Annotated in this window: 42 protein-coding genes and 5 tRNA genes; 17 read left to right on the top strand and 30 right to left on the bottom strand. The window is 71.6% G+C overall.

The genetic code is table 11. The features are described from left to right. Positions 1–114: 114 nt before the first annotated feature. The 8 genes from mutM to recG all read right to left on the bottom strand — a co-directional run bounded on the left by mutM (position 115) and on the right by recG (position 7,436). On the bottom strand, positions 115–972 hold the full coding sequence (gene mutM, locus ABZ478_RS36755; protein ID WP_358936833.1) for a bifunctional DNA-formamidopyrimidine glycosylase/DNA-(apurinic or apyrimidinic site) lyase: 858 nt from the start codon (positions 970–972) through the stop codon (positions 115–117). A gap of 83 nt (positions 973–1,055) precedes the next feature. Next, positions 1,056–1,835 carry a ribonuclease III gene (gene rnc / locus ABZ478_RS36750; RefSeq protein WP_358936835.1) on the bottom strand — a complete coding sequence of 260 codons (780 nt, stop codon included), beginning with the start codon at positions 1,833–1,835 and terminating at the stop codon, positions 1,056–1,058. A 20-nt stretch (positions 1,836–1,855) separates the two neighbouring features. After that, positions 1,856–2,029, bottom strand: a complete 174-nt coding sequence (gene rpmF, locus ABZ478_RS36745; protein ID WP_003951102.1) for a 50S ribosomal protein L32 — start codon at positions 2,027–2,029, stop codon at positions 1,856–1,858. A gap of 2 nt (positions 2,030–2,031) precedes the next feature. Then, the gene (locus ABZ478_RS36740; protein ID WP_359556724.1) at positions 2,032–2,676 is read right to left on the bottom strand and encodes a YceD family protein; all 645 of its coding nucleotides are present in this window, start codon (positions 2,674–2,676) and stop codon (positions 2,032–2,034) included. 145 nt (positions 2,677–2,821) lie between these two features. Continuing rightward, positions 2,822–3,958 carry a cell division initiation protein gene (locus ABZ478_RS36735; RefSeq protein ID WP_359556722.1) on the bottom strand — a complete coding sequence of 379 codons (1,137 nt, stop codon included), beginning with the start codon at positions 3,956–3,958 and terminating at the stop codon, positions 2,822–2,824. Between the two features lie 57 nt (positions 3,959–4,015). Continuing rightward, the gene (coaD, locus tag ABZ478_RS36730; protein WP_358936898.1) at positions 4,016–4,495 is read right to left on the bottom strand and encodes a pantetheine-phosphate adenylyltransferase; all 480 of its coding nucleotides are present in this window, start codon (positions 4,493–4,495) and stop codon (positions 4,016–4,018) included. Positions 4,496–4,521: 26 nt separating this feature from the next. After that, positions 4,522–5,109 (bottom strand): 16S rRNA (guanine(966)-N(2))-methyltransferase RsmD, encoded by a 588-nt coding sequence (rsmD, locus tag ABZ478_RS36725; protein ID WP_358936841.1) that lies wholly within the window; start codon positions 5,107–5,109, stop codon positions 4,522–4,524. 110 nt (positions 5,110–5,219) lie between these two features. Continuing rightward, entirely contained in the window at positions 5,220–7,436 is a 2,217-nt protein-coding gene (recG, locus tag ABZ478_RS36720; RefSeq protein ID WP_359556720.1) for an ATP-dependent DNA helicase RecG, read from the bottom strand. Positions 7,437–7,638: 202 nt separating this feature from the next. Here recG and ABZ478_RS36715 point away from each other — a divergent pair, with 202 nt between their 5' ends. Then, positions 7,639–9,465, top strand: a complete 1,827-nt coding sequence (locus ABZ478_RS36715) for an HSP90 family protein (protein ID WP_359556718.1) — start codon at positions 7,639–7,641, stop codon at positions 9,463–9,465. Further along, positions 9,465–12,431: a tetratricopeptide repeat protein gene (locus tag ABZ478_RS36710; RefSeq protein ID WP_359556716.1), complete on the top strand. Its 2,967-nt coding sequence runs from the start codon at positions 9,465–9,467 to the stop codon at positions 12,429–12,431. Before ABZ478_RS36715 ends, ABZ478_RS36710 begins: the two co-directional genes overlap by 1 nt. A 23-nt stretch (positions 12,432–12,454) precedes the next feature. Here the strand turns inward: ABZ478_RS36710 and ABZ478_RS36705 are convergent, their stop codons facing one another. Next, on the bottom strand, positions 12,455–14,155 hold the full coding sequence (locus ABZ478_RS36705; protein WP_359556713.1) for a DAK2 domain-containing protein: 1,701 nt from the start codon (positions 14,153–14,155) through the stop codon (positions 12,455–12,457). A gap of 259 nt (positions 14,156–14,414) precedes the next feature. Here ABZ478_RS36705 and rpmB point away from each other — a divergent pair, with 259 nt between their 5' ends. Continuing rightward, positions 14,415–14,600: a 50S ribosomal protein L28 gene (rpmB, locus tag ABZ478_RS36700; RefSeq protein ID WP_003993230.1), complete on the top strand. Its 186-nt coding sequence runs from the start codon at positions 14,415–14,417 to the stop codon at positions 14,598–14,600. A 145-nt stretch (positions 14,601–14,745) separates the two neighbouring features. Here rpmB and thiD read toward each other — a convergent pair whose 3' ends face one another. Together thiD and ABZ478_RS36690 are read right to left on the bottom strand one after the other, a co-directional pair. Beyond that, complete coding sequence (gene thiD, locus ABZ478_RS36695) at positions 14,746–15,537, bottom strand: bifunctional hydroxymethylpyrimidine kinase/phosphomethylpyrimidine kinase (protein ID WP_359556712.1); 792 nt, start codon at positions 15,535–15,537, stop codon at positions 14,746–14,748. Further along, the gene (locus ABZ478_RS36690; protein ID WP_199212156.1) at positions 15,534–16,499 is read right to left on the bottom strand and encodes a thiamine-phosphate kinase; all 966 of its coding nucleotides are present in this window, start codon (positions 16,497–16,499) and stop codon (positions 15,534–15,536) included. Before ABZ478_RS36690 ends, thiD begins: the two co-directional genes overlap by 4 nt. Before the next feature lie 205 nt (positions 16,500–16,704). On the opposite strand from ABZ478_RS36690, the gene ABZ478_RS36685 reads away from it, so the two are divergent. Then, positions 16,705–16,938, top strand: a complete 234-nt coding sequence (locus ABZ478_RS36685) for an Lrp/AsnC ligand binding domain-containing protein (RefSeq protein ID WP_143635949.1) — start codon at positions 16,705–16,707, stop codon at positions 16,936–16,938. A 20-nt stretch (positions 16,939–16,958) separates the two neighbouring features. Beyond that, complete coding sequence (locus tag ABZ478_RS36680) at positions 16,959–17,477, top strand: DUF3515 domain-containing protein (protein ID WP_359556710.1); 519 nt, start codon at positions 16,959–16,961, stop codon at positions 17,475–17,477. Positions 17,478–17,487: 10 nt separating this feature from the next. On the opposite strand, the gene ABZ478_RS36675 is transcribed toward ABZ478_RS36680, so the two are convergent. The 3 genes from ABZ478_RS36675 to ABZ478_RS36665 all read right to left on the bottom strand — a co-directional run bounded on the left by ABZ478_RS36675 (position 17,488) and on the right by ABZ478_RS36665 (position 20,630). After that, positions 17,488–18,645, bottom strand: coding sequence for a D-alanine--D-alanine ligase family protein (locus ABZ478_RS36675; protein ID WP_359556708.1), 1,158 nt, complete (start codon positions 18,643–18,645; stop codon positions 17,488–17,490). Positions 18,646–18,780: 135 nt separating this feature from the next. Further along, on the bottom strand, positions 18,781–19,791 hold the full coding sequence (locus ABZ478_RS36670; RefSeq protein WP_359556706.1) for an NAD(P)H-dependent glycerol-3-phosphate dehydrogenase: 1,011 nt from the start codon (positions 19,789–19,791) through the stop codon (positions 18,781–18,783). Then, positions 19,788–20,630, bottom strand: coding sequence for a lysophospholipid acyltransferase family protein (locus ABZ478_RS36665; protein ID WP_359556704.1), 843 nt, complete (start codon positions 20,628–20,630; stop codon positions 19,788–19,790). The genes ABZ478_RS36670 and ABZ478_RS36665 overlap by 4 nt, the downstream gene beginning before the upstream one ends. Positions 20,631–20,848: 218 nt before the next feature. Here ABZ478_RS36665 and cofC point away from each other — a divergent pair, with 218 nt between their 5' ends. Together cofC and ABZ478_RS36655 are read left to right on the top strand one after the other, a co-directional pair. Continuing rightward, positions 20,849–21,487 carry a 2-phospho-L-lactate guanylyltransferase gene (gene cofC, locus ABZ478_RS36660; RefSeq protein ID WP_359556701.1) on the top strand — a complete coding sequence of 213 codons (639 nt, stop codon included), beginning with the start codon at positions 20,849–20,851 and terminating at the stop codon, positions 21,485–21,487. Positions 21,488–21,596: 109 nt separating this feature from the next. Continuing rightward, the gene (locus tag ABZ478_RS36655; RefSeq protein ID WP_359556699.1) at positions 21,597–21,800 is read left to right on the top strand and encodes a hypothetical protein; all 204 of its coding nucleotides are present in this window, start codon (positions 21,597–21,599) and stop codon (positions 21,798–21,800) included. Between the two features lie 93 nt (positions 21,801–21,893). Here ABZ478_RS36655 and ABZ478_RS36650 read toward each other — a convergent pair whose 3' ends face one another. The 4 genes from ABZ478_RS36650 to leuC form a co-directional block, all read right to left on the bottom strand. Beyond that, positions 21,894–22,544 (bottom strand): HU family DNA-binding protein, encoded by a 651-nt coding sequence (locus ABZ478_RS36650; protein WP_358936868.1) that lies wholly within the window; start codon positions 22,542–22,544, stop codon positions 21,894–21,896. A 136-nt stretch (positions 22,545–22,680) separates the two neighbouring features. Continuing rightward, positions 22,681–22,911, bottom strand: a complete 231-nt coding sequence (locus ABZ478_RS36645; RefSeq protein WP_359556696.1) for a hypothetical protein — start codon at positions 22,909–22,911, stop codon at positions 22,681–22,683. A 264-nt stretch (positions 22,912–23,175) separates the two neighbouring features. Beyond that, a complete protein-coding gene (gene leuD, locus ABZ478_RS36640) occupies positions 23,176–23,769 on the bottom strand; it encodes a 3-isopropylmalate dehydratase small subunit (RefSeq protein WP_359556694.1) in 594 nt (197 codons plus the stop codon). A gap of 2 nt (positions 23,770–23,771) precedes the next feature. Continuing rightward, positions 23,772–25,199: a 3-isopropylmalate dehydratase large subunit gene (gene leuC / locus ABZ478_RS36635; RefSeq protein ID WP_359556691.1), complete on the bottom strand. Its 1,428-nt coding sequence runs from the start codon at positions 25,197–25,199 to the stop codon at positions 23,772–23,774. A 191-nt stretch (positions 25,200–25,390) separates the two neighbouring features. Between leuC and ndgR the strand changes: the two genes are divergently transcribed. Then, positions 25,391–26,107 carry an IclR family transcriptional regulator NdgR gene (ndgR, locus tag ABZ478_RS36630; RefSeq protein ID WP_009320373.1) on the top strand — a complete coding sequence of 239 codons (717 nt, stop codon included), beginning with the start codon at positions 25,391–25,393 and terminating at the stop codon, positions 26,105–26,107. Positions 26,108–26,197: 90 nt separating this feature from the next. Here the strand turns inward: ndgR and ABZ478_RS36625 are convergent, their stop codons facing one another. Beyond that, positions 26,198–26,722 carry a DUF4188 domain-containing protein gene (locus ABZ478_RS36625; RefSeq protein WP_359556689.1) on the bottom strand — a complete coding sequence of 175 codons (525 nt, stop codon included), beginning with the start codon at positions 26,720–26,722 and terminating at the stop codon, positions 26,198–26,200. Between the two features lie 89 nt (positions 26,723–26,811). On the opposite strand from ABZ478_RS36625, the gene ABZ478_RS36620 reads away from it, so the two are divergent. Beyond that, entirely contained in the window at positions 26,812–27,456 is a 645-nt protein-coding gene (locus ABZ478_RS36620; protein WP_359556687.1) for a MerR family transcriptional regulator, read from the top strand. A 53-nt stretch (positions 27,457–27,509) separates the two neighbouring features. Here the strand turns inward: ABZ478_RS36620 and ABZ478_RS36615 are convergent. The 9 genes from ABZ478_RS36615 to ABZ478_RS36575 all read right to left on the bottom strand — a co-directional run bounded on the left by ABZ478_RS36615 (position 27,510) and on the right by ABZ478_RS36575 (position 31,864). Continuing rightward, positions 27,510–27,582 (bottom strand) — tRNA-Glu (locus tag ABZ478_RS36615). A 28-nt stretch (positions 27,583–27,610) separates the two neighbouring features. Then, positions 27,611–27,682: transfer RNA gene (locus ABZ478_RS36610), tRNA-Gln, on the bottom strand. A 21-nt stretch (positions 27,683–27,703) separates the two neighbouring features. Further along, positions 27,704–27,776, bottom strand: a tRNA-Glu gene (locus tag ABZ478_RS36605). A 29-nt stretch (positions 27,777–27,805) separates the two neighbouring features. Beyond that, a tRNA-Glu gene (locus ABZ478_RS36600) sits at positions 27,806–27,878 on the bottom strand. 38 nt (positions 27,879–27,916) lie between these two features. Further along, positions 27,917–27,988 (bottom strand) — tRNA-Gln (locus tag ABZ478_RS36595). Positions 27,989–28,079: 91 nt separating this feature from the next. Then, a complete protein-coding gene (locus ABZ478_RS36590; RefSeq protein ID WP_359556685.1) occupies positions 28,080–28,814 on the bottom strand; it encodes an HAD family hydrolase in 735 nt (244 codons plus the stop codon). Between the two features lie 129 nt (positions 28,815–28,943). Beyond that, the gene (gene gltX, locus ABZ478_RS36585; protein ID WP_359556682.1) at positions 28,944–30,428 is read right to left on the bottom strand and encodes a glutamate--tRNA ligase; all 1,485 of its coding nucleotides are present in this window, start codon (positions 30,426–30,428) and stop codon (positions 28,944–28,946) included. Further along, positions 30,421–31,206 (bottom strand): fumarylacetoacetate hydrolase family protein, encoded by a 786-nt coding sequence (locus ABZ478_RS36580; protein WP_351664406.1) that lies wholly within the window; start codon positions 31,204–31,206, stop codon positions 30,421–30,423. Before ABZ478_RS36580 ends, gltX begins: the two co-directional genes overlap by 8 nt. Positions 31,207–31,672: 466 nt before the next feature. After that, on the bottom strand, positions 31,673–31,864 hold the full coding sequence (locus tag ABZ478_RS36575; RefSeq protein WP_358936900.1) for a hypothetical protein: 192 nt from the start codon (positions 31,862–31,864) through the stop codon (positions 31,673–31,675). Between the two features lie 563 nt (positions 31,865–32,427). Here ABZ478_RS36575 and ABZ478_RS36570 point away from each other — a divergent pair. From ABZ478_RS36570 to ABZ478_RS36535, 8 genes are all read left to right on the top strand, one after another. After that, positions 32,428–36,183 (top strand): nitrate- and nitrite sensing domain-containing protein, encoded by a 3,756-nt coding sequence (locus tag ABZ478_RS36570; protein ID WP_359556679.1) that lies wholly within the window; start codon positions 32,428–32,430, stop codon positions 36,181–36,183. A gap of 9 nt (positions 36,184–36,192) precedes the next feature. Further along, positions 36,193–36,606 carry a roadblock/LC7 domain-containing protein gene (locus ABZ478_RS36565; protein ID WP_003993189.1) on the top strand — a complete coding sequence of 138 codons (414 nt, stop codon included), beginning with the start codon at positions 36,193–36,195 and terminating at the stop codon, positions 36,604–36,606. A gap of 111 nt (positions 36,607–36,717) precedes the next feature. Further along, positions 36,718–37,116 (top strand): DUF742 domain-containing protein, encoded by a 399-nt coding sequence (locus tag ABZ478_RS36560; RefSeq protein ID WP_143635912.1) that lies wholly within the window; start codon positions 36,718–36,720, stop codon positions 37,114–37,116. After that, positions 37,097–37,672, top strand: coding sequence for an ATP/GTP-binding protein (locus tag ABZ478_RS36555; protein ID WP_100828422.1), 576 nt, complete (start codon positions 37,097–37,099; stop codon positions 37,670–37,672). The genes ABZ478_RS36560 and ABZ478_RS36555 overlap by 20 nt, the downstream gene beginning before the upstream one ends. Positions 37,673–38,049: 377 nt before the next feature. After that, positions 38,050–41,325, top strand: coding sequence for a nitrate- and nitrite sensing domain-containing protein (locus tag ABZ478_RS36550; protein ID WP_359556676.1), 3,276 nt, complete (start codon positions 38,050–38,052; stop codon positions 41,323–41,325). 10 nt (positions 41,326–41,335) lie between these two features. Then, on the top strand, positions 41,336–41,749 hold the full coding sequence (locus ABZ478_RS36545) for a roadblock/LC7 domain-containing protein (RefSeq protein WP_005479603.1): 414 nt from the start codon (positions 41,336–41,338) through the stop codon (positions 41,747–41,749). Positions 41,750–41,843: 94 nt separating this feature from the next. Then, on the top strand, positions 41,844–42,413 hold the full coding sequence (locus tag ABZ478_RS36540) for a DUF742 domain-containing protein (RefSeq protein ID WP_358940680.1): 570 nt from the start codon (positions 41,844–41,846) through the stop codon (positions 42,411–42,413). Further along, the gene (locus ABZ478_RS36535; protein WP_009314218.1) at positions 42,394–42,975 is read left to right on the top strand and encodes an ATP/GTP-binding protein; all 582 of its coding nucleotides are present in this window, start codon (positions 42,394–42,396) and stop codon (positions 42,973–42,975) included. The genes ABZ478_RS36540 and ABZ478_RS36535 overlap by 20 nt, the downstream gene beginning before the upstream one ends. A gap of 155 nt (positions 42,976–43,130) precedes the next feature. Here ABZ478_RS36535 and ABZ478_RS36530 read toward each other — a convergent pair whose 3' ends face one another. Together ABZ478_RS36530 and ABZ478_RS36525 are read right to left on the bottom strand one after the other, a co-directional pair. Beyond that, positions 43,131–43,319 carry an acyl-CoA carboxylase subunit epsilon gene (locus ABZ478_RS36530; RefSeq protein ID WP_199212144.1) on the bottom strand — a complete coding sequence of 63 codons (189 nt, stop codon included), beginning with the start codon at positions 43,317–43,319 and terminating at the stop codon, positions 43,131–43,133. 57 nt (positions 43,320–43,376) lie between these two features. Further along, the coding region (locus ABZ478_RS36525) for a carboxyl transferase domain-containing protein (protein ID WP_359556673.1) at positions 43,377–44,318 on the bottom strand (942 nt) is incomplete at its 5' end.

Below are 44,318 nucleotides of genomic sequence, written 5' to 3'. Positions count from 1 at the left end.
AGCCCACCACGGCCAGACACCCCGACGGTCCGGCTGGTCGGGCCCACCAGAGCCACCTCGACCAGCCGGAAAACGACCTAAATCACCGGTATTGGTCCTAGACCGTGCCGTCGGCTACTGGCCGCGCGGAGCCCGCTGGCACTTCGGGCAGAAGTAGCTGGAGCGGTTCATCCACGGGCGGCGCCGCATGGGCGTGCCGCACCGCTTGCAGGGCAGGCCCTCCCGGCCGTACGCGTCCAGGGACCGGTCGAAGTAGCCCGACTCGCCGTTGACGTTGACGTACAGGCTGTCGAAGCTGGTGCCGCCGACGGCGAGGGCCGCGTTCATCACGTCCCGGACGTGGCCGAGGAGTTCGGCGGTGCGCGGCCGGGTGAGGCCGGCCGTGGGCCGTTCGTAGTGGAGGCGGGAGCGCCACAGGGCCTCGTCCGCGTAGATGTTGCCGACCCCGCTGATCAGCGACTGGTCCAGCAGGGCCCGTTTGATGGTGGTGCGTTTGCGGCGCAGGGCCAGGTGGAAGGCCTCGTCGTCGAACAGCGGGTCGAGGGGGTCGCGGGCGATGTGCGCGATGACGTCGGGCAGCCCGTCCGGTGTGTTGTCGTGCAGCGAGAGTCCGCCGAAGGTCCGCTGGTCGACGAAGCGCAGCTCGGTGCCGAGGGAGTCGGCGAACCGGACCCGGACGCGCAGGTGCTTCTCGTCCGCCGTCTCGTGCGGCTGCACCAGGAGCTGGCCGCTCATCCCGAGGTGGGCGAGGACGGACTGGTTCGTCTCCTCCAGCGGCAGCCACAGGTACTTGCCGCGCCGGCTGGGCGTACCGATGTGGTGCCCCTTGAGCCGGTGCGCGAAGTCGTCGGCGCCCGCGACGTGCCGGCGCACGGCACGCGCGTGCAGTACCTCGACCTCGGCGACCGTGCGGTGGGCGACCCACCGCTCCAGGCCGCGCCGGACGACCTCGACCTCGGGCAACTCGGGCATCGTGACCCCCGTACGAACCGTGGGATGAAGGCGAGCGCCCGCCCCGGCGTGAACGGCGGGGCGGGCGCTCGGTGTTGCTCTCGTCAGGCGGGCGCGGACGACGTGTCGTCGTCCTGGACGGCCTCCTTGGCCGCCTTGGCGCGCTCGTCCGCGGCGGCCCGGATGGCCCGCCATGCGGACTCGGCGGCCTGCTGCTCCGCCTCCTTCTTGCTGCGGCCGGTGCCGGTGCCGTACGAGACGCCTCCGACGCGGGCGGCAGCAGTGAAGGTCTTCTCGTGATCCGGGCCGGTCTCCGTGACCAGGTACTCGGGGACACCGAGCCCTTCGGTCGCGGTCAGCTCCTGGAGACTGGTCTTCCAGTCCAGGCCGGCACCGAGATTCGAGGACTTCTCGATCAGCGGGTCGAACAGGCGGTGCACCAGTTCGGAGGCCGCGTCGAGGCCCTGGTCGAGATAGACCGCGCCGATCACCGCTTCAAGGGTGTCGGCGAGGATGGATGCCTTGTCCCGGCCGCCCGTGCCCTCTTCACCCCGGCCGAGCCGGATGAAGGAGCCCAGGTCGAGACCGCGGCCCACCTCCGCAAGCGCACGTGAGTTGACCACCGCGGCCCGCAGCTTGGCCAGTTGGCCTTCAGGCAGGTCGGGGTGGGTGCGGTACAGCGTGTCCGTGACGACGAGACCGAGTACGGAGTCCCCGAGGAACTCCAGCCGCTCGTTCGTCGGCAGACCGCCGTTCTCGTACGCGTAGGAACGGTGGGTCAGCGCTCGCACCAGAAGGGCGGACTCGAGCTGGTAGCCGAGCCGCCCTTCCAGAAGCGTGTGGGACGAGGCCTGGTTTTCCGCCGCCTTCTTGGGACTGGACACAGTGCCTCTCACCAGCCCGCTCAGACTTCGAGGACCTGGCGCTTGTTGTAGGTGCCGCAAGACGGGCACGCGATGTGCTGCTGCTTGGGCTCGTGGCAGCGCTCGCACGCAACCAGGGTGGGGACCGCAGCCTTCCACTGCGACCGGCGGTGGCGCGTGTTGCTGCGCGACATCTTCCGCTTCGGAACAGCCACGGCTACTTCTCCTGCTTCTCGTCGACGCCCGCTTCGGCGCCGCTCATCTCGTCCTTCTCGCCGTCCTGCATGGTGCCGGCGAGTCCCTGCAATGCCGCCCAACGAATGTCGACGGCGTCGTGGTGGTGGTCCGGGTCGTCCGCGAGCCGCGCTCCACACTCGGAGCACAGGCCCGGGCAGTCGTCCTGGCACACCGGCTGCATCGGCAGTGCGAGCACCACCGCATCGCGCAGCAGAGGTTCGAGGTCGAAGAGTCCGTCCTCGAGGTGGAACCTGTCCTCGTCGTCCTCGGCGTCGTCGCCCGGTTCCGCGATCACACGGCCCCGGTCGTCGGCGTCAGGGTACGAGAACAGCTCCTGGAAGTCCGCTTCGAGCTCCAGCCCGACCGGCTCCAGACACCTTACGCACTCCCCCTCGGCCTGTGCACGGGCGGTGCCTGTGACGAGCACCCCTTCCATGACCGACTCGAGCCGGAGTTCGAGCTCCACCGGGGCGCCTTCCGGCACTCCGATGACTCCCTGCAGACCGAGGTCCCTGGGGGCGTCGATCGTGCGGGTCAGGCGCTGCAGCGCGCCAGGACGCCGACCCAGCTCGTGCGTATCGAACACGAGGGGGTTTCGGTGGTCCAGCCGTGCGTTGGGTGCCATTCCTGCTTTCGATCTTCGAACTCGGAGGGCCGCCGCCCGTCGGTGTTCCGGGCAGCGGTGATCGCGGACGTACACGCGACCGAAGAGCCAGGATACTGGACCTTTCGCTCAAGGCCCAATCCGGTGGTGACTCCGGGGGCACCGGCTACAGGCCGCGCCCCTGTTCGTACGCCCGCAGCTGCTCCGCGCTGATCATGCCGGTGTCGAAGAGGCTGGTCTCGTCGAGGGCGTAGCCCTGCTGGTCCTGCGCCTGCTGGGGCTGGTGCGACTGGTGGACCTGCTGGGACTGCTGCGGGTCGTAGGCGGCCTGCTGCGGGTCGTACGCGGCCTGCTGCGGGTCGTACGCGGCCTGCTGCGGGTCGTAGGCGCCCTGATAGGCGTAGGAGTCGGCCTGCTGGTAGCCGTACTGGTCCTGCTGCGCGTAGTCGGGCTGCTGCGGGAAGCCCCCGTAGGGGTCGGGCTGCTGCTGGTAGCCGTAGGCCGGCTGCGGCTCGTACGACGGCTGCGGCGGCTGGACGGGCCGCGACGGCTGCTGGGCCGGTGCGGGGCGCTCGGCCGGGGTGTCGGCGAGGGCCGCGAGGTCGGCGAGGTAGTCGGCGTCGCTGGAGTGCTGGAAGGTCGTGGTGTCGTCGGCGAGGGCGCCGAGGTCGTCCGTGGCGATCCGGCCGTGCAGCTTCTGCCGGCCGCGGCCCACGGCCTCCAGGGTCTTGGCGAGGACCGCCTCGAAGGCACCGAGCTTGACGTCGACGTAGGCGTCGGCGTTGTGGCGCAGGGTCTCGGGGTCCTGGCTGCGCTCGGGCGCGTCCTCGTCCTCGTAGCCGTTCTCGTCCAGGCCGGGGCCGGTGCCGAGCAGCTTCTCGCGGCCGCGGCCGACCGAGCCGAGCGTCTTGGTGAGGACGACCTCGAAGTTGGCGAGCTTGGAGTCGACGTAGTCGTCGGCCTCGGCGCGGATCTCCTCGGCCTCGGCGCGGGCCTCGGTGAGGATCCGGTCGGCCTCGGCCTGGGAGCGGCGGGCGATCTCGGTGTCGGAGATCAGCGAGCCGCGCTCGGCGTGGGCGTTCTCGATGATCCGCCCGGCCTCGACGCGGGCCTGCTCGACCATCTGCTCACGGTCGCCGATCAGCTCCTGGGCCTGCGCGAGCGAGCCGGGCAGCGCCTGGCGCACCTCGTCGAGGAGCGCGAGCAGCTCGGCGCGGTTGACCACGCACGAGGCAGACATCGGCATGGACCGGGCGCCGGTGACCGCGGCGACGATCTCGTCGAGCTTCTTCTGGACGTCCACCTGTGCTCGCCACTCTCTACAGCTGTGTTGGAGACGGACGGGACGACTGTAGTCCCATCAGCCCTGACGCAGACGCCCGTTCAGGGCCTCGAGAACCGCGGCCGGCACCAGGTGGGAGACGTCGCCGCCCCAGGCCGCGACCTCCTTGACCAGCGAGGAGGAGAGGAAGCTGTAAGTGGGGTTGGTGGGCACGAACAGTGTTTCGACGCCGGTGAGGCCGTTGTTCATCTGGGCCATCTGCAGCTCGTAGTCGAAGTCGCTGACCGCGCGCAGGCCCTTGACGATGGCGGGGATGTCGCGCTGCTTGCAGAAGTCGACGAGGAGGCCGTGGAAGGCCTCGACCCGGACGTTGCCGTACTCGGCGGTGACCTCGCGGATCAGCTCGATCCGCTCCTCGATCTCGAAGAGGCCCTTCTTGGACTGATTGATCATCACCGCCACGTAGACCTCGTCGTACAGACGCGAGGCGCGGGCAATGATGTCGAGGTGTCCGTTGGTGATCGGGTCGAACGACCCGGGACAGACGGCGCGGCGCACTGGTGATCCCTCGCTCTCCGGTCCGGTCATCGTGCGTCTTCGCACGTAGAGGCGGCGCGACCGTACCAAAACGTTCCCTCGCCGTAGCGACGGGACCGGATCGCCTCGAAGCCGTCCGGCCAGTGGAACGGGCCGCCTCTGGTGCTGCGCTCCACGGTGACGAGGGCTTCTTCGGCGAGCCAGCCCTCCGAGCGGAGTGTGATCAGAATCTCCCGGAGATCGTCGTCCGTGACGGCGTACGGGGGATCCAGGAAGGCCAGCTCGTAAGGGGCGGCGGGGGGCGCCGTTCTGATCACTTGTTCCGCTTTGCCCGCTCTCACCTCGGCGCCGGGCAGGCCCAGGTTCCGCACGTTGTCCCGGACGGTCCTCGCCGCGCGGGCGTCCGCCTCGACCAGGAGGGTGTGGCCGGCGCCCCGGGAGAGGGCCTCCAGGCCCACGGCACCGGATCCGGCGTAGAGGTCGAGGACCCGCTCACCGTCCAGGGGGCCGCCGAGCAGGGACTGCCAGGTGGAGAAGAGACCCTCGCGGGCGCGGTCGGACGTGGGGCGGGTTCCGGTGCCGGGCGGTACTGACAGGCGCCGTCCGCCGGCCCGGCCGGCGATCACGCGGGTCATGTGGGGTCCTTCTCCGTGGGCGGGTGTACGCCTCATTGTGGCCGGTCGCGCCCGCGCGGTGGTAGCCGCCTACGGGGTACGGCCCCCCGTGTCCCTCCGGGCGGTCCCCGTCAGCCCTTCTCCAGGTACTGCTCCCGCTCCTCGTCCAGCAGGGCGTCCAGGGCGGTCCGCAGGCCCGGAAGGCTCTCCAGCTCGGGGTCGGCCGCCACCACCGCCGCGGCCTCCTGTCTGGCCTCGGCGATGAGTTCCTCGTCCTCGATGACCGCGAGGACGCGCAGGCTGGTACGGGCACCGGACTGGGCCTGGCCGAGGACGTCGCCCTCGCGGCGCTGCTCCAGGTCGATGCGGGAGAGCTCGAAGCCGTCGAGGGTGGAGGCGACGGCGTCCAGGCGCTGGCGGGCGGCGCCGGCCTCGGGCATCTCGCTGACCAGGAGGCAGAGACCGGGGGCCGAGCCGCGGCCCACCCGGCCGCGGAGCTGGTGGAGCTGGGAGACGCCGAAGCGGTCCGCGTCCATGATCACCATGGCGGTGGCGTTGGGCACGTTGACGCCGACCTCGATGACCGTGGTGGCGACCAGGACGTCCGCCTCGCCGGCCGCGAAGCGGCGCATGACGGCGTCCTTGTCGTCCGGGTGCATGCGGCCGTGCAGGACCTCGACCCGAAGGCCCTGGAGCGGGCCGCGGGCGAGCTGGTCGGCCACCTCGAGCACCGCGAGCGGCGGGCGTTTCTCGGCCTCGTCCTCGGCGGACTTCTTCGCACCCTTCCCACCGGCGTCCTCCTCGTCGCCGATCCGCGGGCAGACCACGTAGGCCTGGTGGCCGTTCTCCACCTCCTCGCGGACCCGCTCCCAGGCGCGGGCGAGGAAGTGCGGCTTGTCGGCGGCGGGGACGACATGGCTGGCGATCGGCGAGCGGCCGGCCGGGAGCTGGTCGAGGACGGAGGTCTCCAGGTCGCCGAAGACGGTCATGGCGACCGTGCGCGGGATGGGGGTGGCCGTCATGACCAGCAGGTGCGGGGGCTGCTTGCCCTTGCCGCGCAGGGCGTCGCGCTGCTCGACGCCGAAGCGGTGCTGTTCGTCCACGACCACCAGGCCGAGGTCGTGGAACTGGACCTTCTCCTCGATCAGGGCGTGGGTGCCGATGACCAGGCCGGCCTCGCCGGTGACCAGGTCGAGCAGGGCCTGGCGGCGGGCGGCCGCGCCCATCGAGCCGGTGAGCAGCACCACCTTGGTGGCGTGCTCGGCGCCGCCCAGCATGCCCCCCTCGGCCAGCTCGCCCATCATCTCGGTGACCGAGCGGTGGTGCTGCTGGGCGAGGACCTCGGTGGGCGCGAGCATCGCGGCCTGGCCGCCCGCGTCGACCACGGCGAGCATGGCGCGCAGTGCGACGAGGGTCTTGCCGGAGCCGACCTCGCCCTGGAGGAGGCGGTGCATCGGGTGCTCGGTGGCGAGGTCGTGGAAGATCTCCTCGGAGACCTTCCGCTGGCCCTCGGTGAGGGTGAAGGGCAGCCGGTCGTCGAAGGCCGTCAGGAGACCGTCCGGCTTCGGCCGGCGGGCCACCGCGGGGAGCTGGGCGTCGGCGTGGCGGCGGCGGGCGAGGGCGACCTGGAGGACGAAGGCCTCGTCCCACTTCAGCCGGGCCCGGGCGTCGGCGATGTCGGCCTGGGTGTGCGGGCGGTGGATCTTGAGCAGGGCCTCGGGGAGGGTGACCAGGCCGCGGCCCTCCTGGAGGGAGGGCGGCAGGGGGTCGACGGCTTCCTGGGCGCTGGGCAGCACCGTCTGGACCGCCTTGCCGATCTTCCAGGACTCCAGTTTGGCGGTGGCCGGATAGAGCGGGATCAGGGCGCCGGCCCAGGTCTCGGCGCTCTCCTCGCTGTCGCCGCGCAGCAGTTCGTAGGCCGGATGGGCGAGCTGGAGGCGGCGGTTGAAGACGGAGACCTTGCCGGCGAACATCGCGCGCGTGCCCGGCAGCAGCTCCTTGTGGGGCTTGTGCACGCCGTTGCCGAAGAAGACCAGCTGGAGCCTGCCACTGCCGTCGGTGATCGTGACCTCGAGGCGCTGCCCCTTGCCGCGCGGGGCCCGGGACGAGGCGAAGGTGTGCAAGCGGGCGTCGGCGACCTGGGCGACCACCGTGACGTGCTCGTCCATCGGCAGCTCGGCGAGCGGGGTGAGCCGGCCGCGCTCCTCGTATCTGCGCGGGTAGTGGTGCAGGAGGTCGCCGACCGAGTGCAGGCCGAGGTGCTCGGCCATCACCTTCGCGGTGGCGGGGCCGAGCACTGACTTCAGTGACTGCTTGAGGGGTTCTTCCAGTGCGGGCACGAGATCCATTGCACACCACCGCACCGACAAAGCCGTAGCGGCCGCCCGGCGGCTTCGGGTCCGCGAGCCGTACCGGTTCGGGAAACCGCTGGTCAGGTGGGCCGTTCCGGCTCTAGGATGGCGCGCTCCGGCCATCCCCCGCGGTCACCGCCCCATCCGGGACCGCCCGACCCCGCGCCGAACGCACGCTCCCCCCGCCGGCGCTGCGACGATGGACTCCCAGACCTCACAGCCATCCCAGGCACCCCAGTCACCCCACACGTTCCAGGTCGACCTGCGCGGTCTGGTGGACCTGCTCTCCCATCACCTCTACTCCAGTCCCAGGGTCTATCTGCGCGAGCTGCTGCAGAACGCGGTGGACGCCATCACGGCCCGGCGGGCCGAGGATCCCGGCGCCCCGGCGCGGGTGCGGCTGCACGCGGCGGACGGGACGCTGCGGGTGGAGGACACCGGCGTCGGGCTCACCGAGTCGGACGTGCACAGCCTGCTGGCGACCATCGGCCGCAGCTCCAAGCGCGCGGACGGCGTGCAGGAGGCCCGGTCCGGCTTCCTCGGGCAGTTCGGCATCGGTCTGCTGGCCTGTTTCGTGGTCGCCGAGCGGATCCGCGTGGTCAGCCGCAGCGCCCGTACCCCCGGGGCCCCGCCGGTGGAGTGGACGGCCCGCGACGACGGCTCGTACAGCGTGCGCACGCTGCCGGACGCGGAGCGGCCCGAGCCGGGCACCACCGTGCACCTGGTGGCCCGGGCCGGAGCGGCGCAGTGGCTGGCGCCCGAGCGGGTCCGCGCCCTGGCCCGGGACTTCGGCTCGCTGCTGCCGTACGACGTCCGGGTGGACGAGGAGGCGGTCACCGACCTGCCGGCGCCCTGGGACCGCCCGTACCCCTCTCCGGCCGCCCGGCGGGTGGCGCTCGCCCGGCACTGCCACGAGCTGTTCGGGTTCACGCCCCTGGACTCGATCGGCCTGGACGTACCGGTCGCCGGGATCCGCGGGGTGGCGTACGTGCTGCCGTCGGCGGTCAGCCCGGCGCAGCGGGCCACGCACCGGGTGCACCTGAAGGGCATGCTGCTCACCGAGCGGGCCGAACAGCTCCTGCCTGACTGGGCGTTCTTCGTGCGCTGCGTGCTGGACACCGACAGCCTGCGGCCCACGGCCTCGCGCGAGGCGCTGTACGAGGACGAGACGCTGGCGGCCGTACGGGAGGCCCTGGGCGAGCGGATCAGGTCCTGGCTGACCGGGCTGGCGGCCGGTGACCCGGAGCGGCTGGCGGCGTTCCTCGCCGTGCACCACCTGGGCGTGAAGTCCCTGGCCCGGCACGACGGCGAGATGCTGCGCACGATGCTGCCGTGGCTGCCGTTCGAGACCACCGACGGTCAGCTCTCCCTGGAGGAGTTCGCGCAGCGGCACCCGGTGGTGCACTTCACGCGCACGGTCGAGGAGTACCGGCAGGTCGCGCCGATCGCCTCCGCGCAGGGCGTCGGGGTGGTCAACGGCGGTTACACGTACGACAGCGAGCTGGTGGAGGCGCTGCCCTCGGTACGGCCGGGCACGGTGGTCGCCGAGCTGGACGCGGACACGGTGACCGCGCACCTGGACGCGCTCGATCCGGCGGAGGAACTGGCGCTGTCCGGATTCCTGGCGGCCGCGCGGGCGAAGCTCGACCCGCTGGGCTGCGATGTCGTGCTGCGCGCGTTCCACCCGCTGTCGGTGCCCGCGCTGCACCTGGACGACCGGGCCGCCCGGCACGAACAGGCCAGGGCCGAGGCCGAGGAGCGGGCCGACGACCTGTGGGCGGGCATCCTGGGCTCGCTGCGCGGCAGCGCACCGCGCGCGCGGCTGGTGCTCAACCACCTCAACCCGCTGATCCGGCGGATCGCCTCGGTCCGGGACCCGGAGCTGATCGGCACCGCCACCGAGTCGCTGTACGGGCAGGCGCTGCTGATGGCGCAGCGCCCGCTCAGGCCGGCGGACTCGGCGCTGCTCAACCGGGCGTTCATCGGTCTGCTGGAGTGGGCCACACACGGGGAGAACGGTCACTGATGGGCGAGATCACGGACTTCGACGCGCTGCGCCGGGCGATGGCGGAGAACTCGGAGCGGCCGGAGGGGCCCGCCCGCAACGCGCGCGCGGAGCAGCTGCTCGCCGAGGCCGAGCGGCTGAACGTCCCGCTCGCCGTGATCGAGGCGCTCGGGCACCAGCTGAAGGTCTACAACTACAGCTCCGAGAAGGACAAGATGTTCGTCCCGTTCGCGCGGCTGCTGCGCCTGTGGGACGAACGGCCCGAGGACTTCGACGAGTACGAGACGCACTCCCTGCACTGGGTCTTCAAGTGGATGTCGGCGGGCATGCTGGACCAGCCGCACGTCCCGCTGGCGTCGGTCGAGAAGTGGCTCGGCGAGATGGAGCACCGCTACCGGCTCGCCGGGCACTCCGAACGGGCCGTGCGCGCCGCCGAGTTCAGCGTGGCCGTGCACATCGGTGACCTCGGCCGGGCCGGACGGGCGTACGCCGCCTGGCTGGCCGCGGACCGGGACCGGATGGCCGACTGCCACGCCTGCGAGCTGCACGGTCAGGGCACCTGGCAGGTCGAGTGCGGGGAGGACGCGGAGGCGCTGCGGCTGTGGCGGCCGGTGCTGGAGGGCGAGTACAGCTGCGCCCACGAGCCGCACACCGTGCTGGCCTCGTCGCTGGCGCCGCTGCTGCGTCTCGGCCGGACGGACGAGGCGCGCGCCCACCATCTGCGCGGCTTCCGCCTGGTGCGTCCCATGGAGAGCATGCGCGGCGCCTACGCCGATCATGTGGAGTTCTGCGCGCTGACCGGCAACGAGGCGCGCGGTCTGGAGCTGCTGGCGGAGCGGCCGGCCTATTTCACGGACACCGGGCATCCGCGCAGCCGGCTGGAGTTCCTGGCCGTGGTGGCCCTGCTGATGGACCGGCTGACCGTTCTCGGCCTGGGCGGGCAGCGGGTGCCGGGGCCGGCCGGGCGGGCCTGGACCGCTGGGGAACTGGCGGCCCACGCGCGCGCGGAGGCGCTGGAGCTGGCGGCGCGGTTCGACGCGCGCAACGGCACGTCGTACGTCGGTGACCGCGTCCGCGCGCGGATGGCCCAGGAGCCGCTGGTGGAGCGGCTGCCGCTGGGTGTGCGCGCGGTGCGCTCCCACCCGGCGCCGGTGGTCGCACCGCCCGCGCCCGAGGCGGCCGCGGCTTCCGGCGAGGCCGGCCTGGCCGATCTGCTGGCCGAGGCGCGCCGGCTGTCGGACACGCTGCGGCCGCACGCGCTGGAGGCGTGGGCGGCGGTCGCGCGGGCCGCCGAGGGGGCCGAGCTGGAGCCGCGCGACCGGGCGGAGATCGCCGACCACCAGGCGATGGAACGCGGCCCCGAGGGCGCCCCCTTGTTCGAGCGGGCCGCCGCCCTGTACGCGGAGGCGGGCGACCCCGGCGAGGCGCTGGCGGCACGCGCGCGGGGCGCGTATGCGCGGGCGTCGGCGGACGAGGCGGGCGAGGCGGACGCCGCGGTGACGGAGGTCGCCGCGCTCCGCGACGAGGTGCTCGCGCTGTACGCCGCGGAGGGCACCGGCGTACGGCAGACGGCGGCGGTGCTGATGAGCCGGGCGCGGATCCTCGTGCGGCGGCTGCACGAGTACGGCGGGGACAACGACGGCGGCGTGGGCGGCGACCCGGCGGAGGCGCTCGCGGAGGCCGGACGTGCCGTGCGGGAGGTGCCGGCGCTCGTCGGGGGACGCGCGGAGGGAGACGTACGGCTGGCCGCCCGGGCCGCCGAGGCGCGCGGGATGCTCGCCGGTCTCGCCGCGCTCGCCGGGGACGCGGAGCAGGCCGCCGAGGGTCACCGGCTGGCCGCCGCCGAGTACGTGGCGGCCGGTCTGCCCTGGTTCGCGGTGGAGCACGAGGTCGAGGCGGCCGGGCTGGCCCACGGGCTCGGTGACCCGGCCGGGACCGAGCGGGCGCTGCGGTCGGCGCTGGAGCACGGCGGCCCGTACGTGGAGCCCGCCGGGCGGGCCCAGCTGCATCTCCAGCTCGCCGAGGTGATCGGCGGCCGGGGCGGGGCCGGGGAGGCCGCGGAGCACGCGCTGGAGGCCGCGCACTGGGCCGACGAGGCGGGCGAGAGCCGCACGCTGGGCGCGTGGGCACGGCACCAGCTCGGCGGATTCCTGCTGCGCGAGGGCCGGTGCGCGGAGGCCGCCGAAGTGCTGGAGTCGGCGCTGCCCGACCTGACCGCCGAGACGCACGGCGAAGGGGCCGTCGTACAGGCGCAGTGGTGGCTCGGGGACTGCCTGAGCGAGCTGGGGGAACACCGGGGGGCGGCGGAACGGCGGCTGCGGGCCGCCGAGATCGCCCGGCACTGGCCCGAGCAGCAGGACCACGCCACGCTCGCCCATCTCGCCGCGGAGTCGCTGGGCGACGCGGGGCTGCTCGAGGACGCGGACCGTGCCTACACGCGCGCGGGCGAGCTGTGGCGCGGGCTCGGCAACCCGTACTTCCTGGTGCGCTCGCTGCGTGCCCGTGCCTGGCTGGCGTTGCGCGGCGAAGGAGCGGCGGACGGGGCACGGGAACTGATGGAGGAGGCGGTGCGCGAGTGCGAGCAGGCCCTGGCGGCGGCGGAGCCGGCGGTCCGGGACCGCCTCACGGCGGAACTGGCGAACACGCACCGTCAGTTCGGTGATCTGCTGGCCCGGTCGGCCGGAGGCACCGAGGACGGGGACGGGAATGGGGACGGGGACACCGCGGAGGCCTTCGAGGCGGCGCTGGCCCGGATGGACCGCGCGGCCGAGCTGTTCGGCACGCTCGGCGCGGAGGGGCTGCACGGCCGCACCGGCGCCGAACTCGCCGCCGGCCGGCTGGAGGCCGGCCTCGGCCGCCCGGCCCGGGCGGCGGCACGCGCGCGCGGTGTCCTCGCGGCCTGCGCGGACCCTGGCATCCCGGACGAGACGGCCCGCTCCCGCCGCGCCGAGGCCGAGGAACTGCTCGGCGCCCTGCCGGACCACTGAGCGGGCACCTCACGGCACCGGGGTCACTCCACGCCGATGAGCAGAGGGGATCCCTGGCGGCCGCCTCGGTAGACCAGCGTGTCCACCGCCAGGTAGGACTCGCGGACGTGGGTCTCCAGGTGGGTGGCGACGGACTCGGGGGCCTCGTCCCCGACGACGAGGGTGACCAGTTCGCCGCCCGCCCGGAGCATGCGGTCCAGGAGGGTCTCGGCGGTGGCGATGAGGTCCGGCCCGATCACCGCCACATCGCCGTCGATCAGGCCCAGCACGTCCCCGGCCTGGCAGATGCCGGCCGACGTCCAGGACTGGCGTTCGGCGACGAGGACCTCGGCGTACCGGGTGGCGCCCGCCGCCGAGGTCATCTGGACGACGTCCTCGTCGAACCGGCGCCCGGGCTCGTGCACGGCGAGCGCGGCGATGCCCTGGACCGCCGAGCGGGTCGGGATCAGGGCGACCCGGATGCCCTCCGTGCGGGCCTGCTCGGCGGCCGCGGCGGCGGTGTGGCGCAGCTCGGCGTCGTTGGGCAGCAGCACCACCTCGCGCGCGTGTGCACGCCGTACGGCCTGCACCAGCTCACCGCTGGCGGGCGGCTCCCCGGGGCGGGCGAGCACGGTGGTCGCGCCGGCCTCGGTGTACAGCCCGGCCAGACCCTCGCCGGGCACGACGGCGACGACCGCCCGCTGGGCGCGCTCGCGCGGCGGCCGCTCGCCGCCGGTGTGCACGTCGCCGGCCCCGAAGTGGGTGATCCGGATCCGGTACGGCCGGCCCGCCTCGACGCCCGCTTCCACGGCGGCCCCCGCGTCGTCGACGTGCACGTGCACGTTCCACAGTCCGTCGCCGCCGACCACGACGAGGGAGTCCCCGAGGGCGTCGAGCCGCGCGCGCAGCCGGGCCACGGCCTCGTCGCCGGCCTCCAGGAGGTAGATCACCTCGTAGGCGGGGCCGTCGGCGTCGGTGCCGTCGGCGCAGGTCTCGGTGTCGGAGACGGCCGCGACGCGCGCGTGCGCCTCGGCGACGGCGGCCGCGGTCTCGCGGACGGTCTCCCGCGCCCTGGGGATCTCGTTGACGGTCTCTCCCGTGCACGCCTCGACCAGGGCGCCGAGCACCGTGACCAGTCCCCGGCCGCCCGCGTCGACCACTCCGGCCCGGCGCAGCACGGCGAGCCGGGCCGGGGTTTCCGCGAGTGCCAGGCCGGCGCCCTCGTAGGCGGCCCGGGCGACCGCCCCGCAGTCGCCCTCCACTCCTTCGGCGGCGGCCGCGGCCGCCGCGGCGACCGTGAGCACCGTGCCCTCCACGGGGTGGGCCACGGCCCGGCGGGCGGAGTCGGCGGCGTTCCGCAGGGCCAGGCGCAGTCCGGCGGCGTCGCAGTGGGACGCCTCCCCCGCCTCGCCCCCGGCGAGCACCTGGGCCATGCCCCGCAGAAGCTGGGCGAGGATCGTGCCGGAGTTGCCCCGGGCCCCGATGAGCGCTCCGTGGGCCATCGCGCGCGCGGCGTCCGCGAGGGAGGGCTCCTCGGCCCCGGTCCCGTACCCGTCGAACACGGCCTCGAGGGCGGTGGCGGCCGACTCCACGGTCAGGTACAGATTGGTCCCGGTGTCCCCGTCGGCCACGGGATAGACGTTGATCGCGTCGATCTCCTCGCGCGCCCGCCCGAGCGCGCGCAGCGCCAGACCGCACCAGGTGCGCACCGCGAGAGCATCCAGTGTCTGCGGCACCTGCGCCACCTGCGCCTCCCTGAGCTGCTTGGACGTGGACGCAGCGTAGACCCCGGAGCGGTGGCCTCCGGAAGAGGGCCGGGAGCGGGCCCCTGAGCTGCCATGGTAGTTTCGCGGTACGGACGCAGTCGTTGTATGCTGCTCCGGTTGCCCGATCCTGATCGGGCCATTCCCCCTGGCAACGCCACTCAAGGTCTCGGATCCTAGGATCTCGATCCCGGCATGCCGGGATCAACCGTAAGTGCATCTGAAGTCTTTGGAGTGACCCGTGGCTGCCAACTGCGACGTCTGCGGCAAGGGGCCGGGCTTCGGCAACAACATCTCGCACTCGCACCGCCGTACGTCCCGCCGCTGGAACCCGAACATCCAGCGTGTGCGTACCGTGGTCGGCGGGACGCCGAAGCGCGTGAACGCCTGCACCTCGTGCATCAAGGCCGGCAAGGTCTCGCGCTGACGCATAGCTGAGCGCGCGGCCACCGTCCGGTCCGCCGCACTGAGCCGGTCCACCTCCGGGTGGGCCGGCTCTTTGCCGTGCCCGGGAACATGCCCGTAGGCGCGGGAGGGTCTCCCGTACGGGATCATCTCCCGTAGCGGCAAGATCACTTCGGTGACCGGAACCGCCACCCGTGGTCCACCGGTCCGATGCCCGCGCCCAGCGGGAACCCGGCGGCGATCGCCCCGGTCACGTACTCCTTGGCCCGGGTCACCGCCTCCGGCACGGCCAGGCCCTTCGCCAGCCCCGACGCGACGGCCGAGGCGAGCGTGCAGCCGGTGCCGTGGGTGTGCCGGTTGTCGTGGCGCGGGGCCCGCAGCCAGTGCTCCCGCGAGCCGTCCGTGAGCAGGTCCACGGCGTCGCCGGACAGATGCCCGCCCTTGATCAGCACCCATCGCGGGCCGTACTCCAGCACGGCCGCCGCGGCCCGCCGCAGATCGCCCTCGGAGTCGACCCGCACCCCCGTGAGTTGGGTCACCTCGTCGAGGTTGGGCGTGGCCACGGTCGCCACCGGCAGCAGCCTGCCCCGGACCGAGTCCAGGGCGGAGGCGGCGAGCAGCGGATCGCCGTGCTTGGAGACGCCCACCGGGTCCACCACGGCCGGCACGCCGGTGCCGGAGATCAACTCGGCGACCGCCTCGACCAGTTCGGCCGAGGCGAGCATCCCGGTCTTCACGGCCTGCACGCCGATGTCGTCGACCACACTGCGGTACTGGGCCCGTACGGCCTCCACCGGCAGCTCCCAGGCGCCCTGCACGCCCAGCGAGTTCTGCGCGGTCACCGCCGTGATCACGCTCATCCCGTGCACGCCGAGCGCCAGCATCGTCTTCAGGTCGGCCTGCACGCCCGCGCCGCCGCCCGAATCGGACCCGGCGACCGTGAGCACCCGGGGGATCACGACTCGATGTCCCCGAAGTGGTCCCAGCCGCCCTTGCTGGTCCACGGGGCCCCGTCGACGGTCACCTGGGGCAGCGCCGAGGGGTTGAGGACCTCGCCGATCACCTTCCAGCGGGCCGGGAGCTTGGCGTCCGGCGGGAACGTGGCCACGATCGCGTGGTCCTCTCCCCCGGTCAGCACCCACTGGAGCGGGTCGACGCCGACGGCCTGCCCGATGTCGTTCATCTGGGTCGGGATGTCGATCGCGCCGGACCGGATGTCGATGCGCACCTTGCTGGCCTCGGCGATGTGGCCGAGGTCGGCGATCAGACCGTCGCTGACGTCGCACATCGCGGTGGCGCCGAGCGCGGCGGCGGCCGGGCCCGCGTGGTACGGCGGCTCGGGTCGCCGGTGGGCCTCCACGAAGGCGCGCGGCGAGCGGAAGCCGCGGGAGAGCACCGCGTAGCCGGCCGCGGACCAGCCCAGCCAGCCCGTGACGGCCACGAGGTCACCGGGCTGGGCGCCGGCGCGGGTCACCGGCTCCTGGTTGCGCAGATCGCCGAGTGCGGTGATCGACACCATGATGGTGTCCCCGCGCACGACGTCCCCGCCCACAACGGCGGCACCCGCGACCTGGCACTCGTCGCGCAGTCCGTCCATCAGCTCGGTCGGCCAGGTGACCGGGAGTTCGGCCGGGACGACCAGGCCGAGCAGCAGCGCGGTGGGTACGGCGCCCATCGCGGCGATGTCCGCCAGGTTCTGCGCCGCGGCCTTGCGCCCGACGTCGTACGCCGTGGACCAGTCGCGGCGGAAGTGCCGTCCCTCCAGCAGGATGTCGGTGCTCGCCACCACCCTGCGGTCGGGCGCGGCGACCACCGCGGCGTCGTCACCGGGGCCGACCCGGACCACCGGGGTCGTGGTGAGACGGGAGGTCAGCTCCCGGATGAGCCCGAACTCACCCAACTCACCCACTGTGCCCTTCATTGCCTCAAGCCCCTTCTGTGCCTGTGCGTGCCCGGTCGCGCGTCATCAGTCTCCCCGATACCGTCGAGATGACCGTCAACTTCTGTCGTGCCTGCACCCCTGGCGCGCAAGCCCGGCCCCCGCGGGTCTCCCCGCGGGGAGCGGCGACGCGATACCGTGGCGTTCCTTTTCCCCACATGATCCTCGTGGCCGCCCTGGAGGTTCCGTGGTACAGGCGTACATCCTGATCCAGACGGAGGTCGGCAAGGCGTCGACCGTCGCCGAGACGATCGGCAAGATCCCTGGAGTGATCCAGGCCGAGGACGTGACGGGACCTTATGACGTCATCGTGCGCGCCCAGTCCGACACCGTCGACGAACTCGGTCGCATGGTGGTCGCGAAGGTCCAGCAAGTGGACGGCATCACCCGCACCCTGACCTGCCCGGTCGTCCATCTGTAGCCCCCGTCTACGCTTGGCCGGTGAACTTCTTCCGTCCCCGGCCGTTCGGCCTGCTCGCGCCCGCGCTGCTGATCGCGGTCGCGGGCTGCTCCACAGCAGACGACAGCGCCACGGTCGCGGTTCCCACCCCCGACGCGAAGACGGCGAAGGTCTGCCGGGACCTGCGCCGGGCACTGCCCGGGAAGCTGGACGGACGGAGCCGTCACGACCCCGAGCCCCGGTCCGCCTACACGGCGGGCTGGGGAAGCCCGGCGATCATACTGCGCTGCGGTGTCGTACGGCCGCCGAAGATGGTCGACCCCGAGGTCGCCCAGGGCGGCGACCCGGACGCCGTCGCGGGCGGGGTGAACGGCGTCGACTGGCTGATGGAGAAGAGCGGCGACGGCACCTGGCGGTTCACCACGGCGAACCGCGTGGCCTATGCGCAGGTGAGCCTGCCCGCGGGGATGTCGGCGCAGGACGAGGGCGCCTCGGTGCTCACGGAACTGGCCGGCGCCGTGAAGAAGGCGATCCCCAAGGGGATCGCCTCCATGCGGTGAGCGCGCGGGGTCAGCGCAGTCCGGTCGGGCGGCGCAGGGCCGCCTGCACCAGCCGGTCCACCAGCTCCGGGTAGCTGATCCCGGTGGCCTGCCACATCTTCGGGTACATCGAGATCGGCGTGAAGCCGGGCATGGTGTTGATCTCGTTGATCACGAACTCGCCGTCCTCGTCGAGGAAGAAGTCGGCGCGGACCAGGCCCTCGCAGGAGGCCGCCTCGAACGCCTCGACCGCGAGCCGCCGCACCTCGGCGGTCTCCTCGTCGGTGAGCGGGGCCGGGACGATGCCGGGCGTGGAGTCGATGTACTTGGCCTCGAAGTCGTAGTACGCGTGCGCGTCCGGCGGCGGGATCTCGGCCGGCACGGAGGCGCGCGGACCGTCCTCGAACTCCAGGACGCCGCACTCGATCTCGCGGCCGCGGACGGCGGCCTCGATCAGGATCTTCGGGTCGTGCGACTGGGCCTCGGCGATCGCCTCGTCCAGGCCGGAGAGGTCGTCGACCTTGGTGATGCCGATGGAGGAGCCCGCGCGCGCGGGCTTCACGAACAGCGGCCAGCCGTGCTCGCCGGCGAAGTCGACGATCCGCTTGCGGACCGCGGACTCGTTCCGCTCCCACTCGCGGGGGCGGATCACCAGGTACGGGCCGACCTTGAGCCCGAAGGAGGTGAACACCCGCTTCATGTACTCCTTGTCCTGGCCGACGGCCGAGGCGAGCACGCCCGAACCCACGTACGGCACTCCGGACAGCTCCAGGAGGCCCTGGAGGGTGCCGTCCTCGCCGTACGGGCCGTGCAGCACCGGGAAGACCACGTCGACCTCGCCGAGGGCCTTGGGCACCGAGCCGGGCTCGCTGTAGACGACCTCGCGGTTCGCGGGGTCGACGGGGAGCACCACGCCGCCCTCGTGCGACTCGGCCAGCTCCGCCACGCTCGGGGTGCGGCGGTCGGTGATGGCCATCCGGTCCGGCTCGTCGGCCGTCAGCGCCCAACGCCCGTCCGCGGTGATGCCGATCGGCAGGACGTCGTACTTCGTCCGGTCGATGGCCTTGAGGACGGCGCCCGCGGTGACCACGGAGATCCCGTGCTCGGAGCTGCGCCCGCCGAACACGACGGCCACGCGCGGCTTGCGGGACGGCTGGTCAGGGCTCTGGGGGAGGTTCTCGGTGCTCATATCGGGTTGAGAGTACCCGTTGGTATCCCCCGAGTCAGCGGCCGCTCCGGCGCGGTCGCTCAGCGTCGCACGGACGGTCGCTCAGCGTCGCGCCGGCGGTGGGCCGGCACCGCCCGGCGCCGCGTGGGGCGGGGTTCAGCGCCGCTCGGGCTTGGCGCTGCGCGACATCAGTTCCTTGACGGCGACGACCGGCGGCTTGCCCTCGTGCACGATGTCCACGACCGTCTCGGTGATGGGCATCTCGACACCGTGCCGGCGGGCCAGATCCGCCACCGACTCGCAGGACTTGACGCCCTCGGCGGTCTGCTTGGTGACCGTGATGGTCTGCTCGAGGGTCATGCCCTTGCCGAGGTTGGTGCCGAAGGTGTGGTTGCGGGACAGCGGCGACGAGCAGGTGGCCACCAGGTCGCCGAGGCCCGCGAGCCCGGAGAACGTCAGCGGGTCCGCGCCGAGCGCCATGCCGAGCCGGGTGGTCTCGGCGAGGCCGCGGGTGATGAGCGAGCCCTTCGCGTTGTCGCCGAGGCCCATGCCGTCGGCGATGCCGACGGCGAGGCCGATCACGTTCTTGACCGCGCCGCCGAGTTCGCAGCCGATCACGTCGGTGTTGGTGTACGGCCGGAAGTAGGGCGTGTGGCAGGCCGCCTGGAGCCGCCGGGCGACGGCCTCGTCGGTGCAGGCCACGACGGCCGCGGCGGGCATGCGGGCGGCGATCTCGCGGGCCAGGTTGGGTCCGGTGACGACGGCGATGCGGTCGGCGCCGACCTTGGCGACGTCGTCGATCACCTCGCTCATCCGCATGGTGGAGCCCAGCTCGACGCCCTTCATCAGGGAGACGAGCACGGTGCCCGGCGCGAGCAGCGGGGTCCACTCGGCGAGGTTGGCGCGCAGCGTCTGGGAGGGGACGGCGAGGACGGTGAAGTCCGCGTCGCGCAGCGCCTCGGCGGCGTCGGCGGTGGCCCCGAGGTTGCGCGGGAGTTCGACGCCGGGCAGGTAGTCGGGGTTGGTGCGGGTGGAGTTGACCGCCTCGGCCAGCTCCGGACGACGGGCCCACAGGGTCACCTCGCAGCCCGCGTCGGCGAGAACCATGCCGAAGGCGGTGCCCCACGAGCCGGTGCCCATGACGGCTGCGCGCACGGTCTTGCTCACTTGCCGCTCTCCTCCTCGGTACCGGTCCGCGAGACTTCCCGGGCGGCCTCGGCGGCCTGCGGGCCGCCGGCGGCCGTGTCGGCGCCTGCGCCCGCTCGCGCGGCCTGCGAGGCGGTCCTGCGGCGCTGCTCGATCCGCTCGCGGCGCGGGTCGTAGGGGGTGTCGGGCGCCTTCTCGCCGCGGATCTCCTCGAGCTGGCGGGTGACGGCCGCCATGATGACCTCGGTGGCCTCCCGCAGCACGTCGGCGGTCATCTCCTTGTCGTAGAAACGGGAGAGGTCGACGGGCGGCCCGGCCAGGACCTGGTGCGTCTTGCGCGGCAGGAGATGGGGCTTCTTGGCGTAGGGCGGCAGCAGTTCGTTGCAGCCCCACTGGGCGACCGGGATCACCGGGCACTTGGTCTGCAGGGCCACGCGGGCGGCGCCGGTCTTGGCGGTCATGGGCCAGCCGTCGGGGTCGCGGGTGAGGGTGCCCTCGGGGTAGAAGGCGACGCACTCGCCGCGCTCCACTGCGTCGATCGCGGCCCGGAAAGCGCTGAGCGCGTCCGTGCTCTCGCGGTAGACGGGGATCTGCCCGGTGCCGCGCATGGCGGCGCCGACGAATCCCTTCTTGAAAAGGCCGCTCTTCGCCAGGAATCGCGGAACCCGTCCGGTGTTGTACTGATAGTGCGCGTACGCGAAGGGGTCCACATGTGAATTGTGGTTCACCGCGGTGATAAATCCGCCCTCGGCCGGAATGTGCTCCATTCCGCGCCAGTCCCGCTTGATCAGGACCACCAGTGGCGGTTTGCAGAGGACCGCGGCGAAGCGGTACCAGAACCCGATTTGGCGGCGGGGCACGCGGACACCTTCCTCTAGGCCTCTAAGGGCTGTCACCTCGGCACCTCGGCCGGGGGGCCGCACAAGTGTCGCCCCAGGCCGCCGGTCTGTCGAGAACACCGTACGCCCGCCCGTCCCCGGCCACCGCCCTGCCGGGAGCGTCGCGTCCTCACCGATACCCCACCCGGCCGGACGCGGCCGGGTGACAATGAGCGCGACAAGAGAGGGACGGTACGCCGGTGCAGTGGACGTTGGTCATCCCCCTGAAGCCTCTGGCGCGGGCCAAGAGCAGGCTCTCGGACACCGCCGCGGACGGGGTGCGCCCCGGGCTGGCGTTGGCGTTCGCGCAGGACACGGTGGCCGCGGCGCTGGCCTGCACGGCGGTCGCGGATGTGGTGGTCGTCACGGACGACGCGCTGGCCGGCCGGACCTTGGAGGCGCTGGGCGCCCGGATCGTCCCGGACGCTCCGGGCAGCGGGCTGAACGCCGCGCTCGGGCACGGGGCGGCCGTCGTACGGGAATCGCGCCCGGCCGCCGCGGTCGCGGCGCTGAACGCGGATCTCCCGGCGCTGCGCCCAATGGAATTGTCCCGGGTGCTGAATGCCGCGGCCGAATATCCGCGTGCCTTTCTCGCGGACGCCGCCGCGGTGGGCACGACTCTGCTGAGCGCGGCCCCGGGGCGGCCGTTGCGGCCGGCATTCGGCCTCGATTCCCGGGCCCGGCACCGGGCGTCGGGAGCAGCGGAACTCGGGCTCGCGGACGTGAATTCGGTACGGCAGGACGTGGACACCGGTGAGGATCTGCGGGCGGCGCTGGCGCTGGGGGTCGGGCCGTACACCGCCGCGGTGTCCGCGGGGTTGCTGATTCCGGGGTCGTGACGAACGCCCCGAAGGGCCGCGGGGAACCGCGCGATCAGCCACCACGGGCCGGCGTCCGGCGGCGTACCGCGCCCGTCTGCGGGGGGCCGCAGGCACTACGCTGGCCGTCATGCACGCCACCGCATACACGTACGACCCCGGCACCCGCAGCGGGCAGGTGCTGCTCGACGACGGGACCCCGCTGCCCTTCGACACGGCGGCGTTCGACGCGGGCGGGCTGCGGTTGCTGCGGCCCGGGCAGCGGGTGCGGATCGAGACGGAGCGCGAGGGCGCGGCCGTACGGATCACCCTGGTGACCCTGCAGACGTTCTAGGGGTGTTGATCAAGGCCGCACACACGCCGCGGGCCGGACTCCCGAGGGGAGTCCGGCCCGGCGCGTGAGTGCCCGTGAGTGCCCCTGGTGATCTCAGGAGGCCTTGCGGGCGGTGGCCTTCTTGGCGGTGGTCTTGCGGGCCGTCGACTTCTTGGCCGGGGCCTTCTTGGCGGTGACCTTCTTGGCCGGGGCCTTCTTGGCCGTCGCCTTCTTCGCGGTGGTCTTCTTCGCCGCGGCGGTCTTGGCGGTCGCCGTGGTCTTCTTGGCGGTGGTCTTCTTCGCCGTGGCCTTCTTCGCGGCGGCGGTGGTCTTCTTCGCCGGTGCCGCCTTCTTGGCGGTGGTCTTCTTCGCCGCGGCCGCCTTGGTCGTCTTCTTCGCGGCGGCCTTCTTGACCGTGGCGGAAGCGCCGCCGGTCAGGCTGCCCTTGGGCGCCTTCTTCACCGAGACCTCGCCGCCCCGCGGAAGCTTCTTCGAGCCGCTCACCAGGTCCTTGAAGCCCTGGCCCGCGCGGAAGCGCGGCACGGAGGTCTTCTTGACGCGAACCCGCTCGCCCGTCTGGGGGTTACGGGCGTAGCGAGCGGGACGGTCCACCTTCTCGAAGGACCCGAAGCCGGTGACCGAGACCCGCTCGCCCGCGACGACCGAGCGGACGATGGCGTCCAGGACATGATCGACAGCCTCGGCGGCCTGCTGGCGGCCGCCCATCTTGTCGGCAATCGCTTCTACGAGCTGCGCCTTGTTCACGTCTTCCCCTTCGGAGACATCGCCAGAACGAAAGTGTTCAAGCTTTTTCGCACGTTAGGCAGATATATACCGCAAATCAAACACGAAACGGGCTTATCACCCTTGTGCCGCAGCGAAATCGGCTGTCCCGGACCGCTCAGTCGTCCTCTTCGGGGATCCGTCCCACGTCGAGGTCCGCGTTGAACCGCTCCAGTCGCCTTGCCGCAGCGGCGAGATCGTGCTTGGCCGCGGCCGTAATGACCAGCAGCTTCCGGGTCAGCGCCATCCGTACGCCCTCCGGGACTTGCAGTGCGCGCACCCTTGAGTGCGCTTCCTTGAGTTGGTCCGCGACCGCCGTATAGAGCTGGAGTTGGCCGTCGTGTTCCATGCACAGATTGTGCCATCTGGGGCGAGTTGTCGCCTGCGCAGGGTGCAACTACCGCGCCGGACAGTCCTGTCGGCGCTCGCGCGGACCTTGGCCCAGTGGAGCGCCTACCCGGCCAACCACCCCTCTAACGTGGGAAGTTGTGCGCTTCGGTGGGACGGCGCGGGGCCGTTCGGGGGCAGACATGGCTGTACCCCCAATCGTGGCGATCGGGGGTACAGCCGGTGTGTTGAGGTGGCCGAAAGTCGACCTGCCGGGGTCGCCGGGTCAGACCTGGAGCGTGCGCGGCTTGTGGGCGGGCCGCTTGCCCTCGTAGTCGGCGATGTCGGTCTCGTTCCGCAGAGTGATGGAGATGTCGTCCAGCCCGTTCAGCAGCCGCCAGCGGGAGTTCTCGTCCAGCTCGAAGGAGGCGGTGACGCCCTCGGCGCGCACCTCACGGGTCTGCAGGTCCACGGTGATCTCGGTCTGCGGGTCCGCCTCGGTCAGCTTCCACAGCGCGTCCACGACCTCCTGGTCGAGCACCACCGTGAGCAGGCCGTTCTTCAGCGAGTTGCCCCGGAAGATGTCCGCGAAGCGGGAGGAGATCACGGTCTTGAAGCCGTAGTTCTGCAGCGCCCAGACGGCGTGCTCCCGGGAGGAGCCGGTGCCGAAGTCGGGACCGGCGACCAGGACGGTCGCGCCCTGCCGCTCGGGACGGTTGAGCACGAACTCCGGATCCTTGCGCCAGGCCTCGAACAGCCCGTCCTCGAAGCCGTCCCGGGTCACCTTCTTGAGCCAGTGGGCGGGGATGATCTGGTCGGTGTCGACGTTGCTGCGGCGCAGCGGGACGGCCCGGCCGGTGTGGGTGGTGAAGGCTTCCATGGTTATCGGACTCCAGCGGGCGTGCGGTCGTCGGTCAGGTCGGCGGGCGAGGCCAGGTGGCCGAGGACCGCGGTGGCCGCCGCGACCTGCGGCGACACCAGGTGGGTACGGCCGCCCTTGCCCTGCCGGCCCTCGAAGTTGCGGTTGGAGGTGGACGCGGAACGCTCGCCCGGGGCCAGCTGGTCGGGGTTCATGCCGAGGCACATCGAGCAGCCCGCGTGCCGCCACTCGGCGCCGGCCTCCTTGAAGACCACGTCCAGACCCTCGGAGACGGCCTGCAGACCGACCCGGACGGAGCCCGGGACGACCAGCATCCGTACGCCGTCGGCGACTTTGCGACCGCGCAGCAGATCGGCGGCGGCGCGCAGATCCTCGATACGGCCGTTGGTGCAGGAGCCTACGAAGACGGTGTCCACGCCGATGGAGCGCAGCGGCTGGCCGGCCGCCAACCCCATGTACTCCAGGGCCTTTTCGGCGGCGAGGCGCTCCGAAGCGTCTTCGTACGAAGCCGGATCGGGGACGGCTGCCGAAAGCGGGGCGCCCTGGCCGGGGTTGGTACCCCAGGTGACGAACGGCGACAGCTCGTCCGCGGCGATGACGACCTCGGCGTCGAAGACCGCGTCCTCGTCGGTGCGCAGGGTCTTCCAGTACTCGACCGCGGCGTCCCAGTCGGCGCCCTCGGGGGCGTGCGGGCGGCCCTTGAGGTACTCGAAGGTGGTCTCGTCCGGGGCGATCATGCCGGCGCGGGCACCGGCCTCGATCGACATGTTGCAGATGGTCATCCGGGCTTCCATCGAGAGCTTCTCGATGGCGGAGCCGCGGTACTCCAGGACGTAGCCCTGGCCGCCGCCGGTGCCGATCCTCGCGATGATCGCCAGGATCAGGTCCTTGGCGGTGACGCCGTCGGGCAGCTCGCCGTCGACGGTGATGGCCATGGTCTTCGGCCGGGCCATCGGCAGCGTCTGGGTGGCCAGCACGTGCTCCACCTGGGAGGTGCCGATGCCGAACGCCAGCGCGCCGAAGGCGCCGTGCGTCGAGGTGTGGGAGTCGCCGCAGACCACGGTGGTGCCGGGCTGCGTCAGGCCCAGCTGGGGGCCGACGACGTGCACGACGCCCTGCTCGACGTCGCCCAGCGGGTGCAGGCGCACCCCGAACTCGGCGCAGTTCTTGCGCAGCGTCTCCAGCTGGGCCCGGGAGACCGGGTCGGCGATGGGCTTGTCGATGTCGAGGGTCGGGGTGTTGTGGTCCTCGGTCGCGATGGTGAGGTCGAGACGGCGCACCTGGCGACCGCCCTTGCGCAGCCCGTCGAAGGCCTGCGGGCTGGTCACCTCGTGCAGGAGGTGCAGATCGATGTAGAGGAGGTCGGGCTCGCCCTCGGCGCGCCGGACGACGTGGTCGTCCCAGACCTTCTCCGCGAGTGTCCTACCCATCGCTTTCCCTCCGGCCGGCGAGCGTCCACCGGCCCAACTCGAGATCTTGGGGAGACGGCGCCCGCGCCCCGGTGTTCTCGGACGTCCGCCGCCGGGCCCTGTGGTGCGCGGGCCGCTGTGTGATTCCAGGGTGGCGCGTTCCACGGAAAATTGAACTTGCGTTTCACAGAGTGAGACGCGAGTATCGTTGCATGGACAACAGTAGCGGCGTCGGCGTTCTGGACAAGGCGGCCCTCGTCCTGAGCGCTCTGGAGTCCGGTCCGGCCACCCTCGCGGGTCTGGTCGGCGCCACCGGACTGGCACGACCCACGGCCCACCGCCTGGCCGTGGCCCTGGAACACCACCGCATGGTGGCACGCGACATGCAGGGCCGGTTCATCCTCGGCCCGCGCCTCGCGGAACTGGCGGCGGCGGCCGGCGAGGACCGCCTGCTCGCCACGGCCGGCCCCGTGCTCACCCACCTCCGGGACGTCACCGGCGAGAGCGCGCAGCTCTATCGGCGCCAGGGGGACATGCGGATCTGCGTGGCCGCGGCCGAGCGTCTGTCCGGCCTGCGGGACACGGTCCCGGTCGGCTCCACGCTGACCATGAAGGCCGGTTCCTCCGCCCAGATCCTGATGGCCTGGGAGGAGCCGGAGCGGCTGCACCGCGGCCTGCAGGGCGCCCGTTTCACGGCGACGGCCCTGTCGGGCGTACGGCGGCGCGGCTGGGCCCAGTCCATCGGCGAGCGCGAGCCGGGCGTGGCGTCCGTCTCCGCGCCCGTGCGCGGCCCCTCCAACCGCGTGGTGGCCGCGGTGTCCGTCTCCGGCCCGATCGAGCGCCTGACCCGCCATCCGGGCCGTATGCACGCCCAGGCGGTCATCGACGCGGCGGCCCGTCTCTCCGAGGCGCTGCGCCGCTCGGGCTGAGCCACCGGCATCCCGGGAACGTCACCGGGGAGGGCCCGCCCCAACGCCGCGGCGAGCCCTCCCCGGTCCCCCGGTCCCCCGATCGCCCCGTCAGGCGGTCTTCCCGGACTCCGGCGCCCGCTGCGAGCGGTACGCGAACCGGTCCTTGGCGTACCGCCCCCGCTTCTCCAGCGGTACCTGCCCGTGCGCGGCGGCCAGCCCGAACGCCGGCATGTCGCCGTAGACCGACTCGTAGGAGCCCTCCGGGACGACGTACGTCTCGTGCCAGATGCCCACGTGCCCGCGCACCTTCCCGGCCCGCTCCCTGCGGTTGATCAGCGCCCAGACCCGGTGGTGGAAGGCGTCGGGCGCGGTCGCGTACGCGTAGAGCCGCTCCTTGGACTCCCAGTACTGCACCACGTAGTACGTCCGCGGCGAGGCCGTGAGCAGGACGCGCCCGAGCAGCCCCCGGTCCCTGTCCCGGGCCAGCTCCCCCAGCATGCGGAACATCGCCAGCATGACCGGGAGCCACTGGTGCACCGCCCAGAAGCGGTTGATGCGCATGCCGATCAGGAGGACCACCACATCGCCCTCCGCCGCAGCGGTGGTGCGGCCGAGTACCGGTCTGGTGAACATCACGACCCCCGTTTCGATTGATCGGATAGCACCACTATCCATTCGAGTGGTGCTTGGATAGTGACACTCCCCAAGGAGAGGCGCAAGAGATGCGGCTGGCCGAACTGAGCGAGCGCAGCGGTGTGTCCACCGCGACGATCAAGTACTACCTGCGCGAGGGTCTGTTGGCCCCGGGCCGGCAGATCAACGCCACCACGGCGGAGTACGACGAGGAGCACCTGCGGCGGCTGCGGCTGGTGCGCGCGATGATCCAGGTCGGCCGGATCCCGGTGGCGACGGTCCGCGAGGTGCTGGGCCATGTCGACGACGACTCGCTGGGTCGCACCATCCGGCTGGGCGCGGCCCTGTGGGCGCTGCCGCAGGTGCCGGAGCCGGACGAGGAGGACGAGTGGATCCGGGCCGCGCACGAGGGGGTGGACGAGCTGCTGGAGACACTGGGCTGGTCCAACGCCAAGCTGCTGGTCACCATCTCGCCCGCGTACCGCTCCCTGGTGGTGGCGGTGGCCGCGTTCCGCCGGCTCGGCTACGACTGGAACCCCGAACTGCTGGTCTCCTACGCGAAGTTGATGCACCAGGCGGCGGTCCTCGACCTGGACTTCGTGGAGACGCATCCCTCGGAGGCGGAGAAGGTGGAGACCGCGGTGCTGGGCGCGGTCCTCGTGGAGCCGATGCTGCAGGCGCTGCACCGGCTGGCGCAGGAGGAGGAGTCGGCGCGGCGGTACGGCTTCGAGTAGCCGCCGCCGGGAACGGCGAAGGCCCTCCGCCGAAGCGAAGGGCCTTCCTTTTGTACCCCCGACCGGATTCGAACCGGCGCTACCGCCTTGAGAGGGCGGCGTGCTAGGCCGCTACACAACGGGGGCCTGGACACTGCGTTTCCGCAGGTCCGAGCTGGTCTACCTGGACTCGAACCAAGACTAACTGAACCAGAATCAGTCGTGCTGCCAATTACACCATAGACCAATGATGGTTTAGACCAGTCCGTACCCCCGACCGGATTCGAACCGGCGCTACCGCCTTGAGAGGGCGGCGTGCTAGGCCGCTACACAACGGGGGCCCTAGCGATCTCGACTTGACCGAGATCAGTACCCCCGACCGGATTCGAACCGGCGCTACTGCCTTGAGAGGGCAGCGTGCTAGGCCGCTACACAACGGGGGCTTGCGGATGTGATCCGCGGCGCAGATGAGCTCTGCGAGCTGGCCTACCTGGACTCGAACCAAGACTAACTGAACCAGAATCAGTCGTGCTGCCAATTACACCATAGGCCACTGGAACTCAAGCCCCGTAAGGGTTCTCGTTCTAGTTCGCTCCCCCGGTTCTGGGCCTCTCGGCCCGCTCCCCGGCGGCGCAGGAAGAACATTACCTGAAGGTGGACGGGGCTCCAAAACGACTATCCGCGCCGAGGAGCCCGGGTAGTTCGGAGAGGGAGGCGATGCGGTGCGGTCCGGTGGGCGGATCCAGGGTGGCGTAGGCGCCGCCGCGGTCGATCCAGACCGACAGCAGCCCGGCGTCGGCGGCGCCCCGCCCGTCGATCTCCGGGTGGTCGCCGACGTACGCGACCTCGTGCGGGGCGAGCGCCAGGGCGTCGCAGGCGGCCAGGAAGGCGCCGGCCCGGGGCTTGGAGACGCCCAGCTCGGCGGCGCACAGCAGGGCCTCGAAGCGGTCGCGCACGCCGAGCAGGCGCAGCTTGCGGTCCTGGACGGTCAGGCTGGAGTTGGACAGCACCGCGTGCCGGTGGCTGGCGGCCAGCGCGTCGAGCACCGGCAGGACGTCCGGGAACAGGGACCAGGCGGCCTCGTAGTGCCGCACGTACCGCTGGAACCAGTCGTCGGCCTCGGTGTCCGTCAGCCCCGGCCGGTTCAGGAAGACCCGGGCGCGGTCGCGCCGCTGTGTGACGAAGTCGACCTCGCCGGCGGCGAAGCGGGCCCATTGCAGGTCGGTGATCTCCCGCCAGCGCGCGAGCGCCTCGTCCGGCGACCCGTACCCGGCGAGGAGCCCTTCGGCCACCAGGTGGGCGCGCATGCCCTCGCGGTCGGCGGTGGTGTAGTCGAAGAGGGTGTCGTCCACGTCCCAGACCACGGCGCGAATGCTCATGCCCCGACCGTAACCGGCGAGCGGCCACCGTGTCCGGGGACGGCCACCCGCCCGGTGCACGCACCTGGGGGGTACGGCGGAGGGCGGCACCCGGGTGTCCCGGGTGCCGCCCTCCGTGTGTGGCGTTCGTTACGCCGCGAGCCTCGCCAGTGCCGCGTCGATACGGGCCAGCGTCTTCTCCTTGCCCAGGACCTCGAGGGACTCGAAGAGGGGCAGGCCGACCGTGCGCCCGGTGACGGCGACGCGGACCGGGGCCTGGGCCTTGCCGAGCTTGAGGCCGTGCGCCTCGCCGGCGGCCAGGACCGCCTCCTTCAGGGACTCGGCCGAGGCCCAGTCGGCGGCCTCCAGCTTCTCCCGCGCCGTGCGCAGGAGGTCGTCGGAGCCCTCCTTCATGGCCTTCGTCCAGGACGCCTCGTCGAAGACCGGCTCGGCGAGGAACAGGAAGTCGACGTTGTCGGTGATCTCGGAGAGGACCTTCAGACGGGTCTGCGCGTGCGGCGCGATCGCCTGCCACTTGGCCTCGTCGAAGTCCTCCGGCGCCCAGGGGGCGGCCGGGGCCTTCAGCCACGGGCGGCAGCGCTCGGTGAAGTCCTTGACCTCCAGCATCCGGATGTGGTCGGCGTTGATCGCCTCGCACTTCTTCAGGTCGAAGCGCGCCGGGTTGGGGTTCACGTCCGCGATGTCGAAGGCCGCGACCATCTCCTCGACCGAGAAGATGTCCTGGTCGGCCGAGAGCGACCAGCCCAGCAGCGAGAGGTAGTTGAGCAGGCCCTCGGGCAGGAAGCCGCGCTCGCGGTAGAGGTTGAGCGAGGACTGCGGGTCGCGCTTGGAGAGCTTCTTGTTGCCCTCGCCCATGACGTACGGCAGGTGGCCGAAGGCCGGGGTCTGCTTGGCGATGCCCAGCTCGGTCAGCGCCTTGTACAGGGCGACCTGGCGCGGGGTGGAGGAGAGCAGGTCCTCGCCGCGCAGGACGTGGGTGATCTCCATCAGGGCGTCGTCGACCGGGTTCACCAGCGTGTACAGCGGGGCGCCGTTGGCGCGCACGATGCCGTAGTCCGGCACGTTCTCCGGAAGGTACGTGATCTCGCCGCGGATCAGGTCGGTGAAGGTGATCGTCTCGTCGGGCATGCGGAAGCGGACGATCGGGGAGCGGCCCTGGGCCTTGTACTCCTCGGCCTCCGCCTCGCCCAGGTCGCGGCAGTGGCCGTCGTAGCCGGACGGCTTGCCCGCGGCGCGCGCGGCCTCGCGACGGGTGTCCAGCTCCTCCTGGGAGCAGTAGCAGTGGTAGGCGTGACCGGCGTCCAGGAGCTTCTGGGCGACGTCCTTGTAGACGTCCATGCGCTGCGACTGGCGGTACGGCGCGTGCGGGCCGCCGATCTCGGGGCCCTCGTCCCAGTCGAAGCCCAGCCAGCGCATCGCGTCGAGCAGCTGGTTGTAGGACTCCTCGGAGTCGCGGGCCGCGTCGGTGTCCTCGATGCGGAAGACCAGGGTGCCCTGGTGGTGCCGGGCGAAGGCCCAGTTGAACAGGGCGGTGCGGACCAGGCCCACGTGGGGGTTACCGGTGGGCGAGGGACAGAAACGGACGCGTACGGGTGAGCCGGATGCGCTAGCCACGCTTGACAACCTTGTTGGTGAGAGTGCCGATGCCTTCGATGGTGACGGCGACCTCGTCGCCGACGTTCAGGGGGCCGACCCCCGCGGGGGTGCCGGTGAGGATGACGTCGCCGGGGAGCAGGGTCATGGCCTCGGAGATGTTGACGACCAGGTCCTCGATGGGGTGGATCATCTCGCTCGTGCGGCCGAGCTGGCGCTGTTCGCCGTTGACGGTGAGCTGCACGGTGAGGTCGTTCGCGCGCTCCAGGTCCAGGTCCGTCTCCACCCAGGGGCCGAGCGGGCAGGAGGAGTCGAAGCCCTTGGCCCGCGCCCACTGCTTCTCGCGCCTCTGCACGTCGCGGGCCGTGACGTCGTTGGCGCAGGTGTAGCCGAGGATCACGTCCTTGACGCGCTCGCGCGGCACCTCGCGGCACATGCGCCCGATGACGACGGCCAGCTCGGCCTCGTGGTGCAGTTCCTGAGAGAAGGACGGGTACCGGATCTCGTCGCCGGGGCCGATCACCGAGGTGGAGGGCTTGAAGAAGGCGAACGGGGCGTCGGGCACCTCGTTGCCCAGCTCGCGCGCGTGCTCGGCGTAGTTGCGGCCGAACGCCACCACCTTGTTGGGGAGCACCGGCGGAAGCAGCCTGACCTTGCTGAGCGGCACCTTCGTACCGGACAGCTCGTGGTCCGCGAACGGGATGCCCTTGATGATGTCGAGGACGAGTTCGTCCTCCTTGTCGCCCTCGACCGCGCCGAAGGCTACGTTCCCGTCGATGGAGAACCTGGCGATGCGCACGGGATCCTGCGCCCCTCAACTAGAACCGGCGTACTGACGCCCCAGGTTAACCGGTCGGGCCGGGCGGCGTTCGGGCAGTGCGGCGTGGCGGGCCTTTCCGGGTCGTGGATCGACGTGCGGCGAGCTGAATTCCACGGGATTACCCGGACGGCGCATTCGCGCATTACCCGCGAATTCACGGCGGCGCCCGCGGCCGCGGCGGGGGCGTGCGGCGCCCGGGCCGGAGGCCCTGCCGGGAGGGCGCACCGCCGGGCCGGCGGATCCGGCGCCCTCGGGCACCGGCCCCGTCCCACGGGCGGAGAATTCACAGCGGACGACGTGCCGGTGTATCGGATCGGTGGTGGTGCCATGGATTCCGGCCGGGGGAGAAAAAGGGGCCGGAGAGCGAATCCCGGTGAAAAACGAGCGCGGCCCGGAGATCGTGTGACCTCCGGGCCGCGCTCGGTGCTTCCGGTGCCGGGCTCGGCTACTCGCCGGCCGCGACGGCGCCGACCGGGACCTCCATGAGGACGGTGCGACGCGGATTGGCCGTCTGGGCCGGGAGGTCGACGGAGTGCTCCGGCAGCTCCGGGGTCTGCAGTTCGTCGGCGTCCTCGAGGTGCGCCAGCGTCGTGCGCCGCGGGTTGGCTATGTTGCGGAACATCATGGTCGTCTTCACCGTTGTCATCCTGTGGCCGAGGGTGGGTTGACAGAGCATCTCATCCTGTAAAGCGCAAGGCTAAACATCGGATTCCCCGCCATGGACGCGAACTCCACAAGATCTCCATGTGAGTTTCCTCACGACCTCATGGGCAAATCGGTCAATTCCGACTCGCATCTTCCGCCGGGAAAACGGACATTGACCACCTGAAGCCCGCATTCCGCTCCTGATCATGGCGACTGGGACACCTGATGGCGGACTCCGAGTCGCAGCGGTACGCCCGTTTTGTTGCGAATCGACTTACACGGTCCGTAGCCTGAGCCTCACACTCCGTCACATAGGTCACAGCTCGGCTCATGGCCCTTGTTGGAGATCCGGCACTGTGCTGGAATTCCACGGACCGCCGCGGGATCGAGCCGGCGCGCAGGGCGCAACGCAGCGCCGAGTGGCGGCGAGAAGGGGGAACCAGCGCCGGGTCACTCAAGACCACCGGGGGGCGTATTCAGGGCGCTCTCCAAGACGCCGACACCGTGTCCTTCCGTTCGCGCGGGGGGGCGCCTGGTCCAGAGGTTGCGACGCTAGTGCAGGGACGTTTCAAGAGGGATGGCAGCGCTTCGGCGGAGCCGGAGGCGCACGGCGGGACCGACCGCGGTTCCTCCCCCCAGCACGCCCAGAACCCGGGCCCGGCCCAGCCCGGCGACAGCGGTGAGCGCTCCGGGCGCCCCGGCACGTCGTCCACGGCGGGTCCGGCCGGTTCGGCGAAGGCCCAGAACCCCACTCCGCCCGCGAAGCCGGCCGGCAAGAGCCCGAGCGGCCCCGGCTCGCGCCTGGCCCTGCGCAACTGGCGCATCTCCACGCGCCTGGTGTCGCTGCTGGCGCTCCCCGTCGTCGCGGCGACCTCGCTGGGCGCGCTGCGCATCGGCGACTCGATGGACGACATCCAGCAGCTCGACAACATGAAGCTGCTGACGGACATGACCAAGCAGGCGACCGAGCTGGCCATGGCGCTCCAGGACGAGCGCGACCAGTCCGCCGGCCCGCTGGCGCACGGCCTGAAGCCCACCGACTACACGGTCAAGGGCTACCAGGACAAGACCGACCGGGCCCGGGAGAACTTCCTCGACTCCTCCGAGCAGATCGACGAGGCGAGCAAGAACGGCAACCTCCAGGGTGTCCGCGACACCCTGGTCAGCCTCGCCAACCAGCTCGACGGCCTCGCCAAGATCCGCCAGGACGCCTACAAGTCGAAGAACAACTCGACGCAGACGGTCGAGGCGTACCACCGGCTGATCACCCAGCTGATCGACCTCTCCCAGTCCATGGCCGAGGCGTCCAGCAACCCGGAGATGATCTCGCGCACCCGCGCCCTGGCGGCCTTCTCCAGCGCCAAGGAGTACGCCTCGGTGCAGCGTGCCGTCATCGCGGCGGCCCTGACCTCCAGCAACACCTCCAAGGGTGAGCTGTCCAAGAACGACCAGCTCTACGGCGAGTCGGCGTACTCGAGCGAGAAGTCGCAGATCGCGATCTTCCGCAAGATCTACAGCAGCCAGAACCCGGACGAGCTGCTCAAGCCGATCGAGGACAGCAACCCGACGATCCAGGCGGCGGACCTGTACGCCAAGCGGGTTCTGGAGTCCCCCGGCGGCCTCAACGACCTGCCGGCGCGCTCCTACCGCGACTGGGTCGACGACAGCTCCACCAAGATCCAGCAGATGAAGAACATCGAGCACACGCTGCTCGAGGACATGGAGCAGAAGGCCCGCGAGCTGAAGTCGTCCTCCGAGCAGGAGGCGATCCTCTCCGGCGCGCTGATCCTCATCGTGCTGGGCGTCTCGCTGGTCGGCGCCTTCGTCGTGGCCCGGTCCATGATCCGCTCGCTGCGCCGGCTGCAGGACACGGCCACCAAGGTCGCCCAGGACCGGCTGCCCGAACTGGTCAAGCAGCTCTCCGAGTCCGACCCGCAGGACGTGGACACGTCCGTGGAGTCGGTCGGTGTGCACTCCCGGGACGAGATCGGCCAGGTGGCCGCGGCCTTCGACGACGTGCACCGCGAGGCGGTCCGCCTCGCCGCCGAGCAGGCCCTGCTGCGGGGCAACGTCAACGCGATGTTCACCAACCTCTCGCGCCGCTCCCAGGGTCTGATCCAGCGTCAGCTCTCGCTGATCTCCGAACTGGAGTCCCGCGAGGCCGACCCGGACCAGCTCTCCTCGCTGTTCAAGCTCGACCACCTCGCCACCCGTATGCGCCGTAACGGTGAGAACCTCCTCGTCCTCGCGGGTGAGGAGCCCGGCCGCCGGTGGACCCGCCCGGTCCCGCTGGTCGACGTGCTCCGCGCCGCCGCGTCCGAGGTGGAGCAGTACGAGCGCATCGAGCTGGCCGCCGTGCCGACCACCGAGGTCGCCGGCCGCGTCGTCAACGACCTCGTGCACCTCCTCGCCGAGCTGCTCGAGAACGCCACCTCCTTCTCCTCGCCGCAGACCAAGGTCAAGGTCACCGGTCACGCGCTGCCCGACGGCCGCGTCCTGATCGAGATCCACGACACCGGTATCGGCCTCTCCCCCGAGGACCTCGCGGCGATCAACGAGCGGCTCGCCGCGCCGCCCACCGTGGACGTGTCGGTGTCCCGCCGCATGGGTCTGTTCGTGGTCGGCCGTCTGTCGCAGCGGCACGGCATCCGCATCCAGCTCCGCCCGTCCGACTCCGGCGGCACGACCGCGCTGGTCATGCTGCCCGTCGACGTCGCCCAGGGCGGCAAGAAGCCCGTTCCGGGCAAGCCCGGCGCCCCCGCGGCGACCGGTGGCCCCGCCGCCGCGCAGGCCGCGGCCGGTGTCGCCGCCGCCCGCCGCGGCAACGGCGGCGGTCAGGGTGGTGCCCTCGGCGGCGCGCCGTCCGCCGGACGCCTCGGCACCGGACAGGGCCCGCGCGGTCAGGTCGGCTCCGCCCAGGGTCCGCGGGCCGCGCTGCCCGGCACGGGCCAGGGCGGCCGTCCCGGTGCGCCGGGCGGAGCGCGCGGTCCGCAGGGCCCGGGTGGCCCGCAGCAGGGCCGGCCGGCTCCGGCCGGGGCCGGCGCGGGCGGCTTCGGCGGTCAGCCGGGCGCCGGGCAGGGCCAGCGGGCCGGCGGCGGTCCGCAGCAGGACATGTTCGGCGGTCGCGGTCCGGCGGCGCAGCGCGGTGGCGCGGGCGGCTCCGACCAGGGCCGTCAGCCCCAGCTTCCGCCGCGCGGCGGCCCCCGGGCCGAACTGCCCGGCGGCAACCCGCAGTCCGACCCCGCGGACTGGCGCGGCAACGCCCAGGCTCCGCTGTCGCGTGCCTCGCTGGACGCCCCGCGCGGCCATGACGAGCAGAACCCGGCGCAGACCTCGGGCATGCCGCGCTTCGACGACCGGCAGGGCCCGGGCTCGACGGCGGAGATGCCGCGGATCGACGCTCAGGGTCCGGCCTCGACGGGCGAGTTCCCCCGCCCGGACTTCGGGATGAACGGCTCCACAGGCCAGTTCGCGCGTCCCGGCGCCGAGAACCCGCAGCAGACCGGCCAGTTCCAGCGTCCGGCCGCCCCGGCCGCCCCGCAGGACAACGGCCAGTACGGCCAGCAGGGCGGCAACGGCCAGTACGTCCGCTCCGACGTCTTCGGCACGTCGGCGTCCGGGCAGCAGGACCCGCAGAGCACCGGCCAGTTCGCGGCCCCGCAGGCGTACGACGGCGGCTTCGACGGCGGTTCCACCGGACAGCACGCGCTGCCCGGCCGCCAGGCCCCGGCCGACACCGGCCAGTTCGAGCGTCCGCAGCCCGCTGCCCGTGCCGACTTCGGCGCGCCGCGGCCGCCGGCCCCGCAGCAGCAGCCGCCGCAGCAGCGTCCCGCCCGCCGCGAGCCGGAGGCGCTGCCGCCGGCCACCGGTCCGGGCGACGGCCGCACCCCGCTGTACGACACGCTGGAGACCAACTGGTTCCACGGTCACCAGCAGGAGCGGCAGCCGGAGAACACCCCGGCCGCGGCGCCGCAGCAGCAGGCGCCCGCGCCGGCCCAGCAACGTCCCGCCGCCACCGGTTCCTGGCGCACCTCGCCGAACGACGAACTCGTCCGGCAGGCGGAGCGCGTACGGCAGCCCGCGGCGGGCGGCGTCACCACCTCCGGCCTGCCGCGCCGGGTGCCCAGGGCGAACCTCGTCCCGGGCACGGCTCAGCAGCAACAGCACCAAGCCGGTCCGCAGGTCTCGCGTGCGCCTGACGACGTACGCGGCCGGCTGACCAATCTCCGTCGGGGCATCGCGCAGGGCCGTCAGGCCGGCAACGGCCAGACCGGCAGTTTCCAGAGCCCCACTCACCAGCAGGAGCGTTAGTTGAGTCCGATGAGCCAGGCGGCACAGAACCTGAACTGGTTGATCACCAACTTCGTGGACAACACCCCTGGGGTGTCGCACACGGTGGTGGTCTCCGCCGACGGCCTTCTGCTGGCCATGTCCGAAGGTTTTCCGCGTGACCGCGCCGACCAGTTGGCGGCCGTCGCGTCCGGGCTGACCTCGCTGACCGCCGGGGCGTCCCGGATCTTCGAGGGCGGCAGCGTGGCGCAGACGGTCGTCGAGATGGAGCGCGGGTTCCTCTTCCTCATGTCCGTCTCGGACGGGTCTTCCCTCGCGGTCCTGGCCCACCCCGAGTGCGACATCGGCCTGGTCGGCTACGAGATGGCACTGCTGGTCGACCGTGCAGGGGCGGTACTCACCCCGGATCTGCGCGCCGAACTCCAAGGCAGTCTGCTTCACTGACCGGCCCCGGCACCACCCACCTCACAAAAACACCGTCCGGCCGTCACAATCCCCCCACCGGCCCCTTCCGACGGCTCGCCTGACCGACTTGCTGTCCCGCCCGGAGGATTCATGACCCCGCCCACCGCCTCTCATGATCCGTACGCGGAGCCGTACGGGGACGAGGGCGACCAGCCGCTGGTACGTCCGTACGCGATGACCGGTGGCCGGACCCGGCCGCGCTATCAGCTCGCCATCGAGGCACTGATCAGCACCACGGCCGACCCGGCAGCGCTCATGGGACTGCTCCCGGAACACCAGCGCATCTGCCACCTCTGCCGTGAGGTCAAGTCGGTCGCGGAGGTGTCGGCGCTGCTGGCCATGCCGCTCGGCGTGGCCCGGATCCTGGTCGCCGACCTCGCAGAGGCCGGCATGGTCGCCATCCACCAGCCGGGTGGCGACGAGAACAACGGCGGCGCTCCGGACGTGACGCTGCTCGAAAGGGTGCTCAGTGGACTTCGCAAGCTCTGACGCGGGCCGGGCCACCACCTCCGCGAAGATCGTGGTGGCGGGCGGCTTCGGCGTGGGCAAGACCACGTTCGTCGGCGCCGTCTCGGAGATCAACCCGCTGCGCACAGAGGCCGTCATGACGTCCGCTTCGGCCGGCATCGACGACCTCACGCACACCGGTGACAAGACCACCACCACGGTGGCCATGGACTTCGGCCGTATCACGCTGGACCAGGACCTGATCCTGTACCTCTTCGGTACGCCCGGTCAGGACCGCTTCTGGTTCATGTGGGACGACCTCGTTCGCGGCGCGATCGGCGCGGTGGTCCTCGTGGACACCCGCCGTCTCGCCGACTGCTTCCCGGCGGTCGACTACTTCGAGAACAGCGGACTGCCCTTCGTCATCGCCCTCAACGGCTTCGACGGACAGCAGCCCTACGCCCCCGAAGAAGTACGGGAAGCGCTGCAGATCGGTCCGGACGCCCCGATCATCACGACGGACGCCCGGCACCGCGCGGACGCCAAGAGTGCGCTGATCACGCTGGTGGAGCACGCGCTCATGGCCCGCCTGCGGTAGCACCCAATTGAGACGTGCCGTACGGCAGTTGCCGTACGGCAAGCGGAGCCGGCTGTGGCCTTTGACACGGTCGGCTCCAGTGTTCATAACGGTTCGGCAGAGGAATCGCCGTTCTTCACCACGCGACGCGTTCGGACGGTGTCGCTGCGCGCACGACTGCCCCGCCTTTTGGCGGGGCTCGCTCTTTATGCCCGTTTTATCTAGGGCGTACATCACTCGGAACCTCAGGTTCCGAGTGTTTGGAAGAGCGGATGCCGACGTGCTGGAATGCCTGAACTGCCTAATAGTCAAAGACATACTGAGTGGTCGATGACGAACCGGGCTCTGAGAGACTGCGGCACGACGAAGGTGCCGACCGCCGAGAGGTTGTTGGTCGAGTGAGGCGAAGCAAGAACGGTCCCGAGCCGTCGGCGCGGGGCAACTTCACCCCGCCGCCGCGCGCTGCGGTGCCCACCCCTGTGCCGGGTGCCGAGCCCTCGGCCACTCCCCCGGCCGGCGGTGGCCGTTTCTCACCGCGCAACTGGCGGGTGCCGACGCGGCTGAACGCGATCCTGCTCATACCCGTGGCGGTCGGCCTCATCATGGGCGGCTTCCAGGTGAAGAGCTCGATCGACACCTGGAACGAGGCCCGGGACGCGGAGAACACCGCCCGCCTGGTGCGCGCCTCCCTCAGCTACGCCGACGCGCTCGAGAACGAGCGTGACGTCACCGCGGCCCCGCTGCTGCTGGGCAACCAGAAGGACGTCGTCACCGCGGCCCGCAAGCAGACGGACCAGGCGGCCGCCGTCTTCCACCAGGCAGCGCAGAACGTGCCGGACAAGCCCGGCATCAAGCGCCGTCTGGATCTCTTCCGCAAGGCAGAGCCCACGCTGCAGACGCTGCGCCGGGTCGCGTACACCAAGAAGACCACCGGTGTGAAGACCGAAGAGGGCTACGTCGAGGTCGCGCACCCCCTGATGGAGTTCGCCAACGAACTCGGTCTGGGTACCGGCAACATCACCTCCTACGGCCGAACCGTCTACGCCATGTCGCTCACCAAGGCGGCACTGTCGCTGGAGCGGTCGATCGGCATGCACCTGCTGGTCAAGCCCGGTCCGGACGACCCCAACCTGGCGACGCAGCGGGTCTCCCTGTCCTCGTACGCCTACCTGGAGCGCATCGCGCTGGAGGAGTACCTCGGCGGTGGCACCGACGAGGACGCGCAGAAGCTGACCGACGCGCAGGCGAAGATCAAGACGGACGGCGCCGCGCTGGTCGCGCAGGAGAAGCAGAAGGACCCGAAGTACGTCGCGCCGCCGTCCAAGCCGAACGCGATGGTCTCGGCGCTGGCGACGATGAAGGACACCACCCCGCTCACCCGCCAGCAGATGGCGGCGGGCGGCGTGACGGCCCAGAACTGGTGGGGGGTCAACACCCTCAAGTACAAGGCCTACCGCCAGATCGAGTCGGACCTCGCCGACAAGGCCGTGACCGAGGCGTCCGGCATCGCCGACGACGCCAAGACCTCGGCCATCACCACCGGTGCCGTCGTCGTCGTGGCCCTGCTCCTCGCCTTCATCCTGGCCGGTGCCGTGGCCCGCCAGATGAGCCGCTCGATGCGCCAGCTCCGCAACGCCGCGTTCGGCGTCGCCGAGCAGCGTCTGCCGATGCTGGTCGACCAGCTCTCCCGCACCGACCCGGGCCGGGTCGACACCCGGGTCGCCCCGATCCCGATCCACACCAAGGACGAGATCGGCGAGGTCGCCCGCGCCTTCGACCAGGTCCACCGCGAGGCGGTCCGGCTCGCCTCCGAGCAGGCGCTGCTGCGGGGCAACATCAACGCGATCTTCACCAACCTCTCCCGCCGCAACCAGTCGCTGATCGAGGGCCAGCTGACCCTGATCACCGACCTGGAGAACAACGAGGCGGACCCGGACCAGCTCGAGAACCTCTTCAAGCTGGACCACCTGGCCACCCGTATGCGCCGCAACGGCGAGAACCTCCTGGTCCTCGCCGGCGAGGAGCCCGGCCGCCGCTGGGACCAGCCGGTCCCGCTGGTCGACGTGCTGCGCGCCGCCTCCTCCGAGGTGGAGCAGTACGAGCGCATCGAGCTGTCCGGCGTGCCGGAGGCCGAGATCCACGGCCGTGCCGTGACCGACCTCGTGCACCTGCTGGCCGAGCTGCTGGAGAACGCCACCACGTTCTCCTCGCCCCAGACCAAGGTGCGCGTCACCGCGACCCGTCTGCCCGACGGCCGCGTCATGGTCGAGATCCACGACAAGGGCATCGGTCTCACCGCCGAGGACTTCGCGGACATCAACCACAAGCTGGCCAACCCGCCGACCGTGGACGCCGCCATCTCCCAGCGCATGGGCCTGTTCGTGGTCGGCCGGCTGTCCGACCGGCACGGCATCCGCGTCCAGCTGCGCCCCTCGGGCGAGCAGGCCGGCACCACCTCGCTGGTCATGCTGCCGGACGCGATCACACACGGCGGTGGCGGTGAAGCCCCGCTGGACCGCGAGGAGTTCACGGTCTCCCAGATCATCCCGGAGCAGCAGTTCCGCGGTGAGGACTTCGCCCAGGTGCAGCATCAGCCGATGCGCACCGCCGCCGAACTCGGCTTCGACGACAGCCGCTACTCGGAGGTCCCCGACGACCTCCGCGACCTGGACCCCGTGGGCCGCTCCCTGATGCGCGAGGAGCGCCGTGCCGCGCTGGAGGCCCAGTCGCACGACGAGCCGCAGCAGGAGGCCGACGGGCAGCGCGGGTACGCGGGCGAGTTCGACGCCCGGCAGGCCGGCTACGACGGCGCGGCCGGGTTCGGCGAGCAGCCCGCCCAGCCCGCCGCGTACGACGGCGGGCAGGCCTACGGCGACCAGCAGCAGGCGTACGAGGAGCACCGGAACGCCGGGTACGAGCCCTCGTACGACGACCAGTACTACGCGCCGAACGGTGGCGTGCCGCGCGACGACGGCTTCGCCCCGAACGGTGGCGGCTACCCCGAGCCCGCGTATGCGGAACCGGCCCAGGAGGAGCAGGCGCCCGCGCACGGCTCCGCGTCCGACGGGTTCGGCTCCTACGAGGGCCAGTCCTACCAGGACGACTGGCCGCAGCAGGACAGCTACCGGAACGGCTATCCGTCTCATTACGCTCCGGAAACGGAACCGCAGTCCGCTGACGCGGGCGAGCGGAACGGCGTAGGCTTCGACCGTCCGGGAACGACCTCTTCCGCCGCCCACCGGATGACCGACGCCGGTCTGCCCCGCCGCGGATCCGCGAGCGGTCCCAGCGGCTCGAACGGCGCCGGGCGCGCACAGCCGGAGACGCCGGCCCCCGCGGGGAACACCCCGGGGAGCAACGGCGACGGCGACTGGCGTTCGGCCAACGACGAGCGCTGGCAGCAGGCTTCGCAGCTCCGCAAGCCGAAGGCGGGCGGCGTCACCGCCTCCGGCCTGCCCCGGCGGGTACCCAAGGCCAATCTGGTCGAGGGCACCGCCGAGAGCACCCCTCAGGGAGGCCCGCAGGTCTCCCGCGCCCCGGAGGACGTCCGGGGCAGGCTGAGCAACCTGCGTCGGGGCGTCCAGCGCGGACGCAGCGCAGGCAGTGAATCGAACGGCCAGGCCACTGGGAATCAGCACAGTGGTCCTGACAGCACCTACAACCAGGAGCGTTAGTGTGAGCCCGATGAGCCAGGCGGCACAGAACCTGAACTGGTTGATCACCAACTTCGTGGACAACACCCCGGGGGTGTCCCACACGGTGGTGGTCTCCGCCGACGGACTCCTTCTGGCGATGTCCGAAGGGTTTCCCCGCGACCGCGCGGACCAGCTCGCGGCCGTCGCCTCCGGTCTGACGTCTCTGACGGCAGGCGCCTCCCGCATCTTCGAGGGCGGCAGCGTGAACCAGACAGTTGTGGAGATGGAGCGGGGATTCCTCTTCATCATGTCCGTCTCCGACGGTTCCTCGCTCGCTGTTCTGGCCCACCCGGAAGCGGACATCGGCCTCATCGGGTACGAGATGGCACTTCTCGTGGACCGCGCGGGCACGGTTCTCACCCCGGATCTCCGCGCGGAGCTCCAGGGAAGCCTTCTCAACTAACAGACGAACGGTGCGTATTCGCGTCCCGGGGCCGTAAGGTTTCGGGACGCGGCTCCACACGGATGGGTGCCCGGCACAGTCGGAGGAGGAGAAAGTGGCAACACCCCCAGGCGGTTCGCATTCGGGCAACTGGTCGTACGGCCCTGCCCAGGGCCAGAGCGACGGTTCGGCGAACCGGTACGACTTCCCCTCCGCCCCTGGTCACCGCCGGCCGTACGCTCCGCAGGGCCCCGGGCCCTCGCCGTACGACCAGCCGCCGGCCCCGCGGATCCAGCCGGTCCAGCCGCAGCGCCGCCCCGAGCCGGCGCCGGCATCCGCATCGAACAACCCCTTGGTGCGTCCGTACGCCATGACCGGCGGCCGGACCCGCCCGCGCTACCAGCTCGCCATCGAGGCACTGGTGCACACCACCGCCGCTCCGCACCAGATGCAGGGCCAGCTGCCCGAACATCAGCGGATCTGCAACCTGTGCCGGGAGATCAAGTCGGTGGCCGAGGTCTCGGCCCTGCTCACGATCCCCCTCGGCGTCGCCAGGATTCTCGTCGCCGACTTGGCGGAGGCGGGCCTGGTCGCCATCCATCAGCCCGGCGGCGACGAGAACGCCGGTGGCCAGCCAGACGTGACACTGCTCGAAAGGGTGCTCAGTGGACTTCGCAAGCTCTAGCGGCGGTCCTTCCCGCTCCACCACCTCCGCGAAGATCGTGGTGGCGGGCGGCTTCGGCGTGGGCAAGACCACGTTCGTCGGCGCCGTCTCGGAGATCAACCCGCTGCGCACAGAGGCCGTCATGACGTCCGCTTCGGCCGGCATCGACGACCTCACCCACACCGGTGACAAGACCACCACCACGGTGGCCATGGACTTCGGCCGTATCACCCTGGACCAGGACCTGATCCTGTACCTCTTCGGTACGCCCGGTCAGGACCGCTTCTGGTTCATGTGGGACGACCTGGTGCGCGGCGCGATCGGCGCGATCGTCCTCGTCGACACCCGCCGTCTCGCCGACTGCTTCCCCGCGGTCGACTACTTCGAGAACAGCGGACTGCCCTTCGTCATCGCCCTCAACGGCTTCGACGGACAGCAGCCCTACAACCCGGACGAGGTCCGTGAGGCCCTGCAGATCGGCCCGGACACCCCGATCATCACGACGGACGCCCGGCACCGCGCGGACGCCAAGAGTGCGCTGATCACGCTGGTGGAGCACGCCCTCATGGCCCGCCTGCGCTAGGCGGCCGGTCGCTCAGGAACCCGTGTCCCGGAAGGGACGCGGGTTCTTCCTTTTCCCCCGCCCTCGTACCCCCCGCACGACATGAGAGAGGGCCCCTCCGAGCGGAGGGGCCCTCTCTCATGTCGTGCGGGGGCGGCCCGTGGGGCCGTCGCCGGTCAGCCGTGCCAGCTGTGCGGGGCGCGGAAGCCGGGCTCGCGCTCCAGCCGGCGCCAGCCGGCCTTGGCACGGCCGCGGTGCGCCGGGGCGGCCGGCTGGGCGGCCGCACGGGCCAGCAGAACGGCCGTGATGGCGGCGACTTCCTCGGGCTCGGCGTGGCCCTTCTCGACGCGGATGTCAGTGTTCATGGGTGTCAGTCTCCGTCAGTAAGAGGTCCGCGGGGTTGCCGCGACGGGTCCGCTCGGTTACTGCGGGGGGTTGCCGTGCTTGCGGGAGGGCAGGTCGGCGTGCTTGGACTGCAGCATCGCCAGCGACTTCACCAGCACCTCGCGGGTCTCGGCGGGGTCGATCACGTCGTCGACCAGACCGCGCTCGGCCGCGTAGTACGGGTGCATCAGCTCGGCCTTGTACTCCTTGACCATCTTCTGCCGCATGGCCTCGGGGTCCTCGGCGTCCGCGATCTGGCGGCGGAAGATGACGTTGGCCGCGCCCTCGGCGCCCATCACGGCGATCTCGTTGGTGGGCCAGGCGTAGGTGAGGTCGGCGCCGATCGACTGGGAGTCCATCACGATGTACGCACCTCCGTACGCCTTGCGCAGGATCAGCGAGATCCTCGGCACGGTGGCGTTGCAGTAGGCGTACAGCAGCTTCGCTCCGTGCCGGATGATTCCACCGTGCTCCTGATCGACGCCGGGCAGGAAGCCGGGTACGTCCAGAAGAGTGATGATCGGGATGTTGAACGCGTCGCACATCTGTACGAAGCGGGCGGCCTTCTCGGACGCCTCGATGTCCAGCACACCCGCCAGCACCTGGGGCTGGTTGGCGATGATGCCGACGACCTGGCCGTCCAGCCGGGCCAGCGCGCAGATGATGTTGCGCGCCCAGCGCTCGTGGACCTCGAGGTACTCGCCGTCGTCGACGATCTCCTCGATGACCTTGGTCATGTCGTACGGACGGTTGCCGTCGGCCGGGACCAGGTCGAGCAGGACGTCGGAGCGGCGGTCCACCGGGTCCGAGGAGTCGGTCCCGGGCGGGTTCTCCCGGTTGTTCTGCGGCAGCAGCGAGAGGAGGTAGCGCACCTCGGCGATGCACGTCTCCTCGTCGTCGTAGGCGAAGTGGCAGACGCCGGAGGTCTCGGCGTGCACGTCGGCGCCGCCGAGCCCGTTCTGGGTGATCTCCTCGCCGGT

Source organism: Streptomyces sp. NPDC005706, assembly GCF_040631045.1.
In the GTDB taxonomy this organism is placed as follows: Bacteria; Actinomycetota; Actinomycetes; order Streptomycetales; family Streptomycetaceae; genus Streptomyces.
This window is presented reverse-complemented; position numbering and strand designations above follow the sequence as displayed.

Coding starts and splice junctions, on each gene's coding strand:
- ABZ478_RS36645 (WP_359556696.1), bottom strand. CDS start 22,911: ATGGAACACGACGGCCAACTCCAGCTCTATACGGCGGTCGCGGACCAA.
- ABZ478_RS36590 (WP_359556685.1), bottom strand. CDS start 28,814: ATGAGCATTCGCGCCGTGGTCTGGGACGTGGACGACACCCTCTTCGAC.
- mutM (WP_358936833.1), bottom strand. CDS start 972: ATGCCCGAGTTGCCCGAGGTCGAGGTCGTCCGGCGCGGCCTGGAGCGG.
- ABZ478_RS36715 (WP_359556718.1), top strand. CDS start 7,639: ATGGACTCCCAGACCTCACAGCCATCCCAGGCACCCCAGTCACCCCAC.
- ABZ478_RS36655 (WP_359556699.1), top strand. CDS start 21,597: ATGCACGCCACCGCATACACGTACGACCCCGGCACCCGCAGCGGGCAG.
- ABZ478_RS36620 (WP_359556687.1), top strand. CDS start 26,812: ATGCGGCTGGCCGAACTGAGCGAGCGCAGCGGTGTGTCCACCGCGACG.
- ABZ478_RS36565 (WP_003993189.1), top strand. CDS start 36,193: ATGAGCCAGGCGGCACAGAACCTGAACTGGTTGATCACCAACTTCGTG.
- ABZ478_RS36710 (WP_359556716.1), top strand. CDS start 9,465: ATGGGCGAGATCACGGACTTCGACGCGCTGCGCCGGGCGATGGCGGAG.
- ABZ478_RS36675 (WP_359556708.1), bottom strand. CDS start 18,645: ATGAGCACCGAGAACCTCCCCCAGAGCCCTGACCAGCCGTCCCGCAAG.
- recG (WP_359556720.1), bottom strand. CDS start 7,436: ATGGATCTCGTGCCCGCACTGGAAGAACCCCTCAAGCAGTCACTGAAG.
- ABZ478_RS36545 (WP_005479603.1), top strand. CDS start 41,336: ATGAGCCAGGCGGCACAGAACCTGAACTGGTTGATCACCAACTTCGTG.
- ABZ478_RS36740 (WP_359556724.1), bottom strand. CDS start 2,676: ATGGCACCCAACGCACGGCTGGACCACCGAAACCCCCTCGTGTTCGAT.
- leuC (WP_359556691.1), bottom strand. CDS start 25,199: ATGGGTAGGACACTCGCGGAGAAGGTCTGGGACGACCACGTCGTCCGG.
- ndgR (WP_009320373.1), top strand. CDS start 25,391: ATGGACAACAGTAGCGGCGTCGGCGTTCTGGACAAGGCGGCCCTCGTC.
- ABZ478_RS36560 (WP_143635912.1), top strand. CDS start 36,718: ATGACCCCGCCCACCGCCTCTCATGATCCGTACGCGGAGCCGTACGGG.
- ABZ478_RS36690 (WP_199212156.1), bottom strand. CDS start 16,499: ATGAAGGGCACAGTGGGTGAGTTGGGTGAGTTCGGGCTCATCCGGGAG.
- ABZ478_RS36625 (WP_359556689.1), bottom strand. CDS start 26,722: ATGTTCACCAGACCGGTACTCGGCCGCACCACCGCTGCGGCGGAGGGC.
- leuD (WP_359556694.1), bottom strand. CDS start 23,769: ATGGAAGCCTTCACCACCCACACCGGCCGGGCCGTCCCGCTGCGCCGC.
- rsmD (WP_358936841.1), bottom strand. CDS start 5,109: ATGACCCGCGTGATCGCCGGCCGGGCCGGCGGACGGCGCCTGTCAGTA.
- ABZ478_RS36530 (WP_199212144.1), bottom strand. CDS start 43,319: ATGAACACTGACATCCGCGTCGAGAAGGGCCACGCCGAGCCCGAGGAA.